The organism is Anaeromassilibacillus sp. An250, from assembly GCF_002159845.1.
Classification (GTDB): domain Bacteria; phylum Bacillota; class Clostridia; order Oscillospirales; family Acutalibacteraceae; genus Anaeromassilibacillus; species Anaeromassilibacillus stercoravium.
The window spans coordinates 1-57,671 of sequence record NZ_NFJK01000016.1 but is presented as its reverse complement, the minus strand read 5'-3'; the positions used below and the strand labels follow the sequence as shown (position 1 = coordinate 57,671).

Below are 57,671 nucleotides of genomic sequence, written 5' to 3'. Positions count from 1 at the left end.
ACTGGTTTGCGTAGGTCAGAAAACTGGAGATTTGGCCGATCGTCAACGGCGCGGGCCAGCCTGTGATCGCGCAGACGGCACCAAAGGCCGCAACCGCGGTATATACCATATTGTTGACAAAACGTGTGCTGGGATTGCTCAAGGATGAATAAAACTGCGCTTTTACACCACAGTCGTACAGCCGCCCATTGATCTCTTTAAATCGCTCCTCTGCACGACCTTCATAGTGGAAGGTCTTGACGGTCTTCTGTCCTCCGATCATCTCCTCCACAAAGCCGGAAAGCTCTCCTTGGGTCGCCTGCTGCTCGACAAACTGCCGGTGGGTCAGCCGGGCGATAAAGGCCGCTACGAACAGTGAAAGCGGCGTGACCAAAACCACCACCACCGTAATCACCGGACTGATGGTCAACATAAACAGTAAAGTACCGACGATCGTCACAACACCGGTAAAAAGCTGGGTGATCCCCTGCAACAAGCCGTCAGACACCTGATCCACATCGTTGACAATGCGGCTGATCAGATCCCCGTGCGCGTGGCCGTCGATGTATTTCAGCGGCAGTGTATTGATCTTCTCATACGTCTGGATGCGCAGATCGCGCACCGTCTTATAGCTGACGCGGTTGGTGCAATAGGTCATCAGCCATTGGAAGGCCGCGCTGACCACAATCGTGCCCGCCAAAGTGATTAGGACAGGGACCATGGCAGCAAAATCCACCTGGTCCGGGCCGATCACATAGTCGATGGCCCGTCCAACCAAGATGGGACCATAGAGCGTCAAGGACACATTGATGATGGCGCTGACCAACGCCAAAAGCAGGAATCCCGCGTGAGGCTTCGCATAGCGCAGCAGACGCTTCAAGACAGATTTATTGATCCCGGACTTTTTCATTAGCGCGCCGCCTCCTCTCTGCTCAACTGGGAAAGGCAGATTTCCCGGTAGACCTCACAGCTCTCCATAAGCTCTTCGTGCGTCCCCAGGCCCGCCATAGTGCCGTCGTCCAGCACAAGGATGCGGTCTGCAGCTTTCACCGTGCTCACGCGCTGGGAGACCATTAAAACCGTCATCCCCTGCGTCTCCGCTTTCAGCGCGCGCCGCAGGGCTGCGTCCGTTGCAAAGTCCAGCGCGCTGGCACTATCGTCCAAAATGAGGATTTCCGGCTTCCCCGCGAGCGCGCGGGCGATGGTCAGACGCTGCTTTTGGCCACCAGAGAAATTCTTTCCGCCCTGGCTCACTGGGCTCTCCAACCCAAGCGGCAGACGGTCAACGAAATCTTTCGCTTGTGCGATTCGCAGGGCGTTTTCCAGCTCCTGTTGGGTCGCATGGGCGTTTCCCCAGCGCAGATTGCTCGCAATCGTGCCGGAAAAGAGCTCCGCGAGCTGTGGAACCATTCCCACTTTCTCGCGAAGCTGTGAAAAGGGATATTCCTTTACATTGATTCCTTCCACGGAAACAGAACCCTCAGTGACGTCGTAAAACCGCGGAATCAAGCTGACCAGCGTCGATTTTCCGGAACCAGTGCCACCGATGATCCCGATCGTTTCCCCTTTTCTTATAGTAAAGTCTAAATCCTTTACAGCGTATTTTTCTCCATGCTCTCCCCCGTCTCCACTATAGGAGAAACTCACATGCGAAAAAGCGATTTCCGGCGCGCCCTGCTTGGGCGAAACCGGCCCATTCGCCGGTTCCGGGACGGATGTTTCCGTCTCAAGCACCTCGTTGACGCGGCCCGCAGAGGCAGCCGCCTTGGTAAAGGTGACCACCAAATTCGCTACAACAATCAGCGCCAGCAATGTCTGCGACATGTAGTTGACAAAGGCGATGACTTCGCCCTGTGTCATCCCACCGGAGGTCACGCGCATTCCGCCGAACCAAACGATCGCGATCACGGCAAAGTTCATAATCAGGTATGTGAGCGGGTTCAAAAGCGCGGAGAGCTTTCCCACCCGGATGGCGGTGTCCGTCTGGTCGTTGGCAGCTGTGCGGAATCGCGCCTCCTCATGGTCCTGCTTCGAAAACGCGCGGATGACGCGCGCGCCGCTCAACCCTTCGCGGGAAATCAGCGAAATACGGTCAAGCTTTTTCTGCATGACTTTGAAATACGGCACCGACCGGCTCATGACCAAATAAAGCACCAACCCGATGAGCGGTGTCGCCACCAAAAAGACAATAGCAAGTGGAAGATCGATCAACATTGCCATCACTACGGCGCCGAGCGCCAAAAATGGCGCGCGGATCACCAGGCGGATTAACATTGCCACCGCATATTGAAGCTGGTTGACGTCGTTTGTAATGCGGGTGATCAGCGACGGCGTGCCGAAGCGGTCGATCTCCTTATGGGAAAATGTGTTGATATGGCGATACATCTCATTTCGCAGGACCGTTCCAAACCCCTGCGAAGCAATGGAGGCCATTTTCTGACAGACCAGCGCACAGCACAGGCCAACAACGCCCAACAGGAGCATCACGCCGCCCATGCGCCAGACATAGCCGACGTCCCCGGTGCGTACACCGTTGTCGATGATATCCGCTGTCACAATTGGTACAATCAGTTCAAAGACGGCTTCCGTCAATTTGAAGATAGGGCCCAGGATGACCTGCAGCCGGTAATTCTTCAGGAAGCGTGCGAGTTTTCGCATGAGACCAAATCCTTTTCTTTAACATATCCTCTATTTTACCTCCATTGGACAGAAATAGCAATTTATTTTGCTGGCTACTTCCAAAAAACGAATTTCTTCTGTGGTATTCTTTCACTGACATAAAAAGACAAAAAAGCAGAAATTTCTTTGTATGATTTGTCCCTTGTTTTCTATAAATAATCTGTTAAAATTTATATATAAGAAATAAGTCGATAATATTCACTGTAAAACTGAATATGTAGACGATGGAGGTGCAAATGTCTCGCCTTTCCCAGCGGGCAGATAGAACGATCGATTATCTGCGTCAAGGAAGGCATTTGTATCTATTTCTAGGTTCTACACAATGGAGGAATTGCTATGAAAAAGAGAAATATGTCTTGGGTTGCGCTTTTGTTGTCCTTTGTCTTGTTCTTCGCCCCATTTCCAACGTCCTTTGCCGCGGTGGAGCCTTATGTGGAAAGCGACACCACCATGGACTTCACAAAGGCACAGGGTGATTACTATTGGTTCAAATTCACTGTCCACGGCTCGCATGCAGACCCGCAGATCGCCGCAGGAAACGGGACTGTCCTCAAGACGGGAAATTGCAAGAAGCTGAAAAATGCCGAAGGCGAGGATGAATACCGCTTCCAGGTATGGGCAATCGGAAAACCAGGCGAGGCATCTGCCATCTACACTACACTCCCAGGGCAAGAACCCGTCAAGCACTGTGTCATCACCGTAGGCGATCCGTTACCATCCACAAGCAACCGGCAAACTGCCACAGAAACCTCTTCCACAAAGCAGGGGCGGACCATCTATGTGACTCGGACTGGGAAAAAGTATCACTATAACAACCACTGCAACGGCGGCACTTACTACGAATCGACCCTGGAGCAAGCGTTGGCCCGCGGCTTGGGTCCCTGCAAAAAATGCGTTGGATGACCTCCTCCCTTTTTTGATACACAAAGAAGCCCTCCGGTTTTGCGAGACCGGAGGGCTTCTTGTCTTTTGCCACCGTGCGGGATCGTTAACTCTGCAACCCCTTCAGAACCGTTTTCCGTTCCAGATGGACGGCCAGCGCAGCGAACCCTACTCCGACGGCCAGGTAGACGGCTTTTGCAATCCATCCGGCGGCCGGTAAGGCAAACGCGGGATCCAATTGCTCCAATGTCAGCGGATATTCGGAGAAAAAGGTTGCTCCAAAGAGATCCCACTCCAACGGCAATGGCAGTAAGTTGGCCGCCAGTGCCACAGGCGCCAGCACAAGAAGCAGCGCCGGATGGAGTCGTCCCGCCATCATGCCGATCCCCAATACCAGAGCCAGCGCCGGCAGCAGGGAGATCAAAGCAGGAAGGAGCAAATCGTTTAAGGAAACGGCTGGGCCGAAAAGCACAAGCAAAAATATGGTTCCAAGCGTATACACACCGAAAGCCAACAGCAACCAGGCCGTTACAGCAGCCCCGCATTTCACCAAAAGATAGCTTCCCGCATCCACGGGGGTCGCCGCCGTCAAAATGTTCACCCGGCGGGCCTCCTTGGAGAATACGTTCCACAGAAAGAAGAGCAATGCCACGGATAAAAGAGGCAGCTCCTGCGCCAGGTAATATCCAAAACTCCATGCGGAAAACGGCGCCGTATGCGCTACGCCTTGGATGACTTCCCCGTTCAGCGTCTGCCAGCCAAAAAAGAGACAGACCACCAGCAGGCCCAGAAAAAACTTGTTGCATACGGCCCGCCGCAGTTCATACCGAAAGATCTTACGCAAGGTCCAAATCCTCCTCTGTCAGAGCGCAAGCGCTCAGAAAATCTTGATATGTGAGATACGGGTATGTGGGGTCAAGCTCACGGGTGAAAAGTTTGGCGAGGATCGCATCCATCTCTTCCTCTCCTCCAACGAGCTGCTCTGCCTTCAGGATCTTCAGCGGCATCTCGCAGTAGCGCCGCACACCCGAAAGGCTGTTCACAATATCTGCACGGTACTGTTCCGGCAACCGCTCCAGATACTCTGGATGGCGGACATAAAAATTTTGATAATAATCGTCCACCTGCTTTTGCCAAACATCCACATAGTTCTGTTTCGCATAGGCCTCGCCGTATTGCTCCTTCATCATCCGGTAAGTGGTGTAGACGGTCAACCCTTCCGCAGACCAGACATCTGTATAAGATTCCGAGGCAAACATGTTTCCAAGCCCCCACCACTGGTGGACAATCTCGTGGGCCAACACTTCACTTCCCCCAGCGCCTTTGAGAGGATCCTTCAACCCCTGTTCGTTGAAGCTTTCCTCACCCATCACACTTGCACCAGCCGCGGCATAGCCGCCGCCGACATTGCAGATCTCGATCAATTTCATGGTGCCATCCCCATAAAATGAGAGCGGGCCGTAGTGTTCCGTGCAATAGTCAAACACTCGTTTCAAAACGCTGTCTACATTGCATTCCCGCATCACGCGCTCGTGTTTCGCGCTGTAATAAAACGCAACGTCGATTCCCGCGGCGTCAATGTGGTGTGATATGTAGTCCCCGGCATAGAGGATGACGCTTTGCCCGCTGTCAGTCAGCTTCCAGTGGACGGTGCCGTCCGGATTTTCGCCGGCCTGTTCGACCGTTCCCTCGGCAAAGAGCACCGGGGTCATGCCCTTTGGCAGGTCGATCTCCGCTGTGTAGGGCGGCGGCTCCTGGGTCTCCCAGACGAAATCCTTTGGTAAAGGAGCAAAATTCTGGTTTGCCAGGTAGAGGTAGTCGCGGCTGATCTCCAAGCTCCCCTGGCTGAGTTCCTGAAGGTTCCACTCCTGCGGGAACCCACCGTAGGCAACCTCCAACTCGATCTCCTCCTCCGCGGGCAAATCGACCTCCACCGTCTTGGTGTTTTGATCGTCGTCGTTGCAATCCCGGAAGGCCACCGAAGTCTGGTTCGCTGTGACCGATGAAACCCTGTAACCCGGGTTCACATATAAGGAAATCGTCTGCGGTTTCCCGCTGGTGTTATGCAGGGAATAGAGCGCCGTGCCGTAAAAGCGGCCTGTGGAGAGATTGGGCCTTGCCTCCACATGGATCGCGTCAAAAAACACATACTCGTTATAGGCGATATTGTAGTAGGCATCCATGTCGATCTCCGCCTTGCTATGGTCCAAGAACGGCTGATAGGTATAGACGACATAGCCGGAAAGCAGACATACCACAACCAACAATGGTAGATACACCTTGCGGACGTTCCTTGCAGCCGATCCAAAAAGTCCTTTTCCATACCGCCGGACGCAGAGGAAGGAAACAGCGCAGAGCCCGCACAGAAGCAGCAGCCAGAACAGCCGGTTGTACAGTACGGACTGTAAAAGCCGGGTGTTCCCGAAATCATCGGACATTGAATAGACCGGCGGGTTGATCCAGCGGAGCAGCCAGCTTTCGCTCCAAGCGGTCATACTGAGCAGAGCGAACGCGGCAAACAGCACCAATGTGAGATCCAGCCGCCGGGAAATCTGGTACGCCGACGCCGTAAAGAGGATCGCAAAGAGAGTGGACGGCAACATGAAGGAGAGGTATACCGCCACATAAAGCCATCCCCGGAAGACCGATCCGGTCTGTAGCATCGTGAACGGCATCCAAGCAATCAGGGTCACCGCCTGGGCCGTCAGCGCAGCGAGAGACAGCGCACCGATCCGGCAAAATCCCATGCAAAGCGGCGAAAGCATCGCATCGGTTAGAAGATCGACGCGGGAGCGGTGGCTGCGGCTGCATTCCAGCGCGGTTAACAGGGCGAATATGACAGCGCTACCGATCCCACCGGCTAACGCTGGATTCCCCAGGTATGCCCCTGTCAGGGAGACGGAGTATGCAGCTTCAGAAGAGGAGGCCAACGGCCTATAAAGCCAAAGGCCAGCCGCCGGGGACAATCCCGTGACCGCAATTGCCAACCAGGTCAACCGGTTTCGGAACAGCCGCCCAATTTCCACCCGGAAGAGGGACCAAGCTTTCATTGCAGCTCCCCCTCCCCGGTAATCCAATACAGATATGCGTCCTCCAGGGAGGGCTCAACCGGCTCGGCAAAAGGCGGCAATTCCGCCGCTACGCCCCGGCAAGCCACCCCTCTGGCTGTATTGACACGCGAGGTGATCTGTAAATGGCTGTCCGCCCGGCTCTCCTCACTCTCCAAAAATACCCCCACGTGTCCTTGCGCTGAAGCAATGAGCGCTTCCGGCGTCCCGGTGAAAAGAATCCTCCCGCGGTCAATGACGATCAGCTGGTTGCACACCGATTGGACATCCTCGATGATGTGGGTGGATAAGAGGACAATTTTGTCCTGTGCCGTCCGGGAGAAAAAGTTGCGAAAGTGAATGCGCTCTTCCGGATCCAGTCCCACCGTGGGCTCGTCCAGGATCAGGAATTCCGGCTCTCCCAAAAGGGCCTGTGCGATTCCAACCCGCTGGCGTTGTCCTCCGGAGAGCGTCCGGATGCGCGCCTTGCGCTTTTCCACAAGGTTTGCCGCTTCCATGGCCCTATCGATGGCAGCGCGGCTGTCCCGGATTCCCTTCAATGCCGCCATATAATCGAGAAACTGCCAAACCGTCAGTTCTTCGTACAGCCCAAAGGATTGAGGGAGGTAGCCCAGACGCGCCTTCAGCGCCTTTTCGCAGGCTTGCAGGGGTGTCCCATCCACGGAAATGGTGCCGCTGGACGGCAGCAGTCCAGCCACCAGGAGCTTCATCAGCGTGGACTTTCCCGCGCCGTTTGGTCCCAGCAGGCCGATCAGATTGGGGCTTTCCAGCGTAAGATCCACATCCCGGAGGGCTTGTTTCCCTGTAGGATATGTCATGTTTAGTTGTTCAATAGCAATCCGCATGAATGGTTCCATCCTTTCCAAAATTGGGATGCCTCTATCATACGGAATCCATTTGGAGCCGCTGTGCAGTTTTTTTGTAGTTTTTATGGAGAAACAGACCCATTTTGAGATGATATGCCCCTAGCTCCATTTTGCAGGAAGTCCCGCTATTTTTTACAACATTTTCTATGAGGCCTCTTATCTTTTCATAGATATCTTCTATAGCATACTTTTCAAAAGTTTTGGGAATACAGCAATTCAAACAGGGGATATTGTTCCAATCCATGTTGGAACTCCATATAGCCCTGTACGACATTAGGAAAAGAATCCTCCATTCTTACACTTTTGTAAGCTGGCCGCCCAAGACGGGAAAAGTGTGGTACAATCGGAGGGGATTACAAAACGGGAGGGCTCGCTGTGAATCGATTGTTTCTTTTGGAAGACGATGACAGCCTGATCGATGGGCTACAATATGTATTGACAAAAAATGGGTACGAAGTGGAAGTCGCCAGATCAGTGGCACAAGCGTGGCTTCTCCTGGCGGAACGTCCACCATATGACCTTCTTCTGTTGGACGTGACCCTACCGGACGGAACAGGCTTCTCTGTGTGCGAACAGGTGCGCCGGACGGGCAGCGCCGTGCCAATCCTATTTTTGACCGCAGCCGATGAGGAAACCAGCGTCATCCGCGGCTTGGACTGCGGTGGGGACGACTACTTGACAAAACCATTCAAACTTGGAGAATTATGTTCGCGTATTCGTGCCCTATTGCGACGCGCAGGAATGCCGCGACAGGAAGAAGCCCTATGCAGCGGCCCCCTCCGGATCGACCTATTGGGCAGCAAGGCAACGCTGGATGGCCATCCCCTGGAACTGACTGGAATGGAATACCGGCTACTTTGCGTCCTGGTGCGCAACGCCAACCGTATTGTCACCCGCGGCGCTCTACTGGATATGCTCTGGGACGGAAACGGAAACTTCGTGGACGACAATACCCTCTCGGTGTATATGCGGCGGCTGCGCGGAAAGGTCGAGCAGGACCCCTCCCGTCCAGAGCACTTGTTGACTATCCGCGGCTTTGGATACCAGTGGAAGGAGGCGGGCGAATGAACTTTTTACAAGAATCTGTTTTGCGCCGGTATTTCGCATTCTTACTCCTATTTTTAGCGTTGCTAACCGGATTCGGAATACTGTATGGGACGAACTGCATACAGGCCGAAAAAAATCTGCTGCTTGCGCATGACCGCGCATTTGTCTCATCCCTCCTAGAGGAAGACATCCCTCCGGAGACGATTCTCCGCGCGCTCAAACAAGCAAAGGAAACCGAACGGGGCGCCGCTTTGCTGCGGCAGAGCGGCTGGACGGAACGGACCTCCGCCCTTTTTTTGCCCCAAGTCCGGCAGGCGGCTGCCGTATCCATGGGGACCGCTGTGGGAGGGGTTCTTTTGCTGGCTCTGTTTCTGATGGGTGGCTCTCTCTTCTTTCTGACGCGGTTGGACCGCCTCTACCGGCGGGCGGGCGAGGCCGTGGAACGATTCTCCGGAGGCGATTTCACTCGCCGCCTGCCGCGCGGCCGAACCGGATCGTTCTCCCATCTGCTCGCCGCAGTGGACGAACTGGCCGTGGCACTGCAATCCAAAAGCGAGGCAGAGCGCAAAGCCAAGGAATTTCTCAAGGACGCGCTCTCGGACATCTCCCACCAACTTAAAACGCCTCTGGCAGCACTGGCAATGTACAATGAAATCATCCTGGAAGAGCCGGAAAACCGTACTACCGTTCAGGAATTTTCTCAAAAGGCAGCGCAAGCCCTCTCCCGAATGGAAGGGCTGATCGGCACTCTATTAAAGGTAATGCGCTTGGACGCGGGCAGCGTCCCCTTTGAAAGGGGGATTTACACGATGCAGGAGCTGGTGCTCCGATCAACAGAAGAACTCACAACACGTGCGCAGCGGGAGGGGAAACACATCTGCTTCGACGGCCCGCCGGAGGAACGGATCTTCTGCGACTTAGCCTGGACGAGCGAAGCGGTCGGCAATCTGGTAAAAAACGCGCTGGACCATACAGAGATGGGCGGCGAGGTTTGTCTATCATGGCAGCGTTCGCCCTTGACGCTCCGCCTGTCTGTGGAGGACAATGGGTCTGGCATCCCACCGGAAGAGCTCCCGCACATTTTTAAGCGTTTTTACCGCGGCAAATCTTCCCAGACAAAGCAAGGAGTGGGGCTGGGCCTGCCGTTAGCCAAGTCCATTGTAGAGGGACAGGACGGCGTTCTGACGGTTCAGAGCACACCCGGACGCGGAACAATCTTCACGCTCTCCTTCCTTACCAAAACGTAAGATACCATTCACCGGAACGTAAGGTGCAGACCGTATGATGGAAGCGATCTGATAAGGAGGTATCCTATATGGAAGTATTGCGTGTAGAGAACCTTTGCAAAGTATACGGCAAAGGAGAAACAAGAGTGGAGGCGTTGAAAAACGTCTCGTTCTCCATGGAAAAAGGTGAATTTGCAGCAGTGGTCGGGGAATCCGGCTCCGGCAAAAGCACGCTGTTACACTGTATCGGCGGGTTGGAGCAACCTTCCTCCGGACACGTCTACCTGGATGGCCGGGATCTGTTTGCACTGCGAGAAAACCAGCGCACGATCTTCCGGCGGCAAAACATCGGGTTTATTTTTCAATCCTTCCAGCTGGTGGAGGAATTAACAGTGGAGCAGAATATCGTCTTCCCCCTCCTGCTGGATGGACGCAAACCAGATGAGGCACGTGTGGAGGAGCTTTTATGGATACTGGGATTGATGGAGCGCCGTCATCATCTGCCGAGCCAGCTTTCAGGCGGGCAGCAACAGCGCGTGGCAATCGGGAGAGCGCTGATCGCCAAACCGATGTTGGTCCTGGCGGACGAGCCCACAGGCAACCTGGATTCGAAAAACAGCCAAGATGTTGTTGAACTCTTACACCGCGCCTCACGGCACTACCGGCAGACCGTTCTGATGATCACTCACAATGTACACTTGACGGATGCGGTGGACCGCGTGTTGCAGGTTTCGGACGGCGAGTTGCGCGATTGGGGAGGGATGCAGGAATGAAACGCTATCTGGACCTCATCCCGATCTCCGCCAAACGGCACCGGAGGCAAAGCCTTATGACGCGGCTGTGTATCTTTTTAGCTGTATTCCTTGTAACAGCAATCTTTGGGATGGCAGATATGGAACTGCGCTCTCAACGGCAACAGGCGATTATGGATGGCGGCAATTGGCACATTGCTTTCCGGGACATCACAGAAGAACAAGCCGCGCGCATTGCCGCCTGGCCAGAGGTGAAAACATCTTCCTGGTATGGCGTTGTGAATTATGATTGCGACGAGGGGTACACCCTTTCCGGGATCAAAACAGCCATCTGCGGCGCTGACCCCGCTTGGATGGGAATGTTCCCCGCTGTCCAGGTGGAGGAGGGTTCCTTCGATGCCGAAGGCAGCGGTGTACTGCTAACAGAGAACGCCCGCGCGCGCTTGGATGTACAGGTGGACGACTTCATCCAGCTATATACCCCGGACGGGCGAGTCCTAGATCTACAAGTCACAGGCTTTGTGACCAACACCGCCATGTTGGACCACGAGGACGCGTTCGGTTTGGTTATGAACACGCAGACTTTCCGCTCCTATTTTTCTGGAGATACGGCACAGGACGCAGATTCCGTTTATTATGTGCAATTTTCGCCGCTTTGCCGCATCTTACAGGTAGTAGAATCGATCAAAACAGAGCTGCATTTAACCGACGCACAAGTTTTTCCCTATGGAAAACTCTTGGGCTTAATGGGCCAAAGCGATGACCCCTTAATGCTGCGCCTGTATCTGACCGCAGCGGTACTGGCAGTCCTCGTGGCGACGGCCGGCATACTGATGATCGCCAGCAGCCTAAACAGCAACATCGCCCAAAGGATTTCATTCTTCGGTCTGTTGCGTTGCCTGGGGGCAACACGCAAACAGGTGGCGCGTTTTGTCCGTTTAGAGGCGCTAAACTGGTGTAAAACGGCAATTCCGCTGGGGCTTGCGGCAGGCACGGCACTCGTTTGGGTACTCTGCTCCCTGCTTGTGAAGCTCAGCCCCACCTATTTTGCCGGGATGCCAGCTTTTGGGATCAGTGGAATTGGCCTTACCTGTGGGGTTGTGATTGGCTTAGTGACCGTCCTGCTCGCAGCACGTGCGCCTGCAAAGCGTGCAGCAAAGGTCTCGCCTCTGTGCGCTGTCTCCGGAAATGCAACCCCCGTCTCGCCGGTACGCCGTGCAGCAAATACGCGCTTATTCCGTGTGGACACTGCACTGGGGGTCCGTCATGCCACGGCCAGCAAAAAGAATTTCTTTCTGATGGTCAGCTCCTTTGCGTTCAGCATCATCCTATTCCTAGCGTTCAATATGGCGATAGATTTTATGCATCAGTCTATCACACCACTGCGTCCGTATTCCGCAGACCTGTCAATCATCAGCGCAGACCAAACCTGTTCCATCCCACCCGAGCTAGGACAGCATCTTGCAGAGGACCCGGTGGTCAAGCGTGTGTATGGGCGGATGTTTGCTTATGGGATTCCCGCTACCATTGATGGCCAAGAGGGGACTGTGGACCTGATTTCCTACGAAATCAACCAGTTTGGATGGGCCTCCGGCTCCCTCCTAGAGGGTTCCATTGATGGAGCCCTGAACGGAAATGGCCTCCTTGCGCTCTATGGCAACGGAACCACGCGCCATACCGGCAGCACGGTGACCGCAGACTTTGGGACGGGCACACAAACGCTCACCGTTTCAGGGGTACTGTCTGATTGCCCGTTCCAAAGCGAACCTGGTGTGGAAATCTTCATTTGTTCAGAGGAAACCTTCCGCACGTTGACTGGGCAGGATGGATACACAATCCTGGACCTACAGTTGAACGCAGATGCAACCGACGCAGACGTTGAAGCGATCCGTACCCAAGCGGGCAGCGGCACCACCTTCTCAGACGACCGGCGCTCAAACAGCGAGGCCATTGGCGCCTACTATTCGTTTGCATTGTTTGTTTACGGGTTTCTCTCTGTAATCGCTCTGATCGCGGTTTTCAACATTGTAAACAGCATCTCCATGAGCGTGTCCGCGCGGGTACGGCAATACGGCGCTATGCGGGCCATCGGTATGAGCAGCCATCAACTGATGCGAATGGTAGCGGCGGAGGCTGCAACCTATTCACTGTTTGGCATTCTAGTGGGTTGTGCAGTTGGGCTCCTAGCAAATTGGTTCTTATTCCGAATCACGGTTACGGCCAACTGGGGAATCCCGTGGTATATCCCATGGGCAGCACTGGGCTTGATTGTCCTATTGGTGGCATTCTCTGCCGCACTGGCAGTTCGCGCTCCCTCCCAGCGTATCCGCCGCATGTCCATCGTTGAAACCATCCACGCGGAGTAGCATTTCTCACATGCACATTCCCCTCTGATTGCCCAATGTCCCTAGAATTAAAGCGCCTACACCTTGCTTGGTCATCTGCTTTCCTCAGATTCCTGTCTTGAAAATCCTACCGATTGGAACAACAAACAACCCCCTCAAAGAATGAACAAAACGTTCATCCCTTGAGGGGGTTCTTTCGCTTGTTAGGATTTTTCAACACGATTCCCCATTTGTGGAACCGTTCACCGCACACTCCGGAGCCTCTGCTGGGACCGTTTCTTTGGGGTGCTCCTCCTTTGGCTTTTCCCGGAATGGGAGGATATATTTTTTCACGATCAGGCCCTCGTACTTGAGCTTAAACTGTACGCGCCCGAAAAAGCGGTGCTGGCAATGGCGGCAGATGAATTCTGCACGATAGCTCTTGTTTTTAAGCTGCCATTCACTTACACGGTGTGCCCGCCGCCCGCACACATCACAGTTAAAGAGCATGTCGCTGCGCTTGATCAGTGGGTTAGACAAGTCGCAGATCACTACGGTCTTAAATTGGATGCGACGGTAAAACTCTGCATCGGCCTCTTGCACAAAGGGGGCAAGGCTCTCCGGCGTATAAAGCTTTTGCAAGCAACGCAGCGAAAGCAGGCTATCTCCTAAAGCGCGATGATGATCAAAGCCGTCCTCATCGATCTCCAAAAGCTGGGCCGATGTGGAAAGTCCCATCTGCTGGGTTTTATCATAGTGGAGCATTTCCTCGCAGTACGCCTGCAAATTGACATAATACTGTAAAAACGGGATATGCTCATCGCCGCAGAAGTAACGGCAATTCTCGATTAGCGCAAGGATGTCGGACGTGCCCCAGGTCATAAGGACCGCGTCGCCCATCCATTTTTTAAAGCGGCTGATGACCTGCATATATTGTAGGCCGCCCGCGAGATCCTCATTCGTAATGCTTGTGAGCGTGCGGATCTTGCCGCTGATCTTCTTTCCCACCTGCGGCCGGACCAGCGCCTCAAAAGTGTCGATGATATGAAGCTGTTCGTCCACCTTGACCGCGCCGAACTCAATGATCTCGTTGATGAAGCTCTTGATGCGGCGGCTATAGGTTCCATTCCATTCCAGGTCGAGTATTACAAAATTCATAAGATCGGCCGTACCTCCAAGTGGAATTCCGCGCAGGATTATTTTTTCCGGCTTGCCATCTTCATGCGCGTTTCCTTATCAAGGATCTTTTTGCGCATACGGATGCTCTTGGGTGTAACCTCGACCAGCTCGTCGTCCTTGATGAATTCGAGGCACTGTTCCAAGCTGAGGATGCTTGGCGGGACCAACTTGAGCGCTTCGTCGGACCCAGCTGCACGGGTGTTGGTGACATGCTTTTTCTTGCATACATTCACTACAATATCTTCACTCTTAGGGCTGACGCCGACGATCATGCCTTCATAGACTTCCAGGCCGGGGCCGACAAACATACGGCCACGGTCTTGCGCTTGCCAAAGGCCATAGCCGGTGGTCTCCCCCGCCTCGTGCGCGATCAAAGACCCCTGCTGGCGGCTCTGTAAATCGCCCTTATAGGGTTCGTAGCAGTCGAACACATTGTTCATGATGCCGTTTCCGTTGGTGTCGCTGAGGAATTCCTGGCGGTACCCCATCAAACCACGCGCTGGAATTTTGAATTCCAGATGGGTCACGCCGGTGTCGCGCGTGCCCATATTGACAATTTCTGCCTTGCGGGAGCCGAGTTTTTCCATGACGACGCCGACGTAATTGTCCGGCACCTCAATCATGAGCAGTTCGATCGGCTCGCAGCGTTTCCCGTCAATCTCTTTATAAATGACCTGCGGGCTGGAAACCTGGAACTCATATCCCTGACGGCGCATCTGCTCAATCAGGATCGAGAGATGCAACTCACCGCGTCCACTCACCTTAAACGCCTCGGTGGTGTCAGTTTCCTCCACGCGCATGGCGACGTTGGTCTCAACCTCTTTGAACAGGCGGTCGCGCAGGTTACGGGAGGTGACATACTTGCCCTCGCGCCCTGCAAAGGGGCTGTTGTTGACCATAAAGATCATGGAAACGGTCGGCTCGTCGATCTTGACAAACGGCAAAGGTTCGATGCAGTCGGGCGAGCAAATGGTCTCCCCGATGTTCAGATCTGTGATGCCGGAAACTGCCACGATGTCGCCAAGCTTTGCGCTTTCCACCTCGACGCGTTTGAGGCCTTCAAACTGATACAGCTTAACAACCCGGACGTTCTTCGTGGTACCGTCGCGGTGGCAAAGCACGACATTTTCGCCGTCGTGCACCTCGCCGCGCTCCACACGGCCGATGCCGATACGTCCCACATAATCGTCATAGTCCACATTGGAGAAGAGCACCTGTGTTGGGCCGTTCAGCTCACCCGTAGGCGCAGGCACTTCTTTGAGGATCATATCAAACAGCGGCTTCATGTCCTTACCGGGCACTGCGGGGTCCAGCGTCGCATAGCCGTCCCTGCCGGATGCATACACCACAGGGAATTCGAGCTGGTCGTCGTTGGCCCCCAACTCGATAAAGAGGTCTAAAACCTCGTCTACAACCTCAGCTGGGCGCGCACCGGGCCGGTCAATTTTATTCACTACAACGACAGGCTTTTTCCCAAGGCCCAAAGCTTTTTTCAACACAAAGCGTGTCTGAGGCATACAGCCTTCAAAAGCGTCCACCAGCAGCAGAACGCCGTCCACCATCATGAGGATGCGCTCCACCTCGCCTCCAAAATCGGCGTGACCAGGCGTATCGACAATGTTGATCTTTGTATCCTGATAGATGACCGCCGTATTTTTGGAGAGGATGGTGATGCCGCGTTCCCTCTCCAGATCATTGGAGTCCATCACACGCTCCGCAACCTCCTGGTTCGCGCGAAAAATGCCGCTCTGCTTCAGGAGCTGATCCACCAAGGTAGTCTTCCCATGGTCGACGTGGGCAATGATGGCGATATTTCTCAGGTCGTTTCTTACATCCATATATGATCCCTCTTCTTTAAAATTTACAAACGTTTATTATTATAACATACTCCGCGCAACAGTGGTATGGATTTTGTCATAAAATTTTCTATGGGGACGTGCGCAGTTTTTCTTCGTTTTGCACGGACGTGCCTTCTGCTAAAAACTATATTGCGTAGCTTTTCGAAAGCCATCGCTTGCGCAAGGCTTTCGAAAAACAAAAAAACGGCTCCTCACATTGTGAGGAGCCTAATATGGAGCGAACGACGAGGCTCGAACTCGCTACCTCCACCTTGGCAAGGTGGCGCTCTACCAGATGAGCTACGTTCGCATATCTTGCATCCGTTTTGCTTGGTGCGTGAATTATTATACGACAGCCTTTCCAGTTTGTCAACACATTTTTCCAAATTTTTTTAAATGGATTTGAGCATCCTCCTAATAGGGTTTCCCATTTTGAGCTGGACATGCTATAATACAATATCATATATTATCATGTGTTGTACTTTTTTGGCATCATGTCATTTCGAATCGAACAACTGGAGGGAGCCATTTGTACTTACTCAACCTGGGCGCTTGGAACACAATCTTTGCTGTGCCGTGCGCCGTTGTGGATCAATATCTAAAGATTGCCAGCCCAAACCAGCTAAAGGTGCTGCTCTGGGTCCTGCGCCATGCGGACCACGGCTTTGAACCGAAAGAACCCGCACAGGCGCTTGGCCTTTCAGAAGATGCCGTCGAGGAAGCGCTGCTCTTCTGGCAGCAAGACGCCAATCTGCTGACAATTAACGGCGTGGAGATCAAACCTACAGCGGACGGGACGCAGGCGATTCCCGCAGATTCCCCTTCCCCCGCTGTGCCGGCCGTTGCTGCTCCTGTGCTAGAACCTCCTGCCAAGGCCAGGCCCGCATCGATTCTCACCCGCCCGCAAAAACCGGACAATGCATTCGTTGCCAAACGGATGGCGGAATCGGGAGAAATCGCTTATCTGATGCAGGACGCCCAACGCATCCTGGGACGGCTGCTGAGCAACGGCTGTTCTGCAACACTTTTAATGTTGCACGACGACTTCGGCCTCCCAGTGGATGTCATCTTGATGCTATTGCAATATGCGGCCAATGCAGGCAAAACAAGCACCCGGTATATCGAAAAGGTCGGTATGGATTGGGCGGAGGAGGAAATTTTTACCCATCAAAAAGCGGAAGAGAAGCTGCGCAAAATTGCGGAAAATGCCAAGGCGTGGCGCGTGGTGGAACAAACCTTGGGCATTGCGCACCGCTCCCCCACTGCCAAAGAAGAAACCCTTGCCGCTGCATGGGTCAACGACTGGGGCTTTTCCCCCGCGCTACTGCGCGAAGCATATGAGCGCTGCGTAGATACAAAAGGTCAACTGAGCCTGAGCTACATGAATGGCATCCTCTCCCGCTGGCACGAACAGGGCATTACGACGCTCCAGCAGGCACAAGAGGAGAAACTGCGCAAGGCCGCAGCCCGTAAGCAGGAATCTGCTGCAAAAAGCACCTATGACATTGACGAGTTCGAGCGCTCCGGCGCCTTCGATCATTTTAATGGGGAGTGACAGAAGTGGGATACAGCAAAGAGGTCTATCTGGCCGCAGCTACAGCGTTATCGGAACAAAAAGCACGCGCAGAACAGGAAGCGGAGGCACACCGCACAGAGCTGTACAGCGCCTTTCCGCGCGCAGGGCAAATTGAGAGAGAACTTGCCTCCACAGCCATCACCGCAGCGCGGGCCGTGTTGGGCGGTGCAAACGCCAAGGAACATTTGAGCCGTCTCAAAGAACGCAACCAAGCCCTCCAAAAAGAGTTGGACGGCCTTTTGGAGCAGGCAGGCCTTCCCAAAGACTTTCTAGAACCCCATTATGCTTGCTCCTACTGTTCGGATACTGGATATGTGGACGGCCATATGTGCAGCTGTCTAAAAAAGCGCCTGCGCGCAGAGGCGTATAAAAGTTTAAATGCACTCACCCCCCTCTCCCTCTCTACGTTCGAGACGTTCTCACTCGATTACTACTCCGAACAGCCGGAGGCATCTGGACGGTCGGAACGCGGGACGATGACGCGCGTCCTGGATGTCTGCATGACATACGCGCAAAACTTTTCGCTACATAGTTCCAATCTGATCCTGATGGGCGGAACAGGTTTAGGAAAGACTCACCTCTCGCTTGCAATTGCAAATACAGCGATTGCCAAGGGGTTTGGTGTGGTATATAGCTCTGTGAACAACATCGTCGCAAAATTGGAACGGGAGCACTTCGGGCGTGAAGAGGAGAATGACACCAGTTCGTTGCTACTCGACTGCGACCTCTTGATCTTGGATGACCTCGGGACCGAATTCCGCACAGCGTTTTCTGTTGCAGAGATCTACAACATCGTCAACACACGCCAGATGGCGCAAAGGCCCACGATTATCAGCACGAACCTGACCATGAAAGAAATCGAAGAGCGCTACACGGAGCGCTTTGCCTCGCGCATCTTGGGCGGCTATGTGCGTCTATCGTTCTGCGGGCGGGATGTTCGCCTACAAAAGCGGATGCGCGCCGCAGACCAAAGCAACCGCTGACCCTTCTTCCAAGGACGGGCCATTATTTTTCCATAGGCCACGGCAGTACCGTTTGTAGAGCGGCTGTTTCAAGGTACATCACCCATATACAAAACAAGCGCAGTTCTGGCGGAAATCCCTGCCGGAACTGCGCTTGTTCATACTCTGTCAACTACGGTTATTCCCCTGGAAATTATTACGCATCGCCGTAATCGCCCAGTGTGCCAAGGCTCTGCGCCTTTAAGTAAGCGTTGATAAAACCGTCGAGGTCGCCGTCCATCACGGCATTGATATTGCCCGTTTCAAAACCAGTCCGATGGTCCTTGACCAACGTATATGGCATGAAGACGTACGAACGGATCTGGGAACCCCAGGCGATCTCCTTCTGTACCCCCTTGATATCCTCGATACGCTCTAGGTTCTCACGTTCCTTAATCTCCAACAACTTGGATTTCAACATACGCATCGCAACGTCCCGGTTCTGATACTGGCTGCGCTCCACCTGGCAAGAGACGACGATACCGGTCGGGATGTGCGTCAAACGCACAGCGGAAGAGGTCTTGTTGACCTTCTGGCCGCCTGCGCCGCTTGCGCGGTAGACATCCATCTTGATATCGGCCGGGTCGATCTCAATCTCGATGGTGTCATCGATCTCGGGCATAACCTCCAAGGAGGAAAACGACGTATGGCGGCGGCCGGAAGCGTCAAACGGCGAAACACGCACCAAACGGTGCACGCCGCTTTCGCTCTTTAAAAAGCCATAGGCGTTCTCGCCCTCAATCAGAATACTGGCGCTCTTCAGTCCAGCTTCCTCGCCGTCCAGATAGTCCAGCGTGCTCACCTTAAAATTGTGGCGCTCTCCCCAACGGCAGTACATGCGATAGAGCATTTCCGCCCAGTCTTGGGCCTCTGTGCCACCTGCGCCTGCATGAAAAGTGAGGATGGCGTTTTTATCATCATACTCTCCGTTGAGCAGTGTGGAAAGACGCTGTGTCTCCAAGCTCTCACGAATATTTTTCAATTCGTCTTTGGCTTCTGGGAGCAAGGATTCATCTCCCTCCTCATTGCCAAGCTCAATCAGCGCCATCGTGTCATCATAAGCGGCGGTCAATTTCTCATACGCCGCAATTTTATCCTTAAGTGAGCTGGACCTCTGTAAAATCTTCTGAGAATTCTGCGCGTCATCCCAGAATCCCGGCATCGAAGCCTTTGTGTCCAGCTCCGCAATTTCGTTTCGCATACGTTCCAGGCCCAGCGCCTCAGCAAGGTCGTCGATTTCCGGGCGCAGCCCCTCCAGTTCCAGCCTTAATTCATCAAATTGCAGCATACTACCATCCTTAAACATTGATTTCATCTGTGGCAAACCAAACGTTTCCCGTCTAACTAAATTAGTATATCGGATTTTCCGAAATTTGTAAAGAGGCAGCGCACTGCACCACTTTATAGCGCAAGGAAGATACAAGGGATTTACTTTTTTCCAATCCTATGCTATAATATAAGAAACAAGACGAAGGGGAGTGGCTTGATGTCGGCTATCTGCAAATGATCGGGCAATAAAAATGTTATCCATCTAAATAGGATGGGTTTTTTGTTGTGCGTTTTTTGCGGATTGTTGTGCAGGCTGGTCTCTTTCCAAATCTATTTTTGGCTGAATTTTTTTGTTGAATCCTTTTTCAATGGCATTGTACAAAAATTGTACAATGCGCTTTTATGCCCAACAAATTCGTCTAGAAAAGCGTACCGGATAACCCATCGTATCGAGGGTTATCCTTTTTTATTGTCCTGACACTGGTATCATACAACTGCATTCTATTGTGTTAAGGAGAATAAAATCAATGAACCGTGAAAACAAAAAGAAACACTTTAAAAAAGGGTATTATAAAACACATGCATGTACGGATAGCTTTACCTGTAAGCAGTGCGGACGCCTGGTGGTCTCTGCAGGAGCCGGAAGCGACCACCGCAACCACTGCCCGAACTGCCTTTCGAGCCTCCATGTGGACATAGAGCCAGGAGACCGCGCATCCGATTGCGGCAGTCTCATGGAACCTGTCGCGGTATGGGTCCGAAAAAACGGAGAGTGGGCGATCATTCATCGCTGCCGCCGCTGTGGAAAGCTTAGTTCCAATCGGGTAGCCGCAGACGACAACCCGATGAAGCTGATGTCCATCGCTATGAAACCCTTGTGTGAACCTCCGTTTCCACTAGAACGTATCGAGGAAATGACCGAACTGATGGCCGGGGACGGTACTATCAAATTTTGATTAGGGTGTTCCGGATGAAAGTTCATCGCCGGCCATCCTTCTAACGATTGAAAAGGCCTATTTTTGCTTCTCGAACCACATATTCACAAAATAAGCGGCCCCCAGCCTGGGGAGCCGCTCTATTTTTGCACTTATAGAAAAGGCAATGAGGCAATCGCCCGGTGAACGCCGGATAGAATCTTTAAGTTCTCCTGAAAAAGGTTCCTGCTTTGGGAACGTTTCTCAAATGCCAAATTCCTTTGCATAAATCACCGCTCCATGGACTGGCTTTGCATCCTCCCGCAGGCGGATCGCCAAAAAGTTTGCGGGTGGCATCCCTTCCGGGATCTCTATGCCGAACGATTCCGCAGGCAGATACCCACAGCGCGGATAGTAGGTTTCGCTCCCCAACACCAATGAGTAAGCATATCCCAGTCTTCTGGCAATCTGGTGGCCCTCCTGAATCAAAGCGGTTCCAACGCCCCGCCTTTGATACGCCGGAAGCACAGAGAGCGGTGCCAGAACAAGAACGGTATCGCCTCCGACTTTTGCCTCTGTAAACAGGATATGGCCGACAATTTTGCCATCTATTTCTGCAACCAACGAAAGTTCTGGCACAAACGCCTCTCCCTTCCGCAGAGCGGCGACTAGATCCTGTTCGGTTCCATCGCTATGCTCTGCGGAGGCAAATGCCTGCTCCACAAGGGAATATACGGCCTCATAATCGTCCGGCCGTTCTGTTCGGATGTTCATGTTTGTTCCTCCAATCGCGTGTCGTATTGCCCATGGCCCCGCTCTTTCCGGCGTTTCCATCATGTTTCAAGCTTTTTGCCCTCCATGCTTGCTGGGAAAGCTTCTGGCCTTTATGAATGATCTTTATCCTACCACAGCCGCTGGCCTTTGACAAGGAGCAGAGGAACAACCAGGAAGTATGACTCAGGAGTCCATGGGCTGTTACGCTCTTTCGGGCTTAATTCCCCCCTAAAGCCGTATCCGATTCTTCGCCGTTGCCTTTATTGGAACTGCATTTTAAGTACTTAACAACCATTTACAGCTTTTCAATCCAGAATTTGGAGAGCGTTGCATGCAACAGCCGCGTCTTGTCCAGCCGGTTCATCAGATAAATTTTTGAAACGTCTTGGAACGGCTTGAGTGCCAGCATGTCAAACGGCGTATCCGTCGCAGAGCCGCCCTGCTTTGCCACCAAAACGTCACTCAGCACGATGTTTCCATTGTCGTTTGATACAGCGCCGTCAAACGCGGCGGTGGCTACATTGTTACAAGTGATGTCCATAGTCATATGGGTCATGTTCAGCATATATTCATAGTCGTTGTACAAGCCGCCATTGTTGCTGTCCCTCTCGATGCGCAGCTGTGCTGCGGTTGGGCTGTTATAGTAACAGTCCAGAATGACCGTGCCCTCGTTGTCTACCAATTGGAAAAACCTCGATCGGTCCCAGGTGCTTGCAAAGCCGGCATACTCCATGTGCATCCGGAATCCGTTTGTGCATTCACTCAAATCGAATCCGCTGATCGTCACCATCTCCGTGGAGGAACCCGAAGCCGTCGTTTTGAGTCCGTTTTCGGTAAATCCAGACGTCTCATCCCAGGCGAACCCCTCCATGGTACAGGTCGCATTTCCCGTGGAATCCTCCACCGACGGGTCGTCATTGGAACCCGTGGTAAAGTCGAAATAACAGAGATACTCCGGCGTCTCTTCCGCTGTTACAGGAATACTCACCGAAGCACCGTTCCAGTCAAGCGCAAGGTTCAATGTGCCGGAACCCGCCTCGGAAGCCGTCACCGTGACGGTCGCGCCGGACGGGACAGCACTTCCCGCCAGCCCAGTGAGCGCTGCTGTATAGTCCAGCTCCACATTCGCTGTGTTGGGGACATAGGAGACGTGGACCTCCTTCGCCTGTCCCACCTGCAAATCCAGCTTAGAAACATCCGCCGCGATGGATTCCGGGAGTATTTGTCCGGAGATCGCGCTAGTCAAAAAGGTCACCGTATCGGACAGCACTTCTTCCCCGCGTATACCGGTTACGGTGTACACTTCGGAGGCGTTCACAAATGCCACCGGATCGAACTCCCAGACGCAGCCACATTTCACCGGCGCATACAGCGTCTGAACCGGTTCCCCGTCCCGAGAGAGCGTGAGCTGTTCACAGTTCGAGTACACTTTTATTTTTATAGTAGCCGTCTCCCGCAGGCGGAACCGGCGGCTAGTGATGTAACAGACAGGTTGATCCGACCACGCCGCCTGATAGAGGTAGTATATATCTTTTTTTGTTTGACGGTCGCGGGTGATCAGGCCCTTGTCATTGAGGAAAGGTGTACCGCCCTCGTTGCGGTTGGACACAGCAAAGTCGTAGAGGAGCCAAGCCGCGGTATAGACCAGCCAAGGGCGCTCTTGGATCTGCGCGAGGTATGCCTCGTGGAACAGGTTAGCATATTCTTCATCGTGCCGCGCGCCGCCAGATCCGGTCTCGGTGGTCTCCATCGGATTGTCCGAGTGTGTATTGGGATTGTTGCCCGCACCATACTCTCCAACTGCCCAGAATTTCTGTGTTCCAGTGCGATAGGCATCCATCTGGGTACCAAACTGATTAAAGGTACCGCCATACCATCCTTTATATTCATTTGAAGCGATAAAATCCGCCTGCCAATCATCTGGATCAGAACCGTCGAAGGTAGGCCCATAGGCGGTGAAGCCCACATAGCGCGTAGGGTCCAGCATCTTGGCTAGCGCGTAGAATTCGTTATTCCAGGCCACCGCCATCTCAGAAGAAAACCCGCCCTGTGGGGTCCCACCGGAGTTCCAATGCGTGCAATTGAGCTCATTGGAGAGGCCCCAGAACACGATGGACGGGTGGTTGTAGTAATTCCGAATCATGCTCCGCAGGTTTTGTTCAATGCTGTTGTGGTACGCTTCGGAGGCATCTGGACCAAGGTGATTAACCCATGGAATCTCTGTCTGTACAACCAAGCCCAATGCATCGCACTGTTCAAACGCATAGGCATCGTGTGGATAATGGGCAAGGCGCACAAAGTTGCAGCCCAGCTCTGCAATGTCCGCGTAATCGGCATGAAATTGTTCTTGCGTCATCGCGGACATCGCGCCGGGATAGTCTTGGTGCAGCGCTACGCCACGCAGCGGGTAGGGACGGCCGTTGAGTAGGAACCCCTGCTGCGCATTTATAGAAAAATAACGGAAGCCAATGCGCACGCTCTGCTCGTCCACCTTGTCAGGGGCTGCAAGCTCCGCCTTGACCACATACCTGTATGGATCTTCTATGCCGTCCCAGAGGTGTGGGTTCGCAATCTGCCCGTCATAGGATACAACTTGCAGGGTATGCGCAGGGATCTCCGCTAGCACCGTCTCCTCCGCTACGGTTGCACCCTCCGTATCGCATACGGTGAAAGTCACCGCCGCTTGTACGCTACATCCCGACCGGTTGTTTACCGCTGTTTCTACTGTAAAAGCAGCGGCTTGCTCGGAAATATTGTTCTGCGTCACGTGCATCCGGTCCATACCATATGCCTGCGGATCAAAGGAAACGCGCCCAACCCGGCACAGATAGACCTTTTCATGAAGCCCGTTGTTGAGGTTAAAATCCCCGGACACTGGGATCACGTCCTCGGACGGGGAATTGTCGCAGACGATCAAAATCTCATTGCTCCCCTGCGACAGATAAGGGCTTATGTCCACGATGTTCGGCGTGTAGCCGCCTGGATAGGCGTCACAAAAACGGCCATTGACATAAATCTCGCTGGATTGCCCCGCCGCACAGAACACCAGCACAAAGTCGATTGCCGCATCCTCCCGGCTGACAAAAAGATCTTTCCGATAGTACGCCTTCCCGCGGTACATCGAACCGCTCATTCCATCGGAAACATTACAGGTGTGCGGGATATTAACTGTTTCCCAAGAGGACTGGTCTTTGGAAAAAGCCCAGCCTTCGCAGAAATCCACGATTTCGTACGGCACAGCGCTGCGGCCAAACAGTTCCTCCACCGCGTCCCGGATCGCCACCATCCGCGCTTCATACGCCGCAAATTCCGATGGGAGCGGCGAAGGCGCCGACTCCACAGAATTAATGCTACATTTGACATGGAGCATCAATTGGGCGGATTTTTTGATCCGTCCATCCGGAGCCGATGCACGCAACTGCGCATAGACCGGCCCGTCTTCTATCAGATAGGCCCGCCGGATAGGAATCCGCAGCAACAAGTCCCCATCCAACGCTTCCGGCTCTACCGCCCAAATATCTTTTTGTCCTTTTCGCTGGACATCCAGAAAAAAATCCCAACCGGCATATTCCAGCCCAGACATCTGGATATCCAACGTACGAACACCGTTCTCCCCCGCGTAACCGATGTCACATTCCTCATCCGCAGCGGTAAACGTCCAATCCTCATTTAAAAGAATCATGTTACTCCTCCCTTATTTTCCTACTTCAGGATGTCTTATTCCCCTTCATCGCACGCATGGCGTCCACCGCTCCATTGCTTGCTAAGCTCACCAGGAGCGCATTGAGCGGCACCAACGCCCAGACGGTCCAAGGCTGCATCCACCCCCCTGTGGCCGCGGTTGTAACCGCCAGCAGCACCAACGCGATCAGGAAACTAAGCCATTGCGTCGGCACCTTTTTAATAATGCTCTTTAGCAATTGGGTAAATAGGCCTGTACATGCGGTTGCGCCCGCAAAGGTTCCCAATGTCCCCCAACTTAAAAAGCTGTTCATATCCACGAAATACCTCTCCTCCCCAAAACATTCCAATAAATATTACGCGAACCTCTACTGAATATTGTGGCCCTCATCCTCCTCGTGTTTCCTTTTTATTTAGACAATCTGGGCGACAAACCGTTTGACCGGACGTCCTCCAGGCGAGGTGGTGTAGATGCCCGCCATATCCCCTGGTTTGCCAATCGGTACAATTGCTGCCAGCTTGTCCTCCCCGCGGTTGATCGGTACGATGGTCACCACATCTCCCGTCCCTGCGGTCACCTGGAGTTTTGTTGCATTGGTTCCAGAAAATTTTGCCGTATAGTAACCGCCGCGTTTGATCTGTATGGTTCCACTGGTATCGCTTTGCACCTCCTTTTGCTGAAGCCCTTCTAAGATGGCATCGAACGGGAACCGCTCACCAGGACAGTCCGGTTTTGTTTTCGGATTGATTTCGCTATGCCCTACAATATATTCCCGCGTCGCTGGGATGGTGACTCCATAAAGGCGTTTGACCTCCGTAATGATGTACCGGTGCAGTTCGATACTTGCTGTAAGCTGTTCCGGAGTCAAGGCTCCTCCGCTTACGCAGACATGTTCGATGCTAATGGTATAATAATTGGCATTGGTACACCGGTTTCGCACCACCGCAAGGGTGGAATGGCCGTAGTATCGGCTATCCGACGGGCTTATGCTGGTACCGTTGGCCCATGCCGCACGGTCGAGTGCCACCAATTGGTAAATCGCGCCATCTTTGTCGATGACGAAATGGGCCGAAGCTTCTCTTTTAGGGTCGCACAGCGCGGCGAGTGCTCCCGCCGCTGTGCTCCCCGCGGTGATGTGGTTGACAATCCGGTCCGGCTTCCAACCGTACCGGCTCCCGTAGTTCGGGCTTGGATGTTGTTGAATCGTCATGCATGTTCCTCCCTGTACTTGATAGCGTTTCGCCGCATGTAACGCAGCAATCAGCTGCATATATAAATCACTGCGTATTTGGCGCAGCTGCATAGTGTATCCGTCTTCCTCTCTGCACACCGCGAGACGGGCATTCACTGCGGCAATCTCCGCTTGATACTGTGCGATGCTCTCTTCGAATATCTTCCTCACCCCCTGAGGCAAACTTTTGTTCTTTGATTTGACGCATTCGCGCTTGCTCTTGTTTCTCCGGCACACGGATTCCGTCAAGGACCTTCTTGTGCAGGCGAACCGTTTCCTGTAAAGAAAGATGCAAATGCTCTGCAATTTCCTCCCAGGTCTCTCTGCACAGATAGCGCCGTTTCAGGAGTTCCTGGGACTGCTGGCCCGGTGTTGTCCGGATCACATCCAATAGCTCCTGCTTGATGGTGAGAAGCTCGTCAATTTTCCGGTTGATTTCCATCTCCGTGGCGCGATAATGGCGCAATGCTTGGACTGCCATCCCTGGAATCCGCACGGCGCAGGCCCGCCAGGTGGTTTGTATGTCACACAAGCGGTCAATCTTTTGGTCCAGATAGAGGTAACGCTCCAAAAAAGCTTGTTTCTCATCTGTTTTCAATGATCAATCCTCCCCTTTCATTCTTTTATGAGGCACATGATTTCACCGCTTTTTTCATACAATACCGTTAAAGGAGTTGATATTATGAAAATCCGGTGGAAACCGCTTCTCATTCAGTTCGCTATCAGCTTGGGTGTGGCTGGGCTGTCTGCGCTTTCTACGATGAATTCCATGGAACTCTACCAATCGCTCAACCGGCCGCCGCTCTCCCCTCCCGGCTGGCTGTTCGGCGTTGTTTGGACGATCCTTTTTGTCCTAATGGGTCTTTCTGCATACCTGGTTTGGATCACTGATTCCGAGGACAAAAAGCCTGCCCTGCGGCTCTATGGCATCCAACTGGCTGTGAATTTTGTCTGGTCAATTCTATTTTTCTGCCTGCAAGCCTATTGGTTTGCTTTTCTATGGCTACTTTTGTTGTGGGTGCTGATTATCGCCATGATCATCGCGTTCATGAAGGTCTCATTCCCAGCGGCAATGCTCCAAATCCCCTATCTCCTCTGGGTGACCTTTGCGGGGTATCTCAGCCTATTTGTCGCCCTGCTCAACTAAACCGTTTCGTTTGTACAGCCCCAAAAGCATCCTGGTACAAATGCGTCTTAGGATTTCTATGGCGGACGATCCCACATCTTTTGTTCCATCATTCCCCCGCTCCTTTTTCCTAAAAGGGATTGATCATGGATATTTGCCCTTGCTGTCAACCGATAACCCTCTGGGCAGTAGGCGGCGCTTCCGTCCTTCCGGCTAAAAACAGAGCTTATGCCGTATTTCGATCCAGATGCCGTCTCCCCGAAGGGCACCCCTTCCAACCCGTATTTCAGGCAGGCCCCGTGAGCAAATAAAGCCATCCCCCGGTTAGTGGAATGATTGCCAGTCCCCAAATCACGGTTTCCTTCCCAATAGCCAATCCACGGACACATGGAGCGCATCCGCCAGCGGCCCCAGCTCAAAATCGAGCACATGCCGCGTCTGCCGCTCCATATTGGAAAATCCTGTCGGGTAGAGCTCTATGCCATTTTCCCGTATCTTTTCCAAGACATCTTGCCGTTTCATTCTTTGCGCGATTCGCGCCAATTTCATTCGTTTGCCAATCAGATTGTTCTTCTGAACCATCTTACATCCCTCCAAGATATTGATCGAATGGCTTGTGCTAAAAAAATCGAGTTACATGCTTTTGTTTGCCGTTTGTCTACCACTTGCTCTATTCAGTTGAAGCGTTTGTTCTGTTACGATTTTGCAAAAACATCTTTTTAATATATCTATAGTATAGTACATTTGTTCGCCATTTGCAAGCCTATATCGAAAATTTGTTCTATTTCATGTAAAAAAATTAGGCCCCGTTTTTACAGGACCCAATTCCCAATTTTAATTATTCCTTCTTTTCCATTGCTTTATCCATGGCTGCCTTAACCGTCAACGTGCGGCGATGGCGGTTATTCTCCGCCAATATTTCCCGAATCTGCCGGTTCGTAAAACCGATTTCCTCTTGGAAGGCCCGTGCTGAAACACGCAATGCACCGTGCCCCAGAATAATGAGCTGTTCGGCTGCATCGGAGGTGGCCACCCGGACACGGTACTTCTTCGCAATCTCATAAGTGGTCTTTTCGATGTAAGCATCCGCGGTTTCGGCCTCCTTGGTGTATACCACATAGATATTGTGATAACGGCTCACCTCGCCCACCCCGCCCGGCACCTTGTAGGCATCGAAGACCAAAATTACCTCGCATTTATGAAAGCCTTGGTAATTGCTGAGCAGATCCATCAACACCTGACGGGCTGCGTCGATATTGTTCTTGGCAAGCTCTTTGAGTTCCTCCCAAGCAAAAATGATATTATATCCGTCCACCAGCAAAAATTCCGGCCGGTTGTCCCGCGGTGGCACCGGCCAGAGCTCGCCGGCGCCCGCCGCTTCGCGCTCTGAACGTGGCCGGATCGCCTTGGGCTTAATCTCCCCATATGTGCGCTCAAAGATCGCTTGCAGTTCTTTGTCCTGTTCCAAGCCGCCGGAATACACCACCGCCCGCGGGGAAGCGGCCGCGCCTTCTTCTACAGCTTGCCCGGGCGCTTCCAGATCAAGGCCCTCCAGATGCATGTGATCCCGCACCTGATCCCACTTCACCACAAATCCTGCCCCATGGCTGCAAAATACCGAATCGGCAGGGTTATCTAGATCCTGTTCGCTGTTGTAGCCGACCGCCTCCACAACATCTTCCTGATTGTGGCATACCTCATACCCTTTCAGCGTGCAAAACAGACGTCCCTGCCCGCGGGTATATGCGGCAACCTCCGCTGCATAATCCCGCATATTCGCTACCGGCGCAGAGCCAGTCAGCACTGCATCATTTCCCAGCGTTTCCGGAGGAGAGATCGTCCCGGCCATGCGTTGTACATCCGACATCGCACGCCCCACATATTCGGCGGGCAGTTCCAAGCGGAAATTGTACCACGGTTCTAAAAGGACACTCTCTGCACACATCAAGCCCTGCCGCACCGCACGATATGTTGCCTGCCGGAAATCGCCTCCCTCCGTGTGCTTCTCATGCGCGCGTCCAGCCACCAATGTGATCTTCATATCCGTGATGGGGGAACCGGTGAGCACGCCCCTGTGGACCCGTTCCTCCAGATGCGTGAGAATTAAGCGCTGCCAGTTGCGATCCAGAACATCCTCGCTACACGCTGTGCCAAATTGCAAACCGCTCCCCCGCGCTCCTGGCTCCAATAATAAATGGACCTCCGCATAATGGCGCAGCGGTTCGTAATGGCCCACACCCTCTACCGGAGCAGTTATGGTTTCCCGGTAAACAATATTTCCCGCGCCAAAGGCCACATCCAAGCCAAAGCGTTCCCGGATAATCCGCTGCAAAACCTCCATCTGTACTGCGCCCATAAGCTGGATATGAATCTCCCGAAGCTGCCCGTTCCAAACAATATGAAGCTGTGGATCTTCCTCCTCTAACTGGCTCAATTTCTGCATAGCGGTGTGGGGGTCATACCCATAAGGCAATAGCACTTGATACGTTAACACCGGCTCAAGGACGGGCGGCTCCGAGGACGCTTCCATGCCCAACCCTTCACCGGGATAGGTCTTGCTTAAGCCTGTCACCGCACAGACGGCCCCAGCGAGCGCTTCATCCACCGCCTGATATTTTGCGCCCGAATAGATGCGAATCTGGTTGACCTTCTCCTCCCAGACCTTTTCCTCCGGCAGGTCGGCCCTGCGGTTGCTCAACAACGCACGGACCTTGAGGCTTCCACCTGTCACCTTTAAATAGGTGAGGCGATTCCCCTGTGGATCCCAAGCGATTTTGTAGATTTTTGCGCCAAACGCCTCCGGGTAGGTTGGGCAGCGCGCATATTGCTCCAACCCATGTAAGAAGGCGTCCACACCATCCAACTTCAGTGCAGAACCGAAAAAGCACGGGAACAGCTTACGCTTTAAGATTAACCCGGCAATTTCACTCTCTGTCACTTCCCCGCGCTCTAAGTAACGGTTGAGCGTATCCTCATCGCACATAGCAACGCTTTCCAAAAAATCCGCCCCGCTCTCCGCGCTGAAATCCACGCAACCGCCGTCAAGACGTGCCTGAAGCTCGCCCAACAGAGTAGCACGATCTGCGCCAGGAAGATCCATTTTATTGACAAACAGGAACGTTGGAATCCGATACCGCTTGAGCAGATGCCAGAGCGTCAACGTATGGCCTTGGACGCCATCCGTCCCGCTGATGACTAGAATCGCATAGTCCAGCACCTGCAACGTCCGCTCCATCTCGCTGGAAAAGTCCACGTGTCCGGGCGTGTCCAACAGTGTAATCTCCCATTTGCCCAAGGGCAAGATCGCCTGCTTGGAAAAAATAGTGATGCCGCGCTCACGTTCTAAGGTATCGGTGTCCAGGAAGGCATCCTGATGATCCACCCGTCCAAGTTTTTTGAGGCATCCGCAGCGGTAAAGCATTCCCTCTGAAAGGGTGGTCTTCCCCGCGTCTACGTGTGCCAGGATCCCAACGGCCAATTTTTTCATAGATTGCTTTCTCCAATATCATTTTCTTTGGATATTCCCCGTGCAAGCCGTCCAAAGATTTTGCCGATATCTCCGCATTCATGCGAATGCACTTTTGATCGGATTCCTGGACAAAACCGCCTGGCGGACTCTGCAACATACTCCTCCAACCGCAGGAACCGGTGAGACGTTTCGCAAAACCGAACTTTGCCCGCAATGTGAGGTCAGTGCAGTAATTATAACACATTTTTCTCCCCGATGGAATGCGCAGCCCCTGTGAAAGACAAAGGCTACGAGGAGATTCCTTATGGCTCTAAACCAGCTGGAATCCCTCTACTACATTTCTCCAAGCATACTATCCGATTCTGCGAGTGCATGGATCTTTTGGATGGACTTAAAATGAAGGTTGATCCAATTGACAAACCGTCCAACCACGATTGCGGACACCACCGTTCCAATTCCGACTCCATTGAATTTTTGGAAAAACAGCAAAGAGAGGATTCCAGCAATCACAATCAATGTAACATCAAAATAAACCTTAACTGTCCCAAATTTAATTTTTGTTGTTTGGGCAAGCGCGCGAACGATTCCTTCCCCAGGGACTACAAGTACGTCTGGCGCCACTTCGATACAGATCCCCAGTGCCAAAATCAAACATCCAAACAACAGGCTCAGGATACGGAGCCACAATGCCTCTGGCTGGAAAAAGGAAAGTGCGCTCATGCTTAAATCGATCAACCCACTGAACAGCACATTCACTAAGATCTGAAAGAACTGGATTGGATGGAAATCCTTCTTCAAGAGGACAACCTGCAACAAAATAAAAAGGATATTAAATAAGAAAGTCCACATTCCAAAACTGATGGATGGGAACTCTAAGCTAAAGACATAAGGGATGCTGGAAATCTGGGAGGTCCCCATAGCGCTTTTTGTGACAAATGCAATGCCAAACGAATTGATCGCAACACCTAAAATAAAAAACACATAACGATAAATCCACTTTTTCATTCAGACTCCTCCTCTAAATTTGTAATCAATAAGCGTAAGGTATGTAAAAACTGCTGTTGCTCGTCCGGTGGAATTCCTCGAAATGCCTTCGTATCAACATCTATACAAATGGCTTTCACCTGCTTGGCCAGTGCCCTTCCCTGCTCTGTCAAATAGATATGGGATGCACGCTTATCGGATGGATGTCCCTTCCGATAAACCAAATTTTGCCGTTCCATACGGACGAGCAAATTAGCGATAGTGGATTTGTCGATGACACATCCTTCCCCGATCTCCTTCGCCATCGCCCCGTCCTTTTCCAGCAAAAACTCCAAAATCTTTGGCTGCCCAGGGAAAAGACCCAAAGCCAAAATCTGTTGTAAAATAGCCCGGTTACTATAGTAGAATCCCTTCCGCAGCAAAACATGCAATTCTCTATCTAGCATCATTTCATCTCCATATAGTTTTAATTCAAACTATATAATAGTATAAATTCATGCAATCGATATTGCAAGATCCTTTTGGAATTTTAGGTTAGGGGCCATATAAAACATACGTTGCCTATTGTTTTGTTCCCATTAAACAAAAACACATTGGAAGGCTGGCGAATTCTCCCAGCCTTTCAATGTGCTTTACCCACAAAAATATGCAGCGAAAAACGAAGCCATTCCTCTTATTGGAGATTATATATGTATGGATTTACGGAAGTTTGTTATATTCTTCCGGATCAACTGGCTCTAGCCACTCCGTTTTGGAACCTTCTCCCGGCACATCGATTGCCAAATGGGAAAACCAGCTGTTTGGAGCTGCCCCGTGCCAGTGTTTTTCTTCCCCGATTTGGACGACATCTCCCGGTAACAATTCCCGTGCAGGTTTTCCCCATTCCTGATAATAGCCCCGGCCTCCCGTGCACAAAAGGATCTGGCCCCCATGGACATGCCGGTGCCAGTGATTCCGGCAGCCCGGTTCAAAGACCACATTTCCCACACTCACGCCCGTTGTAGTCAACATCTGCAAATAGCTGGTTCCATCAAAATACTGACCAAACGAGTTGATCCCTCCAATCTCAAATACGGAAGCCGGCCCTAATGCTCTTTTCATCTCTTCTTTGTTCAACATCCATACCTCCAATCGAAATTCTTAACCCTAGTATACAACTTAGAGTAAACTCAAAGTCAAGGCTTTTCCATACCGCCCTTCAACCTTCCTTTTCTTCACGTTTTCCTTTGATCCTGTAAAAGGAACAGCTCTTTCCCGGCATCGCTATGAAAGAGGCTTCGGACATATACACGTTCCTCCTCGGAAAGAGGTTCCTCGTAAGCATTGACAATGAGATCCGCTTCGATCAAAAGTTGGAGCAACTGGGAATGTGGCCCTGTATAACAGTGGTGGTTGACAACCAACTCCAGGACGCGCGGCAGATAATCGGGCGGATAACCAGCTTGTTGCAAGAAATCCCGAACCAGACCTGGCGCTTCTTTTTGCTGGTTTGCTTGGCAAGCATCTCCTTTATACCGCTCTTTGCAATACTTAATCGGGATATCATGAAGAATCGCCGCAGCCTGTAAGATCTGCCGTTCTTCTTCCCCTAACCCAGAACACTCTCCCAAGAGCTTGGCTAAAGCGTAAACTTTTAAGATATGTTGGGTCCTCCGCGGATGGCCCTCCTCATAGAGCAAAGCATCCAGCAGAAGTTTTGTTTCAGGTTTTTTCATCTTTCTCCACCTCCTCCAACCCAAGCACATGGATTTCATCTATTTGGGGAGAGAGGAACCGCACATCCCCAGAACGGTTTTCCGCCGCAATCCCTTTACAGAAAAAGATCTTCATATGAAAAAAGCAGCAGTAGGTGGGGCTGCATATCCTATACCCAGAAGCAGATGTACCTCCTATTTTGTACCCATAGTGGTGTCCACATGTTGCGACCGGCCTTGTTGCCCCCTACTCTCAGAGACTTCATGGGCGTTTCTTCTAAAACCAGTCGCATGCCGGTTGAAATGTTTTCTTCTATCTATTTTATCGTACCACTGGCCAGCATGCGGATCAAGTTCCCATTCAGCCGTCCTCACAGGCCAAAAGTATCCCAACGGAACGCATGGGAGACATGCATATTCGAATTCCATACGCAAAATCCCCAACGCGCCTCGCAAAAGAGAGCCGCTTGGGGCATTTCTGCCTTTTATTGTAGGGATATCCCTTTAATAGGTGCGCAATGGAAGGTATTCTGTCCGCAGCAGTTCCTGGATACGCTCCAGATCCGGCACCAGGACGGCCATCCCACGGATCATCGCATCGTAATAGGTTTGATCGGCAGGGACCCGGTATGATTGGATCTCCATGGAACGCAAGCCTGGGAAAAGCGTGCCCATCAAGGCGAGAATTTGCCCATCTGATAGATCCGTGGTTAAAGACGGCAGCATCGCATTCAGAAGAGCTGTGATCTCGGATAAACCTAAGTCTTTCATTTTCTTAAAGGCCGCTTCCAAAATGGCCCGCTGCCGCGCCGTCCGGTAAAAATCATTGTCTATGGCCCGGATGCGGGCATATTCCAAAGCCATTTCCCCATCCAAATGATTTTTCCCGGCAAAGGTTCCCTTTCCAAGATAGTTTGCCTCTTCCGCAGTCAAAACAATGTCCACACCTCCTAAAACATCGATCACCTTTACAAACCGCTCAAAATCTACTTCGATATTCCCATCAATGGTAATGCCGAAATTCTTGAACATCGCATCATCTAGGAGTGGGAACCCCCCAAAATAATAGGCCGCATTCAAGCGGTTGTCGGAGTACCCGCCTGGTATCTGGACATACAAATCGCGCATGAAGGAAATCAAAGAAACTTGGTTCGTCTTTGGGTTAATGCTGCACAAGATCATTGTGTCCGACCGCTGGCGGCCCTCGCCCTTTCTGCGATCCTGTCCAACAAGCATGAGATTGATGAGTTGTTCATCCTTTAATGGTTCTACAGGGGCCCATAGAATCTCATTAGAATCCATCGGGCGTTCTACTCCTGAGTTGGTTGTTTCCGGCGGCAATTCATCCACTTCGAAGTCCTCATCCTCTGGAGAGATCGTGGAAACAGTGGATTCGTCCACCCGGTTGATCTTATTGAGATAGTGCTTGGCAACCAGTATCCCTGCACCAAATACGATTAGCAAAACTAGGAGTATCCCTCCGACGGTCACAGCGGCTTTCTTCCAGGCGGCCATATGCTCCTCCTTTTCTCTTAAGCTCCGCAGAACAGCATGTTTTCTGCTACGCATCGCGTTCATCCCATGCAGGGGAGTACCGATCTGCTCCTGCGTGTTATCCAACTAAAGAAATAGGTTACCATCGATTTCCCTATACCCTTTTGGCATTTTTCGGTTATCCTTATTCTCCCCGGTTTAAAGCCGGAATTCCTCTGGTGCTTTTTTCCAAGTCTTCCTTGCATCTGTTTTCCTCCAGTCCATACTTTCAGGCAGATCAATTGATCATCCCCATATAAAGGCGGTAATCTCTCGCATATGGGTTTGTTGGGATTGCTATGCGTCTGGCTCTTTTCAACAGTTACTTAATTTGATCGATACGGCCCGACTGGATTGCCGCAAGATGACCAGCAATTTTTTCTTCTGGCCAGTCCCACCATCGAGTTGCCAACAGCGCTGTGATTATTTCGTTAGAAAAGCGCTTTCGGATAGGTTTAGCTGGCACACCGCCCACAATGGTATAAGGCGGGACATCTTTTGTTACAACCGCCCTGGTCCCAATAATGGCGCCATCCCCTATGGTAACTCCAGCGAAAACTACGGCTTCATATCCAATCCATACATCATTGCCAATAACAATGTCCCCTTTGTTATCCCATGCCCTGGTTATACGGCTGACATCAAGTCCCCATTCCTCAAAGAAAATGGGAAAAGGATAAGTTGCGAGCGAAGCCATGCTATGGTTGGCGCTATTGAATAAGAAACGGGCACCGCAGGCGATGGAGCAAAATTTGCCGATAATCAGCCGATCATGGTTAATAGGATAATGGTAAAGAACATTATTCTTTTGGAAATCAACAGGATCCTTTACAAAATCGTTATACATGGTATAGTCACCTACGCTAATGCTGGGATCAGTAATAACATTTTTTAAATATACGGTTTCTCGATCTTGTGACCGAGGATAAATTTTTTGCTTGTCCATCATAATTTTCTATCCTCCTTAAAAATTAAGTTACTCATATGAATAACAGATCGATTGACTTTTGGCATTCACTAAAGTCTCCTATTTGCATTTCGGGCAATACAATGGGAATTGATACATTTTGTATCATGACGCATTTTAAGTCTGGTCTAGGCATAAAAGCCATCCCAACCATCAAAACCTTTCTCCCTTGTTGCTTGATTGAATGAGCGTTTTTCGTTCCCACTTTTTACTTATAAAATAGAGTACGCCCACAATAGCAGGCAAGATTGGCGAAAGTGCCTGGCCATAATAAATGCCAGAAAATCCCATGTGAAGTGTAAAAGCCAAAATCCAGCTCACAGGCAAACGCACAATCACTGCGTCCAGTAAAGCGTTAATCATGGCGACATTTGCCGCGCCAACACCAATAGCAAAGGAATCTAAGGTATACATGGCGGCATAAATCAAGCTATTGATACCGCAACAGATACGCAAATAGTAAATGCCATCACTTATTACTTCCGGGCTGGTGCTGCCAAAAAGCAAGATTAAGGGTTCAGCAAAAAGCTGTATGCCAATTACGGCAACGAATGTTACAGAAACATTCATCACTAAACTGATTTTTACTACCTTTCGGGCGCGCTCCATTTGCCCAGCCCCCATACACTGGCCTATCATCGCTGTTACCGCCTGTCCAATAGCCCAGCAGGGCATACCAGCAAAGGTGTTGATTTGCAACCCCACATTAGAGGCAGCAGATACAGCCATACCAAACCGATTGAGCATACCCGCCACAAGCAGATAAGCGGTGTTGACCACGACCATCTGAATTGCTGTGGGCAGGCCGACTTTCACAATGGCGGCCAGTTTATCCCATTGGAGCGTAAACCCCCTATGATTTCTCATAGAGGAAAATATCTTGTGCCGCTTCAAATAGAATAAAGAAATCACAAAGGAAATTCCTTGCGCAGCAATCGTTGCGTAAGCTGCTCCTGCCGTTCCCATTCCGAAAGGTCCCACCAAAATAATGTCTAAAACGATATTGATAATGGTAGCAATTCCCACAAAATAGAGGGGAGATTTCGAATTTCCAAGCCCTTTGAGCACAGAGCAGACAGCATTATATCCAAAGACGAACACCGTCCCACAGCAAATGATTTGCATATAGTCGCAGGCATCTTGATATGCGTCTGCTGGGACATTTAACATCTTGAATAACGGTTGGTAGATTGCCAAACTCACAATCGTTACAAGCAAAGAAGATACCAGCGAGAGCAAGGCCAACATTTGAAAGGACTCCGCTTGCCTCTTTTTATCGCTTGCCCCTTTATATTGAGCAATCAATACAGCCCCGCCCATTGTCATACCAATACAAATTGAGTTGATGATATAACACAATTTAGAAGCGTTGCCAATGGCCGCAAGGCCCGTATCTCCTACAATCTGGCCGACTACAAGCATATCTACTACATTGTAAAAAGATTGCAGTATATTTGCTAAAAATAATGGGAAGGCGAAAACAGCCAGTTTTTCCGACACACTCCCGGTTAACAGATTGTGTTCTTTAGTCATATCTATTTCCCTCCAAAAGAAAAAAAGGCACACTACATCGTGCGCCCTTTGCATAGTCATTTAGAAATGAGCATACAAAAGGCCACAAACAAAACATTGTCTGTGGCCTAAACAGTCAATTACTTAGCGTTAATCTAATAAAAGGGTATAAAACCAAAGGCAGTCTCTCTGCCTTGGCCTTTCCGCTTTATAAATCAACTTTCCGAAAAGGCTCCGCACAATGTTTCGTAGTATAAACTTGTGTGGAGCCGAAATCAATACAAAATTTTCCGAACAACATCGCACTCATCTCTTACATAGTTCTATTAAAATTTATTGTAACCAGTTTGCCCTTTGTTGTCAACATAAAAGGATCCCAGTACGTACTTTAGAACAGCCCATATGCTCCATGATGGAAAACATATCTACACATATTTTGTGGGTGATGGCCTTGAAGGAAACATATGAGCTAGGAAGCAGTCCCTGGCTTCAAAGCAACGAGTTAGATAGGAAGACATTCAAATTGATCCACCCGGTACTGCAGATGTTACATATCTCAGTTAAATTAACGAATTCAAAAAAGTTAACCAGCAGAATTAATAAAATATTTCCAATATCAAACGCCTTATGATATAATAGAACATAATTATTTCTGTGAAGGAGGTGCCACCATGGGCAGAGTTATTGGACAGCCCCCGACTGCCCCTAGAAATGAAAAAGCTATTTTGTCTGCCAGAGAAACCACATCCGCCGGTAAATGTGGCCCCTCCCTTGTGGCCTTTTCATGCCCTACATTCGTCTGCCCTTGTAACAGTGCGAAGCAGGGTATTTTTTATTGTCCTGAAAGAGGTGATTTGGTATGGGTCTACCAAAGCGTGACGGCGTAAACGGCCGATATTACCTGATCCATAAGCCAGAGGTTGCCCCTGAAGTGCTGGAGGTTTGTTACTACGGAAATTTGCTCACGGTAAAAGGTGAGCCAAATCCCTATATTGTGGATGGGGATGGAGCGCCTGGATTGGTGGCAGCCCTTGACCCGGAGAACGGCGAGGAATTCGTCATCTTCGACGCTGGGCGGCACGGCTATAACAATCTGTTCTGTGATGAACATGATCCGGCCGAGCTGGAACACCGCCCTCTCCAGCGGTATGAGATCCCCGCCTCCAAGCTGGTTCTGGAGCTGGGCTACAGCATCGACTATGACGACGAGAAAGAGGACTTTGAGGTAGACGAGAACGATACTGTAGAGCTGATTCGCGGTGGGCGGATGCCCTGGGAGCAGATCAAGCGGGACGGCATCGACTACATTGCCCTTTTCTATGTGGATGAGAAAGGGAAACAAGTCCAGATTTTAGATGCGGAGCTGGCATGAGGAAGAACGCGGCATGAAGGTACTGCGCGTGGTAGGCGATACGCCGGCCTGGACTTATCAGCGAGATTTATCACAAAATGCTCCCTGCCAGCATTCATGAGGCTGCCCTCCATCCAGAATTGTCGGCAGAGAAAACGAAAGCGGCGCTGGAGCCGATCCTGCTGGCGCGGTTTCCGCGCATGGATTTTGATTTCCGCTTTTGCTTTCGGTGCCTGAACCGGGATTCCGGTTGGGTGTCCAAGTCCAGGCTCAGCAAAAACAAAGGCATGAAAGCGGACTTTTATAATTGGCGCAATCAAATATTGCAAAATTCCCAGGATATTTCCCCGCTGAAATTTGGAATGGCACAGGACGAGGTCGTGGAAAACTTTGGCAAGCCCGATGCTGTTTCCACGATGAAAAGCGGTGGAAAACCTTTGCTCCTCAAATACCATGACATTGAGTTGCATTTCGATAGAAAAGTCCCTCATGGACTTAATTTGATTTACAGCGATGATGCAGTCGAATTGAGCATCACAGCCGATCACGAAGAAAGGAACAATCAAAATGAAAACATTTGACCCGAATTATAAACTGTTGGATGAGATGTACCAGGACGAATACTATCCCGATTTCCTGGTGGACAAGGTAAAGGATACGCTCCAGAAGGTCATCGACCTTCTGGAGCGCGGCGCGGCTGGCACCGAAGTGGTGCAGGAAACGCTGGATGAGGCGGTCTGCGGCATCAATGACCTCCAGGAGGAGTTTGACGAGAACGACAGCGAGATTGAAACGGTGGCGCGGGAGTGTATTGCGGCAGATGTGGCCTACATTCTGGAGTGGTTCGATATCCCCATTGATACCGAAGAGGCCATCCGGGAACGGGACTGGTGAGACCCATGGCAGAAAAAGAACTGGTCGTTTGCGATGAGTGCGGCAGCCTGTTTTTCAAGGACTCCTCACAGATAATGGGGCTATGCCCGGAATGTGCCCATATTCTCTATGACTATCCGAATTGTCCCCATCATTTCCAGAATGGCCGGTGTGTGAACTGCTACTGGGACGGCTCAAAGAGCGAGTACATCAAGAAACAGATTCAATAGGAGGAAGCCATCATGCCTACAACAGAATGGATGAACAAATATGAATCGGTTAAAGACAAGCTGGCCTGCAAAACCGATTTGAACGCGTATTTTACAGAAAAGGTAATCGGAAATATGGGAGTGGATGTGCTGAACATCGGTACCGTCCATTTCCCCACCGGAACCATCTTCGCCTGCGATCCGCTGGTGGAGCTGGAGGACACGCCGCCGTTTATGCAGACGATCCCCGCTGGAACTTATCCCGTGAAGATCTGCGTAGTACCCAGCAAGAAATACGGCGACCGCTACGCCTGCGTCAAGGTGGAGGTCAGTCAGGAGAAGCCCGTCCGCTATGAGCTGGGCATGATGGGCAAAGAGGATCTGGACGAGGAACTGGGCGAGGACGACTACTTTGGCTTCGGTGTGGATGCCGGGATGGGGTGTGTCGCAGACATCCAGACCCAGGCGGCCTTCAAGACATACTGGGCCAAACGGCTGGAGGAGGACCCGGACATCGACCCCTATAATGACCTGTTCTGTGACCTGCTGGAGGAAAACGCGAAAGCCCACCCCAAGTATCAGGGGAGTTACGGCGACTGGCTCAACTGGACGGTGCCGGACACGGACTGCGATCTGCCTATCTTTGCCTCCGGCTGGGGGGACGGATACTATCCCGTCTACTTCGGCTATGACGCAAGGGGCGAAGTCTGCGCCGTGTATGTGCGCTTCATCGACATTGAGGCCAGCTACAAGGAGCAGGCGTAAGGAGGTAAGCGATGGAATGGCCGAAACGAGCGCGGACAGCGGACTGGAAAAACGGTGTCCTGACACTGGATGGAGAGAAACGGTTTGAGATCCCGGAGCTGACTATGGACCTTATGGAGCGGCTAGCCAGCTACGTCCTGGTGGGTTTCCATGTGAAGGGTCGCCCGGTAACGGATACTCTGCTCGCTCCCTTTGCCAGACATAAAAGCATGGTCAACTTCGGCGTGGAGGACGGGGCGCTCACCGACGCCTGCTTCCCCGCCTTTTCCGCCATGCCTAAGCTGCGCTATCTGCTGTTGGACGGCAATGCCGCCATCCACGGCGACGGCCTGGCCGCGCTCCAAAACTGCAAGCTGGACCTTCTGACCCTCAACCGCACCGGGCTGGACGATGCCGGACTGCTCCAGGCAGCCTCTATCCCCAAGCTCTCCCACATCCAAATCGACCATACCGCCGTTACATACGAGGGCCTGCTGGCCATCGCCGACAACAGCCGGATCGAGCCGGTGGCCCATGTGCAGTTCACCAAGGAGCAGATGGAACACTTCTCCCAGCTCCAGCGGGAGAAGGCCAAAAAGCCCGTCCAACTGGATGAGCAGGCGGCGGAGGAATGCCGCAGGGTGCTGTCCGCTTTCTTTGCAGAAATGACTGCGTGGGAGCGGTATATGGAGCAGGCCGAGTTTGGGGATGCCGAGGCTGTGTCCCGCTTACTGGCGATCTGGGAGAAGTATGTGAGCGAAAAGCCCCGCCCGGGCTACCGGCCCCTGGGCCTATCGTACAGCGTCCAAGGCACCTACAAGGACGAGCAGTTTCTGGACGCGAAGCAGCTCACCCGGAACAAGCTCTACATCTACACCAGAGAGAAATACACTGGCTTTGACCGCCGCTTCCTCATGAAACGGGTGGGCGAGGGCTGGAAAATCGACGCGGTGCAGGAGCGGCTGGACGGCTGGCAGCGTGTGGAATTGTGAGGGATACAAAATGACATCGAAATTTGAAGCATCCGGTTTAGATGGGCAGTGTGAGTTGTTTGGCGTGAACATTTTCAAGTACCGCTGGTTCGACTGTCGGGGAACAGCAACGGTAATCGATCCCCATTATGGCACGGAAAAAGTGTTTCATGTCTATGAGGTGGAGATTGGCGGACATGAAGAAAATGCTGTCCCAAATCTCGTGATCGAGGGGTAAAAATGCACTTGACGGAATATCAGGAAGCAGCACTTTGGAGCGGCACGGTGTTCCGCTTTCCCGCGAAATATCCTTTTGAGTCCACGGTGGATTTGATGGTACACGGCGCTCCGTCCGGGTGGGTGTTCCTTACGGATATGCCAAGGACAGCAAAGCCGTGTACTATGAGAACTTTGTCGGCAAGATCAAAGTCTTGAAAAAGGCTGACCCTGTTACCTTTGTTTCCAACGATGACGGCTATTTCGGATGGGATGCCAAGCACTTCTATATCCAGAATAAACAGGTGACGGAAGAAGAATGGAACCAGAAACAACACTGACGGGAAAGGACGAACCCTATCCCCGCCCCCTGCGGCTTTGCGCGGGATGAGGATGGCGTATTCCAGCAGATCAAAGACTGGAAACCACAACAGGATGAGGAGGAACCTGATATGGACATTTTGCAGCAGTGCCAGAAATGGCATGAAAACGACGAATTTCAGAAGATTATCGACGCATTGGAGGCCGTTCCCGCCCAGGAACGCACCCCGGAAATGGACAGCGAGCTGGCCCGAGCCTACAACAATCTGGCGAACCCTTATGAGCCGGGGGGCCGGGAACTGCTCAAAAAAGCCATTGCCCTGCTGAAACCCCACGGGGAATATTTTGAAGGCGACCATCTCTGGAACTTCCGCATGGGTTATTCGTACTTCTATTTGGATCAGGAGGGCCGGGCCCTGCGATACTTTGAAAAGGCCCTGGAAGCCCGTCCTGGCGATGAAGACACCAAGGAGTTCATCGAATGGTGCAAAAACCGCATTTCTCTTCCTCAGTTTAGTGAATGCTTCCGGGAGCGGACAGAACTGTGGTGGGAGACCTTTGCCGAACAGGAGGCGGAGTTCCGCCAAATGATGGACGAGGACAAGGACCACACGCGGGGCCAGGGGCTGGTGGACCAGATGAAGAAATCCCTTAACCTGGTCTTTGACGAGATCTGCTTCGAGATGGGTTTTAACGGTGAGAAGTATGAGTTGATCCTCACCCCGGAGGGGGACAAGGTCAAGCTGTTTGAGCTGGTCTATTTCCAGAAGCACGCCCCAAAGGAGGCGCTGGAGCACTGGAACATCTTGGTGGGCCGCCAGCGCCTGGGGAGCATCGGCCTACGCACTGACGACGGCTGGGACATCTCCGGGGCGGATGTACAGGTCTGGCTGGAGAATCAGGGGGAAAACAATTTTGCCCTCTCTGCCTACTGCGAAAAGCTGCTGCCCATGCTCCAGGAGGAGGAAGGCAGGGTCTGGTGGATGCTCACCACCCTCACCGATCAGGTGCTGGGCGAGATCCCCCACATGAGATATATAGACAGCTTTGATGTGCTGGAGGCGCCCAAAGAGGAGCCGCCCATCCCCATGTTCCAGCTGCCCGCCAAGCTGAAGGAAAAGGGCTTGGATCTCTCCGCCGACCCGGAGGGCTATCTGGAGAGTTACCTGGGCTATCAAATGAATCCCAATGAAGACCCAGATGCTGACTGGCGGCTGGATGTGATAGTGGGTTCCACCTGCTGTGTCCCTCTGATCAACGGCTATCTGGGCGCAGACGACGACTTTATGGACAACCTCCACGCGGACGGCGCGGTGGCGGGCTTCTTCTGCTACCCGCTGGACACCCTACGGGAGGAGGAAGGCAGCCAAAAGATCTTCGACTTCCGGGAGAAGCTAGAGGAAGCACTCACTGCCGGGGATGGTCCGGAAGTGCTGACCCTCACCGGCGGGGCCACTGGCCTCTACTGCGGCTATGTGGACTTCATCGCCTGGGATCTGCGCACCGCTTTGAAGGCCGCGAAGGAATTCTTTGAGGGCAGCGATATCCCCTGGGCCAGCTTCCACACCTTCCGCCGGGAGGCTGGCACGGTGGGCCTAAAAAGCCCTTCCGAGGACGAGCCAGATTGCGAAGAGCAGGAGGAAACGCTGACGGGGATGGACTACATTCCCTATACTTCTCAGAACGCGGAGGCATTCTTCCAGCAGCTGGAGCAGTGGAACAATGAGGACGAGTACACTCGCTGTATTCAGGCATTAAACGCCATTCCGGAAGATTGGCAGAACTACCGAACCGCCTACGCCCTAGCGCGGGCGCTGGAAAACTACGCCATCCTGGGTGACCATCAGGAGGGCACTCCCCACTACAAGGGGGACAAGGCCCTCCTGCGGGCCATTACGGTGCTGGAATCCGTCCAGGAGGAGGGTCAAAACAAGGCGGAGTGGAACATGCGGATGGCCTACGGCTATCAATATCTCTATGCACAGGAAGAAAAGGCCATCCCCTACGCTCAACGGTGGGCGGAACTGGACCCAGAGGATGAGGATGCCCAGGCGGTAATCCGAGAATGTCTGGAAGAGATCCAAAAACGGCAGCACAGGGCCAAGCGCCAAAAGGAAGCCAAATTTGTATGCGGCGATATTCCCTTTGAAGGCTTCGATTTTACAAATTTCTGGGACGATGACGAATACGCCTTGAAGGAATATGTCAGCGATCCGCCTTCAGACGAGTTGATTGCCAGTGTGGAGGAAGAATTGGGCTATAAGCTGCCCGCCTCCTACATCTGGCTGATGAAGCAGCACAACGGCGGAATGCCGGTGAACACCTGTTATCCCACGGACGAACCCACCAGCTGGGCGGAGGACCATGTGGCCATCACCGGCATCTTCGGCATCGGGCGGGAGAAAGCCTGCTCTCTGTGCGGCGGCCTGGGCAGCCAATTCATGATCGACGAGTGGGGGTATCCGGCCATCGGCGTGGCCGTCTGCGACTGTCCCAGCGCCGGACATGACATGATCTTCCTGGACTACCGGGCCTGCGGTCCCCAGGGGGAGCCCGCCGTTGTTCATGTGGATCAAGAACAGGACTACAAGATCACCCCTCTGGCGGACAGCTTTGAGGAGTTCATCTGTGGCCTGGTAAACGAGTCCGCCTATGATCTGGATGCGGACGATGATCCCGACGACAATGAGGATGCAACGGATGAAGAAGCCGAGTCCGACCACAAGGGCGTCTTTAGCGGCTTTGTCCTTCTCTCCAAAGGGAAATGGGACAAGCAGCAGTTTATCCGGGATATGAAGGAAAAGTGGGACATCACTGTGGAGGAAGATGAGAATAAGAGCGACCATGCGGTGGTATTCGATGTAGGAGATATGATCGCCGCTGTCAGTCTGATGCCCTATCCCATTCCGGGCAGCGAGGCAGAGACGAATGCCGAGAACAACTATATGTGGCCGGATGCGGTCAAGGCAGCCAAAGAGCACAGCGCCCACATCATGGTGGCGGTGCTGGGCAAGGAAGAAGATGTCCTGGAGAAGGGCAAACTCTACACCAAACTCGTGGCTGCCTGCTGCCGTCAGAAATACGCCACTGGCGTCTACACCAGCGGTGTGGTGTTCGAGCCCCGGTTCTATGAGGGCTTTGCTGATATGATGAAGGAGGGTGAACTGCCCATTTTCAACTGGATCTGGTTCGGCCTGTACCGGGATAAAAGCGGGATGAACGCCTACACCTATGGCTTGGATGTATTCGGTAAGGACGAGATGGAGGTGCTGGGCACCGATGCCGAGCCGGGTGATCTGCGGGACTTCCTGGCCAACCTGGTTTCTTATGTGCTGGAAAACGATGTGGAACTCCACACCGGGGAAACCATCGGTTTCTCGGCGGACGACAAGCACACCATTACCCGTAGCCCTGGTGTAAGCCTGCCGGAGGAACAGATGACCCTGAAAATTTCCTGGGAATCGTCGGACGGCGGCCCGGATGACGATGGAAAGGAAGGCCCGGACGGCGAAAAGTCCCAGGATGCGGATGAGCCCGGTGAACCCGAGGTCTACACCGAAGAGGAGATGGAGGCCATCGAAGAGCATATCCAGCAGTATTTTGGCAAGTTCGAGAATGTGTTTCATGAGCTGGCTTCCCCCGACATCCATGTGGACATCTGCATGGTACCTCCCTCTGCGGGGCGGGACTACTACACCCTGGTCACCATGGGCATGGGCGCCCACCGAATGAATGTACCGGAGGAACTGGCGGAATACAATTTGGAGCGGGCAGAACTCGCCATCGCCCTGCCGAAGAATTGGAAGATGAAGCATGAAGATCTCAAGGACGAGCGGTGGTACTGGCCAATCCGCCTGCTGAAAGTCCTGGCCCGTCTCCCCATTGCCAGCGACACCTGGCTGGGCTTTGGACACACCATGGACAATGAACAGCCATTTGCGGAAAACACGAAGCTCTGTGCTGCCATCTTGACCGGCCCTCAGGGCACGGAGGATGGCAGCGAGGTCTGCGCCCTGCCGGGCGGCGAGGAGGTCAACTTCTATCAGGTGATCCCCCTTTACCGGGACGAATTAGAGTATAAACTGGCCCATGATGCAGATACCCTGCTGGACAAAATGTCAGGCATCTGCTTTGTTGTGGAGCCCGACCGCCAGGATGCCATCACCAGAGGCACCCTTTGCAGCGGGGATGACGAGGACGACTATGTCGTGGAAATGGACGACGGGGCCTATCACCTGGAGACCATCCAGGAGAAAAATCTGCCTATGGACGAGATCAACGCCTACAACCACATGGCGATCTACCTGCGTTGGTGCATAGAGCGTGACCTGATGGGCGAAGAATTCCTCGCAGAATATGGCGCAGTGGTCAAACAGGTCAAGGCCGATCCTGACAGTGTGGATCTGCGGGAGTTTATCCGGGATAAGTTGGACAGCCAGCTCGTCGGTCCCCTGTTCAACAAGATGGGCCGAGCATTTGCCTCCTACTACTATGGGGAGCTAGACAGCCCCTATTATCCCAGCGACATCGACAATTACGCCATCGGTATCATTGGGCAGGAGCGCAATTACTCCGACGAGATCCAGGACGAGGCATACCTGTTTCTTCCCTTTGACGAGGAATATTACCGGGCCATGGCAACGGTGATCGAAGAACGATTCGTCAACTGGCAGGGGCAGGACTATGACGAGGACACCCTGGAGCCCTCCGATGTGGCCCAGGCCATCATGGAGTATCTGGATTGCGAGTGCACCTATTTTCCCTCTATGAAGGACGACGACCCCATCATGGCGGCGTACAGTTATGCCAAGCGGGACAGCTCCCATGAGGGCTTTATACCAGTGCTGATCAAGCCGGAGGAGTCTCTGCTGGAGTGCCTAGTGATGAACGCCGACCCGAAAAATGATGCAGACTATTATGAATTTGACCTCAAAACCGTAGTGGAGTACCGTAAGAAGATGCTCTCTGCCCCCATCAAGGACGGGAAGGCAGTCCTTGATGCCCTGACGGATCAGCGCAAGGCAGAAGCCGAGGATGACGATATGGATTGGAAGGAGGAGCGCCTGGGCGAGATGGAGGGTGGCTATGTCAACTGCCGCTTCTCCAGCTACTGGGACGATGATACCGAGATGACCTATCCCCTCATTCTAGCCAAGATCCCGGTGAAGAACCCCTGGGAGATTTTTGCCTACCTACCCTTCGGCAACTGGAATGAGTGCCCCGGCACAGAGGATCTCATGGCCGTCGCCAAATACTGGTTCGAGCAGTACAGCGCTGTACCTGGCGCGATGTCCCACGACGAGCTGGAATTTGACCTCCCGGCTCCGGTTGCTGAGGACAGGGCCATGGATGTGGCCGTGGAGCAATACGGCTTCTGCCCCGATGTGATCGACCAGGGGCCGGAGGACGCCACCGTGGGCACTTTAGCAGATGTGTTGCAGCAGTCCACCGTCTGGTACTTCTGGTGGGATTGATCGGATGGTGTTTCTATGAACGAATACCTGAAACAATACATCAAACTCCAAAAGCCATTTCGTGTCACCCAGGGAAACCCGGACAGTGTCTGCGCCCTCTACGCTTTCAAAGACGAGTTGGAACAGTCCGAAGACAAACAGGCTAAGGAAATACTGGTGGATGTGTACGACCTGCTGGGTTTCAAAAAAAGCGCCTACGACCTGCTCTGCCAGATCGGAGACCGCTCCGATAAAAAGATCCTCAAGCGGCTGGGCACACTGAAGGACTATTCGGAGAAATGGGGAAATCACTACGCCCTCCCCAAGCCAAAAACGCCGGAGGAAAAACGGAAAGAGAAAGAGCGGTGGGCCCAGCTGGGCCTGCCCGCTTTCCAATATCATCCTGACCCTCTGGATACCGGGGCCTTTGAGGAATCCCAGGAGGGCGTTGTCTGCGACTGCTGCGGCAAGACTACACATATCTTCTATACAGCGCCCTTTTTCTCCGTGGAGAATATTGCGTATTTGTGCCCTGCGTGCATCGCCAGTGGCGAGGCCGCCCGGAAATATCATGGCAGTTTTCAGGACAACTACTCTTTGGACGATGGCGTAGACAATCCAGAGAAACTGGATGAGCTCATCCACCGTACCCCCGGCTACTCCGGCTGGCAGCAGGAATACTGGCGGGCCCACTGCAACGACTACTGCGCCTTTCTGGGCTATGTAGGCGCCAGAGAACTGCGGGCAATGGGCGTGTTGGAGGAAGTGCTGGACGACCCTATGTGGGACGAGAAGCAGAAGGATATGATCCAGGAATCCGTCAATGGTGGGCATCTGCAATGCTATCTGTTCCAGTGCCTCCACTGCGGAAAGCACCTGGTCTGGATGGATTTCGATTGAGGAGGTTTCCGCACCCATGGAAAAAATCTTTCTCATTCCTGCCACGAACAAGCAATGGCGAATCGAAATAGATGGCCAAACCATCCGAACCTGCCTGAACGGCGGGAAGGTCAAAGAGCTGGTCTGTGACTCTGCCTTCCAGGTCAAAAGCAGGGCCGCCAGCGGCAGGAACTGTCCAATGGCAACTGTTCCGGTGAGATTTACATAGCCATCTGGGACTGGTGCGAAAGTGAGCTGGACATGGACGTCCGCTTTCCTGCACCCCAGACAGATAACACCCTGGACTGCGTCCTGCTTGAGGGGAGTTGGCAAAGGTACTGCTGGCGGCGCTGGAGGAGCAGGGGCTACCGGAGCTGGCCGCCGAGATCGCCCCGGACTGGGATTTGCCCGCCGAGGTGGTGCAGAGTGGGTTGGAAACGCTGCGCTCCCATTTGGAACAGGTGCAAGGTGATACCGTTCTGCTGTATGAGATGACTTGACAGGGCGAGGCCCCATAGAATGTGAAAAGAAGGTGTTTGGAAGATGAGAGAGGTGTTTACTATCGATGGCCGCCGCTTTTCCAATATGGCTGGCTTCTACCGAGAGGCGGAGTGGGTGTTCACCTGCGGTTTAGACTGGAAGATTGGCCGGAACCTGAACGCATTCAATGATATTCTCCGGGGCGGTCTTGGGCGTCATGGGTATGGCCAGCCCATCCATATCAAGTGGCTGGCCTATGAAAAAAGCGTCCGTGATCCCGGCAAAGAGACCATGGACACCATTGCGGAAATCATTTTGGATACGGACAATTCCGGGCACGACTGTACCCTGGAACATCTTTGACCGAACAGAAAAGGAGGCACACCATGGGACTTGACATCTATGCCGGGACACTGACCCGGTACTATTCCCACAACTGGAAAACCGTTGTTCAGCAGTGGGCGGAGAAAAACGGATATTCCTTCAGCAGGATCTCCCCGGATGGGGAGCCCGCCGGCAACGAGGAGGAGCTTTCCCCAGCGGAGGTCCAGGCAACAGTGGAGAACTGGCGAGATCAAATCTTGGACGCCATTTCTCAGCCGGACCAGCCGCCCTATGCCCCTTGGCCGGAGGACAATGAGAAACCCTATTACACAGACAAGCCCGATTGGGATGCCTTGGGCGCTATGCTGCTTGTAGCCGCCTGTCATACCTATGGGCAGCCGGTGCCGCCCACTGTAGAAAAGGACTGGGATTTTGGGGAACATCCCCTGATCGCCCGCCTTGCGGAAGATCCGGAGCGGGTGTGGTCCCTGTTTCGTGGGGCCACCTGGTGGATTCCCCTGTCAGACAGCTTTATGTTCCAGGCGCCCTTGCCCACTGACGCCCAAACCATAATTGGTACCTTGGGTGGGTTGCGGAAGGAACTGGAGAAACTGAACCAGCTGGCGTGGCGGGCCGATGAGGTCACCATCCTCCGCTGGACCGAAACCGAAGGCTACCCAGTGGATGGCACCATAGGCCCGGACGGGCAGTACAGCAAAGCGGACATTCCTGAACATACCCAGTACGATACCCAGTCCCTGGCCAAGTTCTCCTTCTCCATGTTTTGGCAGGCTATGCGGTTTGCAGAGGAGCAGCAGGTGCCCATCCTGCTGGATTATTGATGAAGTTTTGAGCGGAGGCCGATTCCATGGAGCAAAACCACCCATCCGATAATTTGCGAATGCCCTGGCCTACCTGTGGGCTGGGCCTGGGTGAAAAAGAGGGGAAGCGGCCGAAGAAGGGCGACTTCCAAAGGAAGGGAAAAATGGCCTAACTTACCTGGTTTGGTTTGAGCGAATCCGCCACAACTATCTGGACTATGAGAACAGCCATGGAAATATCGAGGTAGGCTTCCACTATACAATTTATCAAGGGGATGACCTCCCTTATTCTTTCGCCATGGAAGTGCCCACGGGTGGCACCCGCTTCCAGCTGCTGACAGAGGACCTACAGCTGGACACATAGATGCTGGATACCTTCATCCTGCTGGTCCAGGCCAACTACCTGGATTATATCGACCTCTTTGAGGCTGGCCGGGCGAAGGCGCTCCAACTGGTCTGCGCTCCCTTTACTCAGCCGGAGGACTACAGCTGGACCATTCAAGTGAAAGAGCGGATGATCGAGAGCTATGGAACGCCGGAGCAGCTGGCGGAATACCGGCGGCAGGAGGAATTGCGCAAGATGCCGGAAAACAAAGTGCGCCAGTGGATGGGGGCACAAATCTTCCATTTCTCCCATGCCCACTATGTGGATCATGACTGGGCTGCGAGCCGCACTGTCGAGGAATTGGATGCCTTTATAGAGGACTTTGTCCGGGCGAAAAAGCAGTATGACACATGAAGCGCGGAGAACGAGGCGGACTATCAACTCTACCGTCAGGAAACGGATACGGAAAAGCGGACTACCGGGTCTGGTGCCTGATCGGCCACTCCCGTAATCTGCCTAAGGAGATTGTCCATCAAGCGTTGCAGTTTAGATTCAAGTTATCCCAGACAAAAAGGAGGAAAAGAAATGAGCGATGAAGTATTCCAGCAAAATCTGGACAATGAAAGAGGCCTTCGGCCCGGCGGCCCCTTTCTCATCCAGATGCTGTTCAAAGAGCCGGTGGCAATGCCCGGCAAGGATGAAATGACCGCTGTGATCGAAAAGCATATCGGGGCGGTAGAGTGTTTCTGCCACAATGATAAGACTGCGGGCTTTGCAACCTTGGAGCATATTGCGGAGTTCAAGGATGGCAAAGGCCCTGCACAGCTCATGGTGATGGGTTGTACCAGTTTTAAGGGCGATGGATTCGACGCTTTCCTGATGAGCCAGATGTGGGACTGCCAGGAGGATCGGGAACGGATTTTCCAAGAGTGCCAGTATCAGGTCGTAGCCATTGATATGCTGGCGGCGGCGCTTCCGGCCTTGGAACGGGCAAATCTGGATGCTGACTTTTTAGACGCTCTTGCAGAACTGTATCCCACCTGTGAGGCATTCTACTTCCAAAATTGCGGCAAGCTCTTTCTGGCTGAGGATGTGCGTTCCCACCAGATCGAGGGACCGGATCGCTTCATTCGCTTCGGGGTCAATGTCCGTTTCTTCAACATTCAGGGCACCGAGGATATGCTCATCGACACTGTGGGCATGAGCACCCTGTTCTTGCCGGATCTTCAGTACCACTTCCATGGTATGAACCCCAACTGGGTGGTGAACCATGCCTACAATGTGGCGTCATATATCCTGGCAAATGACAACCCTGTTGAGGACGGGGAAACCATGGACGGTATCATGGATGGTCAGATAAGCTGGAGGGTTCAGTGGAAGTGCCAATATGAGGACGCGCTAATCCAGCCGCCCAGAGAGGTGCTGGATATCAACATGGGGAAATACGCCTCGGGAGGCCGCTGATTTTTTTATGCAGTACGCCAAACTGTCTATGATAATTCGAACGCTTTAATCTTTGCTGGGGTTGACATTGTAGCGGTCAATCGCACACAAAATCAGTATTTCATTGGGAATAGGCTTTTCGAATATGCCGAATTGAAAATGCTGGCGGATGCAGTTGCATCTTCCAAAATTATTTCTGCAAAAAAGTCGGAAGCTCTGGCACAAAAGCTGGGATGCTTGACGAGTATCCATCAGGCAGAATAGCTCAAGGGGTTTGTCAGCTTATCCAGCTGTATGAAGCCAGGCAATGAAAAAGTCTCCTACATAATTGACAGTATTCAATCTGCTATTTTGGATCACCAGCAAATGGAATTTCCATACTTATGAATACATTTCCTTTGCCTCATTCCTAACTTCCACTAATTTATTTGCTGAGGTTTTTAGCGCCCCCGGTAGAACCGGGGGTTTTGTCATGCTGTAACCGACATAAGAAAAGCCGAAAGCCCTAAATAAATCAAGGCCCTCGGCTTTTAATCCGGCATCGTCCCTGGCAGGATCCAAATCATTCCATTTTTAGGAGACGGTTGCCGCATATAGGAAGATATAAAATGGTTTGTTTTTTTGATATGGATTCTGATTTTTCTGTTTTGCCACGCAGTGCATTCCGTGGGTATCATAAAATGAATAATTGCATCCTGTATCGGTATATAGAAAGAAGTTTTTATGTGCAAAATATGCCTGTGCCTTTTCAAAGAGTGCTGTTCCAATCCCCTTCCCCTGCAAACTTGGTTCCACTGCAAAAAGTGTGACCTCCCCATCAAATTGGCGCCCACTCTCTTTTAACAGTTTGGCGCACAGTTGGTCGTATTCCGCCATTCGTGTCCGCATAACCTCAACGGCCTTTGTATGTAACTTCTGCGGAAATTCCACTTTACCCAACCGAATGGGGTTCAAACAGAATTTGTCGTCTATGGCCAAAAAGCCGGCGATCTTTTGCATCCAAAGGGCCACCTGCACGGATGTTGAATGGCTTAAAGTATTCAGCAGGTATTCCCGCGCCATGTGCCACCCAATTGTATGGCCTCCACACATGGAATCCATCTTCCATACTCTCTCCACAATCCGTGTCAAAGCATCCAGATCCCCGTCTTGCATAGCACGGAACTGCAACATAGAAGAACCTCCTAGATCCTCTTAAGATATTATTATCTTACAGCATCTTTTGTTCCTTCAAAGGACCATCAACCGGTCTGTTTCTCCTCATGGAAACGTCTAAGCTGCTGTTCCTTTGTCATTAATCCCTGCTCATACCGCTCAATTTTCATATTCAGCCGGTCCAGGGACTTTTGCATATCTTCCATACGGGCAAGCAGCTGCTCCCTCTGTTCGATCAATAACGCCTTGCGGGTATCGATCGTATCGTCGCCTTGTTGGAATAAAGCCACATACTCGATCAAAGCTTCAATCTGTACGCCGGCCGCCCGCATACATTTCATCAATTCCACCCAGCCGCAGGATTCCTCATCATAATCCCGAAGGCCGCTCTTTGTGCGGGGCACGGGTGGGATCAACCCAATACGTTCATAGTAACGTAGGGTATCAGCGGATATTTCATATTTTCTGCTCACTTCTGCAATCGTCATATGAATTCCTCCTGGTTCGTTCTGATTTTATGCTATTCCAAGGGCCTGCCCATTTTCGGATTGCCTCCACAGAGGCCAAAAATCTGTTCCCCTGGAATTGGATGCCAATCCCTTTTTCTACCTTTGCCCTGTGGAGCAAGCGGCCTCGACATCCTCTTCCGCATGGCCTAGCCATCCGCTATTGGTCATAGGCGAATCGCCCGTTAAGTCGGTATCCACGGTTTCAACGCCGGCATATACCCATGCTCTACTTCTTCCCCCTGCTCCACCACAACAGTATGGCTTTTCTCATAGAAAGTAACGGTCTAGATCTCCACCATATCCATATAGCTGCCGACGCAACATCTCTGCCGCCTGCTTAGTGTGCCCTGTGTAGGATCCGTGCGTTCACTTCTACGCCCTTTTAGGAACTCCATTTAATCTCCTGCTACAGGGATTCCCTCGGATTTTAGCCAAGCGGCAATTTCTGCACGCGCTGTACCAACGGAACTTCCACGGACCGACAGCCCCTTTTTCAGAGCCGCTGTTGGGCACAACCCTCGGATATCCGCTTCACTATGGCCCATGCCACTACCTTCATTCGTACAAAATGGCAGGATGGTTTTTCCAGCAAAATCGTACGACCCTAAAAAAGTCCACACTGGCATGGGCATGGTTCCGCACCAATTTGGATACCCCAAAAAAATGGTATCATAGGCGTCCCAATTTCGAACACAATCCAATATCTCCGGACGGGCCCCGCTTTGCAGCTCTTCCCTGGCCTCGGCTACACATTTGCGATAATTTTCCGCATATTCCCTTGTGGGTTGAATGCAAAAGAGATCCCCTCCGGTCAGATTTTGGATCTCTTTTGCTGCAACTTCCGTATTTCCTACAGGAAGATCCAGGATCTGGCCATTGACATAGTTTTCGCCTTTGCGGGAAAAATACGCAATCAAATATTTATTCATAGCGATCGCTCCTTCTTTTCGGATAAACCATCGGGGACAAGTCCGCCTCAAATGGCTGCCTCCCGTTCTTTTCCTATTAAGACTAACACATGCAGCGCACTCCATGTCAAGTAATCTTAAAAATATTTCATTTTTAAACAGGCACTGCCTACCATATGGTACTCCGTCAAGCTTCCTTTTCTGCTGCATCGTTGACACAACGCAAGGCATTGAGGCTGCGTGGATAGCCGATATAGGGCAAGCATTGGGAAATAATGCTTATCAGGAAGGCTTTATCATTTCCAATACGCATATTGGCGGCTGCATGGCTGGTGAGCTGCGGCTCACAGCCCCCCTGTGCGGCTAAAAAGCAGAAGGTAATCATCTCGCGCTGCTGATAGTCGAGCCCTTTTCGGGTGTAATAGTCCCCAAAACAGTTGTCTGCCAGCCAACGATTGATATGGCGGCTCTCCTCCGGGCCAGACCGATAGAAGCCACGCATTCCCTCACCAAAAATGTCCACCTGTACCTGGGCCCCTGCCTCTAACCGGTTCTCCATAGTGGTTTCCGCCTGCCCCTCCAACGGAAGCAGAACACCCTCGGATATTAGGCATGCATTTACTGCGTCTAGGAAGGGATACACCCGCCCAATCCCCAAGTAGGCAACAGACTGATAAACAATTTCCTTGATCTCGACCGGTGTAACACCAAAACGGAGTGCCGCCGGCACCATAACTTTGAACATATCCAGCCCTTGGCAACCCAAAAGCGCTGCTAAAATTGCCATGAAACGGGTGCGTCCATCCAAGGCGTCCTGGTTCACAACCTCATCAAAAGCGAAGTTGGTAAACCTCTCTATGAATTCTGGATCTGTTTCCGAGAGCTTTGATGAATACCCAGGAATCATTTTTTCCAGGTACCGTTTTGAAAATTCTGTAATTGCCATATTCCGGATCTCCTTTCACACATAGCCGGGGCGTTGGCAACATACTCCCTTGCATAAATCTCTTTTAATAAGACTTTAGCATTTCGAGTGTACTCCATGTCAAGAGGAGAATGCAAAAATTATGCTTCCACTTGACAAAAAAAATTTGGAACTATAATTAGTTTTAAATAGAACAGTTTTTATAGAAACTATTTAACGTATGACACCAAGGGGGATTCCTATGTGAGCCAAAAGAGCAATTTCCTGGTAAATATCCGGCGGATTATCAAGCTGCATGAGACTATGCTAAAGCAAATCTGCCAGGATTATCACCTTTCTTTAATTGAGGCAACAATCATCAGTTTCTTGTACAACAATCCTGGAAAGGACACAGCCGCAGATATTGTAGAACTACGTATGTTATCCAAAGGGAATGTATCCCAAGCGGTGGAGAGTCTGATTCAGAAATCGATTCTTCAGCGGAAACAGGACACGGAAGACCGAAGAAAAATTCATCTCTCTTTAACGCCAGCCGCCCATCCTATTACACAAGAATTGGAAATCATCAGCAAAGAGTTCCTCGAAGAGGTCTTTTCCGGCCTATCTCAGGAGGAGTTGGAGCTGCTGGAACGGATGAATGATCGGATTATAGAAAACACAAAAAACGCCATAGCAAGGAGAGAAAAGCTATGAATGAGGAAAAAGATTTTTTGGAAAAAGAACCGGTTGGAAAGCTTTTGTTGCGCTTAGCCCTTCCTACGGTTACCGCACAGATCATCAATATGCTTTACAACATTGTCGACCGTATGTACATCGGCCATATTCCTGAAACAGGGGCCATGGCTCTTACAGGAGTAGGAGTCTGTATGCCATTGATTATGATTGTGACGGCGTTTGCAGCATTTGTGGGATATGGCGGCGCGCCAAGGGCTTCTATCTTTATGGGAAAAGGCGACCATACCTCTGCGGAAAAGACGCTAGGAAACTGTTTTGTCATTCAGATCTTGATTTCCATCTTACTAACAGCGGCCCTCTTGCTTTGGAACCGTGATTTCCTCATGGCGTTTGGTGCCAGCGAAAATACCATCCAATATGGTGTCGACTACATGAACATCTATGCGATTGGCACTATTTTTGTCCAGCTTACCCTTGGGATGAACGCATTCATCACCGCGCAAGGATTTGCCAAAACAGGGATGCTCTCTGTCTTGATCGGTGCTGTCGCCAATATCATCCTTGATCCCATTTTCATTTTCGGATTCGGGATGGGCGTCAAGGGCGCTGCCCTAGCAACTATCCTCTCGCAGGCTATGTCGTGCATATGGGTTTTAGCCTTCCTGTTTGGCAAGAGGACACATCTAAAGATTAAAAAAGAAAATTTGGGGTTGCAGGCAAAGATTGTTTTGCCTAGCCTTGCACTTGGATGTTCTACTTTCGTTATGCAAGCAAGTGAAAGCGTTATCTCTGTCTGCTTTAATTCATCGCTGCTGCAATACGGCGGTGATATCGCTGTAGGCGCGATGACCATTCTAACCAGCGTCATGCAGTTCGCTATGCTCCCTCTACAGGGGCTTGGACAGGGCGCACAGCCCATTATCAGTTACAATTATGGCGCTGGTAATGTGGAACGGGTAAAAGCAGCTTTTAAACTTCTATTGAAAGCCAGCCTCTGCTATTCTATATTGCTCTGGCTCTTTGTAATGTTCTTCCCACAGGCGTTTGCCGCCATGTTTACTTCGGACGCATCCCTGATGGAGTATACAAAAACTGCGCTGCGCATCTATATGGCTTGCTTGCTTCTGTTCGGTATTCAGATGGCCTGCCAGATGACATTCACCTCTTTGGGAAAGGCAAAGGCTTCCATCCTTGTGGCGGTGATGCGTAAGTTTATTCTGTTGATCCCGCTCATCTATATCATGCCAACGCTCTTCACTTCCAACCAAACTATGGCGGTGTATATGGCCGAACCCGTTGCAGATTTTCTTGCGGTCAGCTTTACGGCCATCCTTTTTACATTCCAATTCAAAAAAGTGATCGCGCAAATGACCACCTCTTCTTCATCCAAAAAAGAACATGTTACAATATAAAAGAAATGGGAAACCGGGGCTTCCGAAAAAATGAAGTGACCCCGAAAAGTTAGACAATATTTTTGAAGAAATTGCTCAAGCAACCGAAAGGGCTTGTTGTCTGTG

Annotated in this window: 53 protein-coding genes, 1 tRNA gene and 1 pseudogene (1 of these 55 running past the window's edge); 28 read left to right on the top strand and 27 right to left on the bottom strand. The window is 52.0% G+C overall.

Annotated features, from left to right (window positions below):
- Both B5F54_RS13280 and B5F54_RS13275 read right to left on the bottom strand, forming a co-directional pair.
- Positions 1-889: the 5' portion of an ABC transporter ATP-binding protein gene (locus tag B5F54_RS13280; protein ID WP_172749739.1), read on the bottom strand. 872 nt of this gene lie to the left of the window's left edge; 889 of the gene's 1,761 nt are visible here — the first part of the coding sequence; the start codon lies at positions 887-889; its stop codon lies off the left edge, out of view.
- The gene (locus B5F54_RS13275) at positions 889-2,637 is read right to left on the bottom strand and encodes an ABC transporter ATP-binding protein (protein ID WP_087234737.1); all 1,749 of its coding nucleotides are present in this window, start codon (positions 2,635-2,637) and stop codon (positions 889-891) included. The genes B5F54_RS13280 and B5F54_RS13275 overlap by 1 nt, the downstream gene beginning before the upstream one ends.
- A gap of 357 nt (positions 2,638-2,994) precedes the next feature.
- Here B5F54_RS13275 and B5F54_RS13270 point away from each other — a divergent pair, with 357 nt between their 5' ends.
- Positions 2,995-3,561: a hypothetical protein gene (locus B5F54_RS13270; RefSeq protein ID WP_087234736.1), complete on the top strand. Its 567-nt coding sequence runs from the start codon at positions 2,995-2,997 to the stop codon at positions 3,559-3,561.
- An 85-nt stretch (positions 3,562-3,646) separates the two neighbouring features.
- On the opposite strand, the gene B5F54_RS13265 is transcribed toward B5F54_RS13270, so the two are convergent.
- The 3 genes from B5F54_RS13265 to B5F54_RS13255 are packed head-to-tail and all read right to left on the bottom strand — an operon-like array spanning position 3,647 to position 7,453.
- Positions 3,647-4,384, bottom strand: coding sequence for a hypothetical protein (locus B5F54_RS13265; protein WP_087234735.1), 738 nt, complete (start codon positions 4,382-4,384; stop codon positions 3,647-3,649).
- Complete coding sequence (locus B5F54_RS13260) at positions 4,377-6,590, bottom strand: M1 family aminopeptidase (protein ID WP_087234734.1); 2,214 nt, start codon at positions 6,588-6,590, stop codon at positions 4,377-4,379. Before B5F54_RS13260 ends, B5F54_RS13265 begins: the two co-directional genes overlap by 8 nt.
- Positions 6,587-7,453, bottom strand: coding sequence for an ABC transporter ATP-binding protein (locus B5F54_RS13255; RefSeq protein WP_087234733.1), 867 nt, complete (start codon positions 7,451-7,453; stop codon positions 6,587-6,589). Before B5F54_RS13255 ends, B5F54_RS13260 begins: the two co-directional genes overlap by 4 nt.
- Before the next feature lie 396 nt (positions 7,454-7,849).
- Here B5F54_RS13255 and B5F54_RS13245 point away from each other — a divergent pair, with 396 nt between their 5' ends.
- The 4 genes from B5F54_RS13245 (at position 7,850) to B5F54_RS13230 (ending at position 12,865) form a co-directional block, all read left to right on the top strand.
- Complete coding sequence (locus B5F54_RS13245; protein ID WP_087234731.1) at positions 7,850-8,542, top strand: response regulator transcription factor; 693 nt, start codon at positions 7,850-7,852, stop codon at positions 8,540-8,542.
- Positions 8,539-9,768 (top strand): sensor histidine kinase, encoded by a 1,230-nt coding sequence (locus B5F54_RS13240; RefSeq protein WP_087234730.1) that lies wholly within the window; start codon positions 8,539-8,541, stop codon positions 9,766-9,768. Before B5F54_RS13245 ends, B5F54_RS13240 begins: the two co-directional genes overlap by 4 nt.
- Positions 9,769-9,836: 68 nt before the next feature.
- Positions 9,837-10,520, top strand: coding sequence for an ABC transporter ATP-binding protein (locus B5F54_RS13235; protein WP_087234729.1), 684 nt, complete (start codon positions 9,837-9,839; stop codon positions 10,518-10,520).
- On the top strand, positions 10,517-12,865 hold the full coding sequence (locus tag B5F54_RS13230) for an FtsX-like permease family protein (RefSeq protein WP_087234728.1): 2,349 nt from the start codon (positions 10,517-10,519) through the stop codon (positions 12,863-12,865). The genes B5F54_RS13235 and B5F54_RS13230 overlap by 4 nt, the downstream gene beginning before the upstream one ends.
- 192 nt (positions 12,866-13,057) lie before the next feature.
- On the opposite strand, the gene B5F54_RS13225 is transcribed toward B5F54_RS13230, so the two are convergent.
- The 3 genes from B5F54_RS13225 to B5F54_RS13215 all read right to left on the bottom strand — a co-directional run bounded on the left by B5F54_RS13225 (position 13,058) and on the right by B5F54_RS13215 (position 16,150).
- Positions 13,058-13,981 (bottom strand): 3'-5' exonuclease, encoded by a 924-nt coding sequence (locus tag B5F54_RS13225; RefSeq protein ID WP_087234727.1) that lies wholly within the window; start codon positions 13,979-13,981, stop codon positions 13,058-13,060.
- A 38-nt stretch (positions 13,982-14,019) separates the two neighbouring features.
- A complete protein-coding gene (gene typA, locus B5F54_RS13220; RefSeq protein ID WP_087234726.1) occupies positions 14,020-15,840 on the bottom strand; it encodes a translational GTPase TypA in 1,821 nt (606 codons plus the stop codon).
- Between the two features lie 234 nt (positions 15,841-16,074).
- Positions 16,075-16,150, bottom strand: a tRNA-Gly gene (locus tag B5F54_RS13215).
- A gap of 219 nt (positions 16,151-16,369) precedes the next feature.
- On the opposite strand from B5F54_RS13215, the gene B5F54_RS13210 reads away from it, so the two are divergent.
- Positions 16,370-17,395 (top strand): DnaD domain protein, encoded by a 1,026-nt coding sequence (locus tag B5F54_RS13210; protein ID WP_087234725.1) that lies wholly within the window; start codon positions 16,370-16,372, stop codon positions 17,393-17,395.
- 5 nt (positions 17,396-17,400) lie between these two features.
- Positions 17,401-18,399, top strand: a complete 999-nt coding sequence (locus B5F54_RS13205) for an ATP-binding protein (protein WP_087234724.1) — start codon at positions 17,401-17,403, stop codon at positions 18,397-18,399.
- 175 nt (positions 18,400-18,574) lie between these two features.
- On the opposite strand, the gene prfB is transcribed toward B5F54_RS13205, so the two are convergent.
- Complete coding sequence (prfB, locus tag B5F54_RS13200; RefSeq protein ID WP_087234723.1) at positions 18,575-19,705, bottom strand: peptide chain release factor 2; 1,131 nt, start codon at positions 19,703-19,705, stop codon at positions 18,575-18,577.
- A gap of 508 nt (positions 19,706-20,213) precedes the next feature.
- On the opposite strand from prfB, the gene B5F54_RS13195 reads away from it, so the two are divergent.
- Positions 20,214-20,642, top strand: coding sequence for an RNHCP domain-containing protein (locus B5F54_RS13195; RefSeq protein WP_087234722.1), 429 nt, complete (start codon positions 20,214-20,216; stop codon positions 20,640-20,642).
- Between the two features lie 222 nt (positions 20,643-20,864).
- On the opposite strand, the gene B5F54_RS13190 is transcribed toward B5F54_RS13195, so the two are convergent.
- The 5 genes from B5F54_RS13190 to B5F54_RS13170 all read right to left on the bottom strand — a co-directional run bounded on the left by B5F54_RS13190 (position 20,865) and on the right by B5F54_RS13170 (position 26,885).
- Positions 20,865-21,374, bottom strand: coding sequence for a GNAT family N-acetyltransferase (locus B5F54_RS13190; RefSeq protein ID WP_087234721.1), 510 nt, complete (start codon positions 21,372-21,374; stop codon positions 20,865-20,867).
- Positions 21,375-21,669: 295 nt separating this feature from the next.
- Entirely contained in the window at positions 21,670-25,056 is a 3,387-nt protein-coding gene (locus B5F54_RS13185) for a glycoside hydrolase family 2 protein (protein WP_087234720.1), read from the bottom strand.
- A 25-nt stretch (positions 25,057-25,081) separates the two neighbouring features.
- A complete protein-coding gene (locus B5F54_RS13180) occupies positions 25,082-25,369 on the bottom strand; it encodes a hypothetical protein (protein ID WP_140400387.1) in 288 nt (95 codons plus the stop codon).
- 99 nt (positions 25,370-25,468) lie between these two features.
- Positions 25,469-26,266, bottom strand: coding sequence for an N-acetylmuramoyl-L-alanine amidase (locus B5F54_RS13175; protein ID WP_172749738.1), 798 nt, complete (start codon positions 26,264-26,266; stop codon positions 25,469-25,471).
- A 67-nt stretch (positions 26,267-26,333) separates the two neighbouring features.
- Positions 26,334-26,885: a hypothetical protein gene (locus B5F54_RS13170; protein ID WP_087234717.1), complete on the bottom strand. Its 552-nt coding sequence runs from the start codon at positions 26,883-26,885 to the stop codon at positions 26,334-26,336.
- 84 nt (positions 26,886-26,969) lie between these two features.
- On the opposite strand from B5F54_RS13170, the gene B5F54_RS13165 reads away from it, so the two are divergent.
- The gene (locus tag B5F54_RS13165; RefSeq protein WP_087234716.1) at positions 26,970-27,434 is read left to right on the top strand and encodes a TspO/MBR family protein; all 465 of its coding nucleotides are present in this window, start codon (positions 26,970-26,972) and stop codon (positions 27,432-27,434) included.
- Positions 27,435-27,764: 330 nt separating this feature from the next.
- Here the strand turns inward: B5F54_RS13165 and B5F54_RS13155 are convergent, their stop codons facing one another.
- From B5F54_RS13155 to B5F54_RS13115, 9 genes are all read right to left on the bottom strand, one after another.
- Positions 27,765-27,995, bottom strand: coding sequence for a helix-turn-helix domain-containing protein (locus B5F54_RS13155; RefSeq protein ID WP_087234714.1), 231 nt, complete (start codon positions 27,993-27,995; stop codon positions 27,765-27,767).
- A gap of 256 nt (positions 27,996-28,251) precedes the next feature.
- Positions 28,252-30,900 (bottom strand): translation factor GTPase family protein, encoded by a 2,649-nt coding sequence (locus B5F54_RS13150; RefSeq protein ID WP_087234713.1) that lies wholly within the window; start codon positions 30,898-30,900, stop codon positions 28,252-28,254.
- Positions 30,901-31,215: 315 nt separating this feature from the next.
- Positions 31,216-31,887: a YczE/YyaS/YitT family protein gene (locus B5F54_RS13145; protein WP_087234712.1), complete on the bottom strand. Its 672-nt coding sequence runs from the start codon at positions 31,885-31,887 to the stop codon at positions 31,216-31,218.
- A complete protein-coding gene (locus tag B5F54_RS13140) occupies positions 31,884-32,315 on the bottom strand; it encodes a MarR family winged helix-turn-helix transcriptional regulator (RefSeq protein WP_237966879.1) in 432 nt (143 codons plus the stop codon). The genes B5F54_RS13145 and B5F54_RS13140 overlap by 4 nt, the downstream gene beginning before the upstream one ends.
- A gap of 250 nt (positions 32,316-32,565) precedes the next feature.
- Positions 32,566-32,985 carry a cupin domain-containing protein gene (locus B5F54_RS13135; RefSeq protein WP_087234710.1) on the bottom strand — a complete coding sequence of 140 codons (420 nt, stop codon included), beginning with the start codon at positions 32,983-32,985 and terminating at the stop codon, positions 32,566-32,568.
- A gap of 95 nt (positions 32,986-33,080) precedes the next feature.
- The gene (locus B5F54_RS13130) at positions 33,081-33,581 is read right to left on the bottom strand and encodes an HD domain-containing protein (RefSeq protein WP_172749737.1); all 501 of its coding nucleotides are present in this window, start codon (positions 33,579-33,581) and stop codon (positions 33,081-33,083) included.
- 483 nt (positions 33,582-34,064) lie between these two features.
- Positions 34,065-35,075 carry an LCP family protein gene (locus tag B5F54_RS13125; protein WP_172749736.1) on the bottom strand — a complete coding sequence of 337 codons (1,011 nt, stop codon included), beginning with the start codon at positions 35,073-35,075 and terminating at the stop codon, positions 34,065-34,067.
- Positions 35,076-35,415: 340 nt separating this feature from the next.
- On the bottom strand, positions 35,416-36,039 hold the full coding sequence (locus tag B5F54_RS13120) for a CatB-related O-acetyltransferase (protein ID WP_442856130.1): 624 nt from the start codon (positions 36,037-36,039) through the stop codon (positions 35,416-35,418).
- A 174-nt stretch (positions 36,040-36,213) separates the two neighbouring features.
- Positions 36,214-37,593, bottom strand: coding sequence for an MATE family efflux transporter (locus tag B5F54_RS13115; RefSeq protein ID WP_087234706.1), 1,380 nt, complete (start codon positions 37,591-37,593; stop codon positions 36,214-36,216).
- A gap of 838 nt (positions 37,594-38,431) precedes the next feature.
- Between B5F54_RS13115 and B5F54_RS13105 the strand changes: the two genes are divergently transcribed.
- The 17 genes and pseudogenes from B5F54_RS13105 to B5F54_RS18300 all read left to right on the top strand — a co-directional run.
- Entirely contained in the window at positions 38,432-38,944 is a 513-nt protein-coding gene (locus B5F54_RS13105; RefSeq protein ID WP_140400385.1) for a hypothetical protein, read from the top strand.
- A 119-nt stretch (positions 38,945-39,063) separates the two neighbouring features.
- Positions 39,064-39,504, top strand: coding sequence for a hypothetical protein (locus tag B5F54_RS13100; RefSeq protein WP_242969708.1), 441 nt, complete (start codon positions 39,064-39,066; stop codon positions 39,502-39,504).
- Complete coding sequence (locus B5F54_RS13095) at positions 39,491-39,817, top strand: DUF5713 family protein (RefSeq protein WP_087234704.1); 327 nt, start codon at positions 39,491-39,493, stop codon at positions 39,815-39,817. Before B5F54_RS13100 ends, B5F54_RS13095 begins: the two co-directional genes overlap by 14 nt.
- Positions 39,818-39,822: 5 nt before the next feature.
- Entirely contained in the window at positions 39,823-40,026 is a 204-nt protein-coding gene (locus B5F54_RS18445; RefSeq protein WP_087234703.1) for a hypothetical protein, read from the top strand.
- A gap of 12 nt (positions 40,027-40,038) precedes the next feature.
- Positions 40,039-40,770 (top strand): DUF4241 domain-containing protein, encoded by a 732-nt coding sequence (locus B5F54_RS13085; protein WP_087234702.1) that lies wholly within the window; start codon positions 40,039-40,041, stop codon positions 40,768-40,770.
- Positions 40,771-40,781: 11 nt separating this feature from the next.
- Positions 40,782-41,741: an NTF2 fold immunity protein gene (locus tag B5F54_RS13080; RefSeq protein WP_087234701.1), complete on the top strand. Its 960-nt coding sequence runs from the start codon at positions 40,782-40,784 to the stop codon at positions 41,739-41,741.
- A gap of 10 nt (positions 41,742-41,751) precedes the next feature.
- Positions 41,752-41,958, top strand: coding sequence for a hypothetical protein (locus tag B5F54_RS13075; protein WP_087234700.1), 207 nt, complete (start codon positions 41,752-41,754; stop codon positions 41,956-41,958).
- 118 nt (positions 41,959-42,076) lie between these two features.
- Entirely contained in the window at positions 42,077-42,277 is a 201-nt protein-coding gene (locus B5F54_RS13070; protein ID WP_087234699.1) for a DKNYY domain-containing protein, read from the top strand.
- Between the two features lie 111 nt (positions 42,278-42,388).
- Entirely contained in the window at positions 42,389-47,731 is a 5,343-nt protein-coding gene (locus B5F54_RS13065) for a suppressor of fused domain protein (protein ID WP_242969707.1), read from the top strand.
- 15 nt (positions 47,732-47,746) lie between these two features.
- Positions 47,747-48,610, top strand: a complete 864-nt coding sequence (locus B5F54_RS13060; protein WP_087234698.1) for a CbrC family protein — start codon at positions 47,747-47,749, stop codon at positions 48,608-48,610.
- 16 nt (positions 48,611-48,626) lie between these two features.
- Positions 48,627-48,818: a hypothetical protein gene (locus B5F54_RS13055; RefSeq protein WP_087234697.1), complete on the top strand. Its 192-nt coding sequence runs from the start codon at positions 48,627-48,629 to the stop codon at positions 48,816-48,818.
- Positions 48,819-48,915: 97 nt separating this feature from the next.
- Positions 48,916-49,089: a hypothetical protein gene (locus tag B5F54_RS18440; RefSeq protein ID WP_242969706.1), complete on the top strand. Its 174-nt coding sequence runs from the start codon at positions 48,916-48,918 to the stop codon at positions 49,087-49,089.
- Positions 49,090-49,132: 43 nt separating this feature from the next.
- The gene (locus B5F54_RS13045; RefSeq protein WP_087234696.1) at positions 49,133-49,432 is read left to right on the top strand and encodes a barstar family protein; all 300 of its coding nucleotides are present in this window, start codon (positions 49,133-49,135) and stop codon (positions 49,430-49,432) included.
- A gap of 23 nt (positions 49,433-49,455) precedes the next feature.
- Positions 49,456-50,235, top strand: a complete 780-nt coding sequence (locus B5F54_RS13040) for a hypothetical protein (protein WP_087234695.1) — start codon at positions 49,456-49,458, stop codon at positions 50,233-50,235.
- Between the two features lie 343 nt (positions 50,236-50,578).
- Entirely contained in the window at positions 50,579-50,953 is a 375-nt protein-coding gene (locus B5F54_RS18435; protein ID WP_442856129.1) for a hypothetical protein, read from the top strand.
- A 171-nt stretch (positions 50,954-51,124) separates the two neighbouring features.
- Complete coding sequence (locus B5F54_RS13030) at positions 51,125-52,003, top strand: DUF4261 domain-containing protein (RefSeq protein ID WP_087234694.1); 879 nt, start codon at positions 51,125-51,127, stop codon at positions 52,001-52,003.
- A gap of 9 nt (positions 52,004-52,012) precedes the next feature.
- Positions 52,013-52,363 (top strand): annotated as a pseudogene (locus B5F54_RS18300) (hypothetical protein); the annotation flags it as partial.
- A 192-nt stretch (positions 52,364-52,555) separates the two neighbouring features.
- On the opposite strand, the gene B5F54_RS13020 reads toward B5F54_RS18300, so the two are convergent.
- The 4 genes from B5F54_RS13020 to B5F54_RS13005 all read right to left on the bottom strand — a co-directional run bounded on the left by B5F54_RS13020 (position 52,556) and on the right by B5F54_RS13005 (position 55,500).
- Positions 52,556-52,858 carry a GNAT family N-acetyltransferase gene (locus tag B5F54_RS13020; RefSeq protein WP_330396783.1) on the bottom strand — a complete coding sequence of 101 codons (303 nt, stop codon included), beginning with the start codon at positions 52,856-52,858 and terminating at the stop codon, positions 52,556-52,558.
- Positions 52,859-53,223: 365 nt separating this feature from the next.
- Positions 53,224-53,625 (bottom strand): MerR family transcriptional regulator, encoded by a 402-nt coding sequence (locus B5F54_RS13015; RefSeq protein ID WP_087234692.1) that lies wholly within the window; start codon positions 53,623-53,625, stop codon positions 53,224-53,226.
- Positions 53,626-54,041: 416 nt separating this feature from the next.
- Positions 54,042-54,575: a flavodoxin gene (locus tag B5F54_RS13010; RefSeq protein WP_087234691.1), complete on the bottom strand. Its 534-nt coding sequence runs from the start codon at positions 54,573-54,575 to the stop codon at positions 54,042-54,044.
- A gap of 166 nt (positions 54,576-54,741) precedes the next feature.
- The gene (locus B5F54_RS13005) at positions 54,742-55,500 is read right to left on the bottom strand and encodes a carboxymuconolactone decarboxylase family protein (protein WP_087234690.1); all 759 of its coding nucleotides are present in this window, start codon (positions 55,498-55,500) and stop codon (positions 54,742-54,744) included.
- Positions 55,501-55,722: 222 nt separating this feature from the next.
- On the opposite strand from B5F54_RS13005, the gene B5F54_RS13000 reads away from it, so the two are divergent.
- Together B5F54_RS13000 and B5F54_RS12995 are read left to right on the top strand one after the other, a co-directional pair.
- Positions 55,723-56,172 (top strand): MarR family winged helix-turn-helix transcriptional regulator, encoded by a 450-nt coding sequence (locus tag B5F54_RS13000; protein WP_087234689.1) that lies wholly within the window; start codon positions 55,723-55,725, stop codon positions 56,170-56,172.
- Positions 56,169-57,566 carry an MATE family efflux transporter gene (locus tag B5F54_RS12995; RefSeq protein WP_087234688.1) on the top strand — a complete coding sequence of 466 codons (1,398 nt, stop codon included), beginning with the start codon at positions 56,169-56,171 and terminating at the stop codon, positions 57,564-57,566. The genes B5F54_RS13000 and B5F54_RS12995 overlap by 4 nt, the downstream gene beginning before the upstream one ends.
- The last annotated feature ends 105 nt before the right edge of the window (positions 57,567-57,671 follow it).

Bases quoted from the DNA above. Each gene is read 5' to 3' on its own strand.
- B5F54_RS13145 (WP_087234712.1), bottom strand. From the start codon at position 31,887: ATGAAAAAGTGGATTTATCGTTATGTGTTTTTTATTTTAGGTGTTGCG.
- B5F54_RS13075 (WP_087234700.1), top strand. From the start codon at position 41,752: ATGACATCGAAATTTGAAGCATCCGGTTTAGATGGGCAGTGTGAGTTG.
- B5F54_RS13140 (WP_237966879.1), bottom strand. From the start codon at position 32,315: ATGATGCTAGATAGAGAATTGCATGTTTTGCTGCGGAAGGGATTCTAC.
- B5F54_RS13180 (WP_140400387.1), bottom strand. From the start codon at position 25,369: ATGAACAGCTTTTTAAGTTGGGGGACATTGGGAACCTTTGCGGGCGCA.
- B5F54_RS13240 (WP_087234730.1), top strand. From the start codon at position 8,539: ATGAACTTTTTACAAGAATCTGTTTTGCGCCGGTATTTCGCATTCTTA.
- B5F54_RS13225 (WP_087234727.1), bottom strand. From the start codon at position 13,981: ATGAATTTTGTAATACTCGACCTGGAATGGAATGGAACCTATAGCCGC.
- B5F54_RS13255 (WP_087234733.1), bottom strand. From the start codon at position 7,453: ATGCGGATTGCTATTGAACAACTAAACATGACATATCCTACAGGGAAA.
- B5F54_RS13005 (WP_087234690.1), bottom strand. From the start codon at position 55,500: ATGGCAATTACAGAATTTTCAAAACGGTACCTGGAAAAAATGATTCCT.
- B5F54_RS13120 (WP_442856130.1), bottom strand. From the start codon at position 36,039: ATGGACAAGCAAAAAATTTATCCTCGGTCACAAGATCGAGAAACCGTA.
- B5F54_RS13010 (WP_087234691.1), bottom strand. From the start codon at position 54,575: ATGAATAAATATTTGATTGCGTATTTTTCCCGCAAAGGCGAAAACTAT.
- B5F54_RS13105 (WP_140400385.1), top strand. From the start codon at position 38,432: ATGGGTCTACCAAAGCGTGACGGCGTAAACGGCCGATATTACCTGATC.
- B5F54_RS13065 (WP_242969707.1), top strand. From the start codon at position 42,389: ATGGACATTTTGCAGCAGTGCCAGAAATGGCATGAAAACGACGAATTT.
- B5F54_RS13080 (WP_087234701.1), top strand. From the start codon at position 40,782: ATGGAATGGCCGAAACGAGCGCGGACAGCGGACTGGAAAAACGGTGTC.
- B5F54_RS13045 (WP_087234696.1), top strand. From the start codon at position 49,133: ATGAGAGAGGTGTTTACTATCGATGGCCGCCGCTTTTCCAATATGGCT.
- B5F54_RS13165 (WP_087234716.1), top strand. From the start codon at position 26,970: ATGAAAATCCGGTGGAAACCGCTTCTCATTCAGTTCGCTATCAGCTTG.
- B5F54_RS13155 (WP_087234714.1), bottom strand. From the start codon at position 27,995: ATGGTTCAGAAGAACAATCTGATTGGCAAACGAATGAAATTGGCGCGA.
- B5F54_RS13055 (WP_087234697.1), top strand. From the start codon at position 48,627: ATGGAAAAAATCTTTCTCATTCCTGCCACGAACAAGCAATGGCGAATC.
- B5F54_RS18435 (WP_442856129.1), top strand. From the start codon at position 50,579: ATGCTGGATACCTTCATCCTGCTGGTCCAGGCCAACTACCTGGATTAT.
- B5F54_RS13040 (WP_087234695.1), top strand. From the start codon at position 49,456: ATGGGACTTGACATCTATGCCGGGACACTGACCCGGTACTATTCCCAC.
- B5F54_RS13275 (WP_087234737.1), bottom strand. From the start codon at position 2,637: ATGCGAAAACTCGCACGCTTCCTGAAGAATTACCGGCTGCAGGTCATC.
- B5F54_RS18445 (WP_087234703.1), top strand. From the start codon at position 39,823: ATGGCAGAAAAAGAACTGGTCGTTTGCGATGAGTGCGGCAGCCTGTTT.
- B5F54_RS13115 (WP_087234706.1), bottom strand. From the start codon at position 37,593: ATGACTAAAGAACACAATCTGTTAACCGGGAGTGTGTCGGAAAAACTG.
- B5F54_RS13270 (WP_087234736.1), top strand. From the start codon at position 2,995: ATGAAAAAGAGAAATATGTCTTGGGTTGCGCTTTTGTTGTCCTTTGTC.
- B5F54_RS13230 (WP_087234728.1), top strand. From the start codon at position 10,517: ATGAAACGCTATCTGGACCTCATCCCGATCTCCGCCAAACGGCACCGG.
- B5F54_RS13195 (WP_087234722.1), top strand. From the start codon at position 20,214: ATGAACCGTGAAAACAAAAAGAAACACTTTAAAAAAGGGTATTATAAA.
- B5F54_RS13190 (WP_087234721.1), bottom strand. From the start codon at position 21,374: ATGAACATCCGAACAGAACGGCCGGACGATTATGAGGCCGTATATTCC.
- B5F54_RS13135 (WP_087234710.1), bottom strand. From the start codon at position 32,985: ATGTTGAACAAAGAAGAGATGAAAAGAGCATTAGGGCCGGCTTCCGTA.
- B5F54_RS13260 (WP_087234734.1), bottom strand. From the start codon at position 6,590: ATGAAAGCTTGGTCCCTCTTCCGGGTGGAAATTGGGCGGCTGTTCCGA.
- B5F54_RS13130 (WP_172749737.1), bottom strand. From the start codon at position 33,581: ATGAAAAAACCTGAAACAAAACTTCTGCTGGATGCTTTGCTCTATGAG.
- prfB (WP_087234723.1), bottom strand. From the start codon at position 19,705: ATGCTGCAATTTGATGAATTAAGGCTGGAACTGGAGGGGCTGCGCCCG.
- B5F54_RS13015 (WP_087234692.1), bottom strand. From the start codon at position 53,625: ATGACGATTGCAGAAGTGAGCAGAAAATATGAAATATCCGCTGATACC.
- B5F54_RS12995 (WP_087234688.1), top strand. From the start codon at position 56,169: ATGAATGAGGAAAAAGATTTTTTGGAAAAAGAACCGGTTGGAAAGCTT.
- typA (WP_087234726.1), bottom strand. From the start codon at position 15,840: ATGGATGTAAGAAACGACCTGAGAAATATCGCCATCATTGCCCACGTC.
- B5F54_RS13095 (WP_087234704.1), top strand. From the start codon at position 39,491: ATGAAAACATTTGACCCGAATTATAAACTGTTGGATGAGATGTACCAG.
- B5F54_RS13150 (WP_087234713.1), bottom strand. From the start codon at position 30,900: ATGAAAAAATTGGCCGTTGGGATCCTGGCACACGTAGACGCGGGGAAG.
- B5F54_RS13175 (WP_172749738.1), bottom strand. From the start codon at position 26,266: ATGACGATTCAACAACATCCAAGCCCGAACTACGGGAGCCGGTACGGT.
- B5F54_RS13235 (WP_087234729.1), top strand. From the start codon at position 9,837: ATGGAAGTATTGCGTGTAGAGAACCTTTGCAAAGTATACGGCAAAGGA.
- B5F54_RS13020 (WP_330396783.1), bottom strand. From the start codon at position 52,858: ATGGCGGAATACGACCAACTGTGCGCCAAACTGTTAAAAGAGAGTGGG.
- B5F54_RS13085 (WP_087234702.1), top strand. From the start codon at position 40,039: ATGCCTACAACAGAATGGATGAACAAATATGAATCGGTTAAAGACAAG.
- B5F54_RS13185 (WP_087234720.1), bottom strand. From the start codon at position 25,056: ATGATTCTTTTAAATGAGGATTGGACGTTTACCGCTGCGGATGAGGAA.
- B5F54_RS13125 (WP_172749736.1), bottom strand. From the start codon at position 35,075: ATGGCCGCCTGGAAGAAAGCCGCTGTGACCGTCGGAGGGATACTCCTA.
- B5F54_RS13030 (WP_087234694.1), top strand. From the start codon at position 51,125: ATGAGCGATGAAGTATTCCAGCAAAATCTGGACAATGAAAGAGGCCTT.
- B5F54_RS13060 (WP_087234698.1), top strand. From the start codon at position 47,747: ATGAACGAATACCTGAAACAATACATCAAACTCCAAAAGCCATTTCGT.